The 54,563-nt window shown below is 60.2% G+C and carries 60 protein-coding genes and 1 tRNA gene (2 of these 61 cut by a window edge); 36 read left to right on the forward strand and 25 right to left on the reverse strand.

All coding sequences use genetic code 11. From position 1 onward, the window contains the following. Positions 1–294 carry the 5' portion of an anthranilate synthase component II gene (locus tag ACG74X_RS05515; protein ID WP_411233151.1) on the reverse strand. It extends 288 nt beyond the left edge of the window, so only the first 294 of its 582 coding nucleotides appear in the window; the start codon lies at positions 292–294; its stop codon lies off the left edge, out of view. Between the two features lie 149 nt (positions 295–443). Between ACG74X_RS05515 and ACG74X_RS05520 the strand changes: the two genes are divergently transcribed. Continuing rightward, positions 444–2,057, forward strand: coding sequence for a divergent polysaccharide deacetylase family protein (locus ACG74X_RS05520; RefSeq protein ID WP_411233152.1), 1,614 nt, complete (start codon positions 444–446; stop codon positions 2,055–2,057). Positions 2,058–2,068: 11 nt separating this feature from the next. On the opposite strand, the gene ACG74X_RS05525 is transcribed toward ACG74X_RS05520, so the two are convergent. From ACG74X_RS05525 to ACG74X_RS05535, 3 genes are all read right to left on the reverse strand, one after another. Next, on the reverse strand, positions 2,069–2,722 hold the full coding sequence (locus tag ACG74X_RS05525) for a DUF1638 domain-containing protein (RefSeq protein ID WP_411233153.1): 654 nt from the start codon (positions 2,720–2,722) through the stop codon (positions 2,069–2,071). Then, the gene (locus tag ACG74X_RS05530) at positions 2,706–2,879 is read right to left on the reverse strand and encodes a hypothetical protein (RefSeq protein ID WP_411233154.1); all 174 of its coding nucleotides are present in this window, start codon (positions 2,877–2,879) and stop codon (positions 2,706–2,708) included. Before ACG74X_RS05530 ends, ACG74X_RS05525 begins: the two co-directional genes overlap by 17 nt. 95 nt (positions 2,880–2,974) lie before the next feature. Continuing rightward, positions 2,975–3,679, reverse strand: a complete 705-nt coding sequence (locus ACG74X_RS05535) for a corrinoid protein (RefSeq protein WP_411233155.1) — start codon at positions 3,677–3,679, stop codon at positions 2,975–2,977. A gap of 183 nt (positions 3,680–3,862) precedes the next feature. Here ACG74X_RS05535 and ACG74X_RS05540 point away from each other — a divergent pair, with 183 nt between their 5' ends. After that, entirely contained in the window at positions 3,863–4,948 is a 1,086-nt protein-coding gene (locus ACG74X_RS05540) for a PA0069 family radical SAM protein (protein ID WP_411233156.1), read from the forward strand. Between the two features lie 18 nt (positions 4,949–4,966). Here ACG74X_RS05540 and bmt read toward each other — a convergent pair whose 3' ends face one another. Beyond that, the gene (gene bmt / locus ACG74X_RS05545; protein ID WP_411233157.1) at positions 4,967–5,983 is read right to left on the reverse strand and encodes a betaine--homocysteine S-methyltransferase; all 1,017 of its coding nucleotides are present in this window, start codon (positions 5,981–5,983) and stop codon (positions 4,967–4,969) included. A 130-nt stretch (positions 5,984–6,113) separates the two neighbouring features. Continuing rightward, a complete protein-coding gene (locus tag ACG74X_RS05550) occupies positions 6,114–7,322 on the reverse strand; it encodes an alpha/beta fold hydrolase (RefSeq protein ID WP_411233158.1) in 1,209 nt (402 codons plus the stop codon). Positions 7,323–7,428: 106 nt separating this feature from the next. Between ACG74X_RS05550 and ACG74X_RS05555 the strand changes: the two genes are divergently transcribed. Both ACG74X_RS05555 and ACG74X_RS05560 read left to right on the forward strand, forming a co-directional pair. After that, the gene (locus tag ACG74X_RS05555) at positions 7,429–8,298 is read left to right on the forward strand and encodes an endonuclease/exonuclease/phosphatase family protein (protein ID WP_411233159.1); all 870 of its coding nucleotides are present in this window, start codon (positions 7,429–7,431) and stop codon (positions 8,296–8,298) included. 77 nt (positions 8,299–8,375) lie between these two features. After that, a complete protein-coding gene (locus ACG74X_RS05560; RefSeq protein ID WP_411233160.1) occupies positions 8,376–9,137 on the forward strand; it encodes a heme-dependent oxidative N-demethylase family protein in 762 nt (253 codons plus the stop codon). 2 nt (positions 9,138–9,139) lie between these two features. On the opposite strand, the gene ACG74X_RS05565 is transcribed toward ACG74X_RS05560, so the two are convergent. The 3 genes from ACG74X_RS05565 to ACG74X_RS05575 all read right to left on the reverse strand — a co-directional run bounded on the left by ACG74X_RS05565 (position 9,140) and on the right by ACG74X_RS05575 (position 12,051). Then, positions 9,140–9,961 carry a lytic murein transglycosylase gene (locus ACG74X_RS05565; RefSeq protein WP_411233161.1) on the reverse strand — a complete coding sequence of 274 codons (822 nt, stop codon included), beginning with the start codon at positions 9,959–9,961 and terminating at the stop codon, positions 9,140–9,142. A gap of 283 nt (positions 9,962–10,244) precedes the next feature. Further along, positions 10,245–11,651 carry a type I glutamate--ammonia ligase gene (gene glnA, locus ACG74X_RS05570; protein ID WP_411233162.1) on the reverse strand — a complete coding sequence of 469 codons (1,407 nt, stop codon included), beginning with the start codon at positions 11,649–11,651 and terminating at the stop codon, positions 10,245–10,247. A gap of 61 nt (positions 11,652–11,712) precedes the next feature. Continuing rightward, positions 11,713–12,051 carry a P-II family nitrogen regulator gene (locus tag ACG74X_RS05575; RefSeq protein ID WP_411233163.1) on the reverse strand — a complete coding sequence of 113 codons (339 nt, stop codon included), beginning with the start codon at positions 12,049–12,051 and terminating at the stop codon, positions 11,713–11,715. Between the two features lie 169 nt (positions 12,052–12,220). Between ACG74X_RS05575 and ACG74X_RS05580 the strand changes: the two genes are divergently transcribed. The 6 genes from ACG74X_RS05580 (at position 12,221) to tig (ending at position 16,964) form a co-directional block, all read left to right on the forward strand. Further along, positions 12,221–13,873 carry an NAD(P)H-hydrate dehydratase gene (locus ACG74X_RS05580; protein ID WP_411233164.1) on the forward strand — a complete coding sequence of 551 codons (1,653 nt, stop codon included), beginning with the start codon at positions 12,221–12,223 and terminating at the stop codon, positions 13,871–13,873. A gap of 98 nt (positions 13,874–13,971) precedes the next feature. Then, positions 13,972–14,055, forward strand: a tRNA-Leu gene (locus ACG74X_RS05585). A 328-nt stretch (positions 14,056–14,383) separates the two neighbouring features. Continuing rightward, a complete protein-coding gene (locus ACG74X_RS05590; RefSeq protein ID WP_411233165.1) occupies positions 14,384–14,773 on the forward strand; it encodes a DUF4112 domain-containing protein in 390 nt (129 codons plus the stop codon). Beyond that, positions 14,766–14,975 carry a hypothetical protein gene (locus ACG74X_RS05595; RefSeq protein WP_411233166.1) on the forward strand — a complete coding sequence of 70 codons (210 nt, stop codon included), beginning with the start codon at positions 14,766–14,768 and terminating at the stop codon, positions 14,973–14,975. The genes ACG74X_RS05590 and ACG74X_RS05595 overlap by 8 nt, the downstream gene beginning before the upstream one ends. Then, positions 14,968–15,435, forward strand: coding sequence for a host attachment protein (locus tag ACG74X_RS05600; protein WP_411233167.1), 468 nt, complete (start codon positions 14,968–14,970; stop codon positions 15,433–15,435). Before ACG74X_RS05595 ends, ACG74X_RS05600 begins: the two co-directional genes overlap by 8 nt. A gap of 197 nt (positions 15,436–15,632) precedes the next feature. Then, the gene (gene tig / locus ACG74X_RS05605) at positions 15,633–16,964 is read left to right on the forward strand and encodes a trigger factor (protein ID WP_411233168.1); all 1,332 of its coding nucleotides are present in this window, start codon (positions 15,633–15,635) and stop codon (positions 16,962–16,964) included. 153 nt (positions 16,965–17,117) lie between these two features. Here the strand turns inward: tig and ACG74X_RS05610 are convergent, their stop codons facing one another. The 5 genes from ACG74X_RS05610 to ACG74X_RS05630 form a co-directional block, all read right to left on the reverse strand. Next, positions 17,118–19,073, reverse strand: coding sequence for a bifunctional 2',3'-cyclic-nucleotide 2'-phosphodiesterase/3'-nucleotidase (locus tag ACG74X_RS05610; RefSeq protein WP_411233169.1), 1,956 nt, complete (start codon positions 19,071–19,073; stop codon positions 17,118–17,120). Between the two features lie 543 nt (positions 19,074–19,616). Then, positions 19,617–20,240, reverse strand: coding sequence for a 50S ribosomal protein L9 (rplI, locus tag ACG74X_RS05615; RefSeq protein WP_411233170.1), 624 nt, complete (start codon positions 20,238–20,240; stop codon positions 19,617–19,619). Between the two features lie 12 nt (positions 20,241–20,252). After that, positions 20,253–20,480, reverse strand: a complete 228-nt coding sequence (gene rpsR, locus ACG74X_RS05620) for a 30S ribosomal protein S18 (protein ID WP_008328567.1) — start codon at positions 20,478–20,480, stop codon at positions 20,253–20,255. 25 nt (positions 20,481–20,505) lie between these two features. After that, a complete protein-coding gene (rpsF, locus tag ACG74X_RS05625) occupies positions 20,506–20,862 on the reverse strand; it encodes a 30S ribosomal protein S6 (protein ID WP_411233171.1) in 357 nt (118 codons plus the stop codon). Positions 20,863–21,037: 175 nt separating this feature from the next. Continuing rightward, positions 21,038–21,400 carry a hypothetical protein gene (locus tag ACG74X_RS05630; protein WP_411233172.1) on the reverse strand — a complete coding sequence of 121 codons (363 nt, stop codon included), beginning with the start codon at positions 21,398–21,400 and terminating at the stop codon, positions 21,038–21,040. Between the two features lie 259 nt (positions 21,401–21,659). Here ACG74X_RS05630 and ACG74X_RS05635 point away from each other — a divergent pair, with 259 nt between their 5' ends. From ACG74X_RS05635 to ACG74X_RS05645, 3 genes are all read left to right on the forward strand, one after another. Further along, positions 21,660–21,881, forward strand: coding sequence for a hypothetical protein (locus ACG74X_RS05635; protein WP_411233173.1), 222 nt, complete (start codon positions 21,660–21,662; stop codon positions 21,879–21,881). Then, positions 21,878–22,807, forward strand: a complete 930-nt coding sequence (locus ACG74X_RS05640; RefSeq protein ID WP_411233174.1) for an alpha/beta hydrolase — start codon at positions 21,878–21,880, stop codon at positions 22,805–22,807. The genes ACG74X_RS05635 and ACG74X_RS05640 overlap by 4 nt, the downstream gene beginning before the upstream one ends. Before the next feature lie 111 nt (positions 22,808–22,918). After that, positions 22,919–23,491 (forward strand): YceI family protein, encoded by a 573-nt coding sequence (locus ACG74X_RS05645; protein ID WP_411233175.1) that lies wholly within the window; start codon positions 22,919–22,921, stop codon positions 23,489–23,491. Positions 23,492–23,638: 147 nt separating this feature from the next. On the opposite strand, the gene ACG74X_RS05650 is transcribed toward ACG74X_RS05645, so the two are convergent. Further along, complete coding sequence (locus ACG74X_RS05650) at positions 23,639–24,835, reverse strand: cytochrome b/b6 domain-containing protein (RefSeq protein ID WP_411233176.1); 1,197 nt, start codon at positions 24,833–24,835, stop codon at positions 23,639–23,641. Between the two features lie 152 nt (positions 24,836–24,987). Here ACG74X_RS05650 and fabD point away from each other — a divergent pair, with 152 nt between their 5' ends. The 3 genes from fabD to ACG74X_RS05665 all read left to right on the forward strand — a co-directional run bounded on the left by fabD (position 24,988) and on the right by ACG74X_RS05665 (position 27,216). Then, the gene (fabD, locus tag ACG74X_RS05655) at positions 24,988–25,920 is read left to right on the forward strand and encodes an ACP S-malonyltransferase (RefSeq protein WP_411233177.1); all 933 of its coding nucleotides are present in this window, start codon (positions 24,988–24,990) and stop codon (positions 25,918–25,920) included. A gap of 58 nt (positions 25,921–25,978) precedes the next feature. Beyond that, a complete protein-coding gene (gene fabG / locus ACG74X_RS05660) occupies positions 25,979–26,716 on the forward strand; it encodes a 3-oxoacyl-ACP reductase FabG (protein WP_411233178.1) in 738 nt (245 codons plus the stop codon). A 266-nt stretch (positions 26,717–26,982) separates the two neighbouring features. After that, positions 26,983–27,216 carry an acyl carrier protein gene (locus ACG74X_RS05665; protein WP_085631956.1) on the forward strand — a complete coding sequence of 78 codons (234 nt, stop codon included), beginning with the start codon at positions 26,983–26,985 and terminating at the stop codon, positions 27,214–27,216. A gap of 57 nt (positions 27,217–27,273) precedes the next feature. Here ACG74X_RS05665 and mazG read toward each other — a convergent pair whose 3' ends face one another. Further along, positions 27,274–28,080 (reverse strand): nucleoside triphosphate pyrophosphohydrolase, encoded by an 807-nt coding sequence (mazG, locus tag ACG74X_RS05670; RefSeq protein ID WP_411233179.1) that lies wholly within the window; start codon positions 28,078–28,080, stop codon positions 27,274–27,276. A 63-nt stretch (positions 28,081–28,143) separates the two neighbouring features. Here mazG and ACG74X_RS05675 point away from each other — a divergent pair, with 63 nt between their 5' ends. The 7 genes from ACG74X_RS05675 (at position 28,144) to ACG74X_RS05705 (ending at position 34,409) form a co-directional block, all read left to right on the forward strand. Next, positions 28,144–29,304, forward strand: coding sequence for a M20 aminoacylase family protein (locus tag ACG74X_RS05675; RefSeq protein ID WP_411233180.1), 1,161 nt, complete (start codon positions 28,144–28,146; stop codon positions 29,302–29,304). A 3-nt stretch (positions 29,305–29,307) separates the two neighbouring features. Further along, positions 29,308–30,270 carry an agmatinase gene (gene speB / locus ACG74X_RS05680; RefSeq protein WP_411233181.1) on the forward strand — a complete coding sequence of 321 codons (963 nt, stop codon included), beginning with the start codon at positions 29,308–29,310 and terminating at the stop codon, positions 30,268–30,270. Positions 30,271–30,333: 63 nt separating this feature from the next. Beyond that, positions 30,334–30,738, forward strand: a complete 405-nt coding sequence (locus ACG74X_RS05685) for a DUF1499 domain-containing protein (RefSeq protein WP_411233182.1) — start codon at positions 30,334–30,336, stop codon at positions 30,736–30,738. A gap of 277 nt (positions 30,739–31,015) precedes the next feature. Further along, positions 31,016–31,399 carry a nuclear transport factor 2 family protein gene (locus tag ACG74X_RS05690; protein ID WP_411233183.1) on the forward strand — a complete coding sequence of 128 codons (384 nt, stop codon included), beginning with the start codon at positions 31,016–31,018 and terminating at the stop codon, positions 31,397–31,399. 311 nt (positions 31,400–31,710) lie between these two features. Beyond that, on the forward strand, positions 31,711–32,757 hold the full coding sequence (gene prfA, locus ACG74X_RS05695) for a peptide chain release factor 1 (RefSeq protein ID WP_411233184.1): 1,047 nt from the start codon (positions 31,711–31,713) through the stop codon (positions 32,755–32,757). Continuing rightward, positions 32,754–33,587, forward strand: coding sequence for a peptide chain release factor N(5)-glutamine methyltransferase (gene prmC / locus ACG74X_RS05700; protein ID WP_411233185.1), 834 nt, complete (start codon positions 32,754–32,756; stop codon positions 33,585–33,587). The genes prfA and prmC overlap by 4 nt, the downstream gene beginning before the upstream one ends. A gap of 201 nt (positions 33,588–33,788) precedes the next feature. Next, the gene (locus tag ACG74X_RS05705; protein WP_411233186.1) at positions 33,789–34,409 is read left to right on the forward strand and encodes a DUF4167 domain-containing protein; all 621 of its coding nucleotides are present in this window, start codon (positions 33,789–33,791) and stop codon (positions 34,407–34,409) included. 21 nt (positions 34,410–34,430) lie between these two features. On the opposite strand, the gene rsmA is transcribed toward ACG74X_RS05705, so the two are convergent. The 6 genes from rsmA to lptF are packed head-to-tail and all read right to left on the reverse strand — an operon-like array spanning position 34,431 to position 41,856. Beyond that, a complete protein-coding gene (rsmA, locus tag ACG74X_RS05710) occupies positions 34,431–35,276 on the reverse strand; it encodes a 16S rRNA (adenine(1518)-N(6)/adenine(1519)-N(6))-dimethyltransferase RsmA (protein WP_411233187.1) in 846 nt (281 codons plus the stop codon). A 59-nt stretch (positions 35,277–35,335) separates the two neighbouring features. Next, positions 35,336–36,304, reverse strand: a complete 969-nt coding sequence (gene pdxA / locus ACG74X_RS05715) for a 4-hydroxythreonine-4-phosphate dehydrogenase PdxA (RefSeq protein WP_411233188.1) — start codon at positions 36,302–36,304, stop codon at positions 35,336–35,338. Beyond that, the gene (locus ACG74X_RS05720; RefSeq protein WP_411233189.1) at positions 36,301–37,530 is read right to left on the reverse strand and encodes a peptidylprolyl isomerase; all 1,230 of its coding nucleotides are present in this window, start codon (positions 37,528–37,530) and stop codon (positions 36,301–36,303) included. The genes pdxA and ACG74X_RS05720 overlap by 4 nt, the downstream gene beginning before the upstream one ends. Continuing rightward, on the reverse strand, positions 37,518–39,671 hold the full coding sequence (locus tag ACG74X_RS05725) for an LPS-assembly protein LptD (RefSeq protein WP_411233190.1): 2,154 nt from the start codon (positions 39,669–39,671) through the stop codon (positions 37,518–37,520). Before ACG74X_RS05725 ends, ACG74X_RS05720 begins: the two co-directional genes overlap by 13 nt. Continuing rightward, positions 39,671–40,765, reverse strand: a complete 1,095-nt coding sequence (gene lptG / locus ACG74X_RS05730) for an LPS export ABC transporter permease LptG (protein WP_411233191.1) — start codon at positions 40,763–40,765, stop codon at positions 39,671–39,673. The genes ACG74X_RS05725 and lptG overlap by 1 nt, the downstream gene beginning before the upstream one ends. Next, positions 40,762–41,856, reverse strand: coding sequence for an LPS export ABC transporter permease LptF (gene lptF / locus ACG74X_RS05735; protein WP_411233192.1), 1,095 nt, complete (start codon positions 41,854–41,856; stop codon positions 40,762–40,764). Before lptF ends, lptG begins: the two co-directional genes overlap by 4 nt. Before the next feature lie 168 nt (positions 41,857–42,024). Between lptF and ACG74X_RS05740 the strand changes: the two genes are divergently transcribed. From ACG74X_RS05740 to lpdA, 3 genes are all read left to right on the forward strand, one after another. Beyond that, positions 42,025–43,500, forward strand: a complete 1,476-nt coding sequence (locus ACG74X_RS05740; protein ID WP_411233193.1) for a leucyl aminopeptidase — start codon at positions 42,025–42,027, stop codon at positions 43,498–43,500. 4 nt (positions 43,501–43,504) lie between these two features. After that, a complete protein-coding gene (locus ACG74X_RS05745) occupies positions 43,505–43,963 on the forward strand; it encodes a DNA polymerase III subunit chi (protein WP_411233194.1) in 459 nt (152 codons plus the stop codon). A 120-nt stretch (positions 43,964–44,083) separates the two neighbouring features. Next, positions 44,084–45,475, forward strand: a complete 1,392-nt coding sequence (gene lpdA / locus ACG74X_RS05750) for a dihydrolipoyl dehydrogenase (RefSeq protein ID WP_411233195.1) — start codon at positions 44,084–44,086, stop codon at positions 45,473–45,475. Between the two features lie 65 nt (positions 45,476–45,540). On the opposite strand, the gene ACG74X_RS05755 is transcribed toward lpdA, so the two are convergent. The 3 genes from ACG74X_RS05755 to ACG74X_RS05765 are packed head-to-tail and all read right to left on the reverse strand — an operon-like array spanning position 45,541 to position 47,230. After that, on the reverse strand, positions 45,541–46,284 hold the full coding sequence (locus tag ACG74X_RS05755; protein WP_411233196.1) for an SDR family NAD(P)-dependent oxidoreductase: 744 nt from the start codon (positions 46,282–46,284) through the stop codon (positions 45,541–45,543). Between the two features lie 54 nt (positions 46,285–46,338). Continuing rightward, positions 46,339–46,566, reverse strand: a complete 228-nt coding sequence (locus tag ACG74X_RS05760) for a hypothetical protein (RefSeq protein ID WP_411233197.1) — start codon at positions 46,564–46,566, stop codon at positions 46,339–46,341. 10 nt (positions 46,567–46,576) lie between these two features. Beyond that, a complete protein-coding gene (locus ACG74X_RS05765; RefSeq protein WP_411233339.1) occupies positions 46,577–47,230 on the reverse strand; it encodes an alpha/beta hydrolase in 654 nt (217 codons plus the stop codon). 175 nt (positions 47,231–47,405) lie between these two features. On the opposite strand from ACG74X_RS05765, the gene ACG74X_RS05770 reads away from it, so the two are divergent. The 10 genes from ACG74X_RS05770 to ACG74X_RS05815 all read left to right on the forward strand — a co-directional run. After that, positions 47,406–47,867, forward strand: coding sequence for an Rrf2 family transcriptional regulator (locus tag ACG74X_RS05770; protein ID WP_411233198.1), 462 nt, complete (start codon positions 47,406–47,408; stop codon positions 47,865–47,867). Positions 47,868–47,965: 98 nt separating this feature from the next. Further along, positions 47,966–49,009 (forward strand): cysteine desulfurase family protein, encoded by a 1,044-nt coding sequence (locus ACG74X_RS05775; RefSeq protein ID WP_411233199.1) that lies wholly within the window; start codon positions 47,966–47,968, stop codon positions 49,007–49,009. 21 nt (positions 49,010–49,030) lie between these two features. Further along, positions 49,031–50,554, forward strand: a complete 1,524-nt coding sequence (gene sufB, locus ACG74X_RS05780) for a Fe-S cluster assembly protein SufB (RefSeq protein ID WP_411233200.1) — start codon at positions 49,031–49,033, stop codon at positions 50,552–50,554. Between the two features lie 2 nt (positions 50,555–50,556). Then, a complete protein-coding gene (locus ACG74X_RS05785) occupies positions 50,557–50,760 on the forward strand; it encodes a hypothetical protein (RefSeq protein WP_411233201.1) in 204 nt (67 codons plus the stop codon). After that, positions 50,757–51,077, forward strand: coding sequence for a heavy metal-binding domain-containing protein (locus ACG74X_RS05790; protein ID WP_411233202.1), 321 nt, complete (start codon positions 50,757–50,759; stop codon positions 51,075–51,077). The genes ACG74X_RS05785 and ACG74X_RS05790 overlap by 4 nt, the downstream gene beginning before the upstream one ends. Positions 51,078–51,107: 30 nt before the next feature. Then, on the forward strand, positions 51,108–51,863 hold the full coding sequence (gene sufC, locus ACG74X_RS05795) for a Fe-S cluster assembly ATPase SufC (RefSeq protein ID WP_411233203.1): 756 nt from the start codon (positions 51,108–51,110) through the stop codon (positions 51,861–51,863). Further along, a complete protein-coding gene (locus ACG74X_RS05800; protein ID WP_411233204.1) occupies positions 51,863–53,140 on the forward strand; it encodes a SufB/SufD family protein in 1,278 nt (425 codons plus the stop codon). Before sufC ends, ACG74X_RS05800 begins: the two co-directional genes overlap by 1 nt. 8 nt (positions 53,141–53,148) lie before the next feature. Then, the gene (locus ACG74X_RS05805; protein ID WP_411233340.1) at positions 53,149–53,637 is read left to right on the forward strand and encodes a YIP1 family protein; all 489 of its coding nucleotides are present in this window, start codon (positions 53,149–53,151) and stop codon (positions 53,635–53,637) included. Next, the gene (locus ACG74X_RS05810; protein ID WP_411233205.1) at positions 53,634–54,224 is read left to right on the forward strand and encodes a YIP1 family protein; all 591 of its coding nucleotides are present in this window, start codon (positions 53,634–53,636) and stop codon (positions 54,222–54,224) included. The genes ACG74X_RS05805 and ACG74X_RS05810 overlap by 4 nt, the downstream gene beginning before the upstream one ends. Continuing rightward, positions 54,217–54,563 carry the 5' end (the start) of a cysteine desulfurase gene (locus tag ACG74X_RS05815; protein WP_411233206.1) on the forward strand. It continues 874 nt past the right edge of the window, so the window shows 347 of its 1,221 coding nt (coding positions 1–347); it begins with the start codon at positions 54,217–54,219; its stop codon lies off the right edge, out of view. Before ACG74X_RS05810 ends, ACG74X_RS05815 begins: the two co-directional genes overlap by 8 nt.

Here is a 54,563-nt window from a genome sequence, read left to right on the forward strand (position 1 = left end):
GGAATGGCGCACAACCGTGCCTCCGAACGCCTGTCCCAATGTCTGATGCCCCAGACACACCCCCAGCAACGGCAGTTCGGCCTTGGCGGCGGCCCGCGTCAACTCCAGACAGATCCCCGCCTGATCCGGGTCACAGGGGCCCGGTGACAACAGGACACCCGCAGGACGCATGGCAAGCGCGTCGTCTACGGTGATGGCGTCGTTTCGCACAACCGTGACTTCGGTTTTCAGCTCGCCCAGGTAATGTACCAGATTGTAGGTAAAGCTGTCGTAGTTATCGATGAGCAGCAGCATGGGTGTTTCTTCTCTGACAGGGCTGGCGGGGCAGGGGTCAATCGCGATATACATGCGCAGGCAGACCAAGGCGCGTCAAGGGCGTGCATGGGTCAACCGGCGCGGTCAGATGCCGGGACGCAAGCAAAGGCAAGGCGAGGGCGAAGAGCATGGCAAGAGGGTTTTTGTCTGGGGCCGTTTGGGGCACGGTTCTGTCTGTGGGCGCATTGGGCACCATTTCGGTTGTGACCGGCCCCGGGACCGGTCCGCGCGATATGGCGACAGAATCGGTGCCTGTGATCGCCTCGGACCAGGTCGAAGCGGATGCCCCGGCCACAGAGCCGACGGCAGAGGCCGAGCCAGCCGCGACCGCAGAAACAGAGGCGGATGCCCCGGATCAGGCGCAAACCGGCGCGGATGACGCTACAGCGTCGGCTGCAGAGACGGAAACCACGTCCGAACCCGCGCGGCGCCCGGTTGAACTGGACAGCGTGACGGCTGAAAGCGACACGCCGCTGATGCAGGCCCCGACCCCGTCCGAGGAGATCGACCCCGGCGCTGTTGTGGTTGCGCCGCGACCGGCACCGGATGCCGAAGACACTATGGCCGAGCTTGACGCACCGTCGGTATCTGGCGCTCCGGATGTTGAAATCACCACGCCGTCGGGTGAAGCCCCCGGCACGGCGACAGCACCTGCGCTGACAACCCCACAAAGCGAAATCGGGCTGAGTGTCGCCACCGAACCGGCCCAGCCACCGGCACCGGCCATCCCCGATGTTCAAAGCGCGCTTGCCCCGGAACGTGATGCCGCCGGGGATGAAGCAGACCCGGACCCGGATGCAGATACCGGAACCGACACCGCCGAGGCCGGAAGCGCAGCCGAAGGCCCCCAACCCGAGCGTCCGCGCGTCAACACGCTTGTGCCGGACACGGATGATGCCTCAGAGGATGTGGCCGCCGCCACACCAGACGCCGAGCGCCCGTCGATCGGCCGTCCTGCGGGGTCGCTGATTGATCGTGACACCGGATCAAGCCGCTTGCCCACCATCGGCACCCCGACCGACGACAGCGCCGCGCAATCAGACGCGGATGCCGACAAAGACAGCCGCCCCGCGCTTGAACGATACGCGGTTTCTGTTGCCAGCGATCCCAACTTGCCCAAGATGTCGATTGTCCTGATCGACGACGGATCGGGCCCGTTGGGACCGGATGCGCTGGACAGCTTTCCATTCCCGGTGACGTTCGCGCTTGATCCGGCAACCGACGATGCAGCCGAGCGCATGGCGCGATACCGCGCCTTGGGATATGAGGCGGCCTTGCTGGTTGATATTCCCGCAGCCGCGCAGCCTACGGATGTCGAACAGATTCTGGCGGGGTCTATTGCCGCGCTGCCCGAAACCGTGGCTTTGATCGAAGCCCCGGGCAGCGGCTTGCAAAGCACCCGTGAAAACACCGAACAGGCCTCGCGCTTTGCGTCGGATAGCGGTCATGGGCTGGTGTTTTTGCCCAACGGGCTGAACACCGCACAGGCCATCGCGCAGCGCGAAAATGTGCCCGCCATCAGCATCTTGCGCGATTTCGACGGGGATGGTCAGGACACCCGCACCAAACGCCGCTTTCTGGATGGTGCTGCGTTCCGCGCACGGCAGGACGGCGCGGTGGTAATGCTGGGCCGGTTGACCCCGGACACGGTCTCGGCGCTGGTTCTGTGGAGCCTGCAAGACCGCGCATCCAGCGTTGCAATGGTGCCGGTCTCGCGCATTCTGATGGACCCGCCCGAATAATCGGGCACCTGTTACTCTGAACTGGTCCTGGCGGCCCATCCGCGCATGTGAGTGGCAAGATCGCCATAGCCGGTAAACCGGCGTTCAAAGGCCAGACCCAGACGCTCGGCACAGGATTTGGCCGCAGCGGTCAAGGCCGGATCATCGGTCTGGGCCTGATAGATCAGCGTGTCGTAATTGCCGAAATACATGTCCCGCAAATCCGGATGCCGGTCCAGACCCAGCGGTTTCCACACAAACGCATCGAACTGCCGCACCAGGAAATCCGTCAGATAAAACGCGGTGATTTCATCATGCGCCGCAAAAGCGTCGGTGCCTTCAAAAAAGCTGTAGCAATGTGGCCCCGCGATCATGTCAACGCCAAGCGCGTCGCAGGCCGCCTGCAGCGCGCCACCGGTGCCGCAATCCGCGTAGGCCACATAAATATCGCGATAGGCCGCGCGGTGTTTGCCCACAGCGGCGCGCACAGCATCGGTGATGCGATCGGGATGATTGTGAAGGATGGCGGGCAGGCACGTCAGGTCGATGTGATCCCAGCCGTTTTTGTCGCGCAGCGCCAGGATCTCTCGGGCCAATGCACCGCACGCAATGATCAGCACACGGCCCGTGCCCTGCGCGTCCAGTCCGCGATCTGTCAGAGTGGTGTCGTCAGGCAGGCTCGTCATCGCCGGGTACATGGGTCAGCCCCCAGCGGGCCAACAGGCCCAAAGCGATCAGCCCGGGAAGAACTTTAATGACCCCGAATTCGGCGATGGCCCAAACGGTCATTCCCGACGCCGCGATTACGGCAAGGATCATAGAGGCGAAGGTGGTCACTGGCATGTTGAACTCCTTGTCCTCAAAATATGGGATAGATTCGGGCATAATAAAAGGCCCCGCCGCAAGGCGAGGCCGAAAAAGCGGCAATTTGCACGGATTTAACCGACAGCCAGCTGATTGTGTTTGCGCGCGATAAAGGTCTTGGCGGTTTCCACGGCAACCGCAGCGTCGCGGCAATAGGCATCTGCCCCGATTGCCTTGCCGAATTCCTCGTTCAAGGGGGCCCCGCCGACCAGCACGATATAATCGTCGCGCATGCCCTTTTCGATCATCGTGTCGATCACAACCTTCATGTAGGGCATGGTGGTGGTCAGCAGCGCCGACATGCCGAGGATGTCCGGCTCTTCGGTTGCGATGGCGTCGAGATAGTTTTCCACCGGATTGTTGATCCCCAGATCGACCACTTCAAACCCGGCACCTTCCATCATCATCGACACAAGGTTTTTGCCGATGTCGTGAATGTCGCCCTTGACCGTTCCGATGACCATCTTGCCAACCCGCGGCGCGCCGGTTTCGATCAGAAGCGGTTTGAGAATGGCCATCCCGCCCTTCATCGCATTCGCGGCAAGCAACACTTCGGGAACGAATAAAATACCGTCCCGGAAATCATGGCCGACAATGGTCATGCCACCGACCAAAGCCTTGGTCAGAATGTCGTAAGGCTGCCATCCGCGATCCAGCAAAATGGTCACGCCTTCTTCAATTTCATCTTTCAGACCATCATACAGGTCATCAAACATCTGCTCGACCAGCTCTTCGTCGTTCAGGTCGGCCAGAATGATGTCGTCTTGTTCTTCAGCCATGCGCGTATCTCCAGACGCCGGCGTCTCCGCCGAAGGGTGTATGCTTGACTATTCCTTGTTTTGAGGCGGGTTCACTTGCTGAAATCCGACATCAACGCAGACGCAACCGACGCGCAGGCGTTCAGTGTGTTCAATTTGAGGGGAATTCTTGCAAATGTTCCGTCTTTGTTCCATGTTGGCGCGATGACACATCATGACCGACCCATCGCGCCCGAACACCGCCGCGGGCGCGGCGCGGGCAGCCGGGATGCGGGGCGCTATGAAAAGACACGGCGCGTCGACGAAACCGATGGCTGGGATATGCCCGAAGACGCACCGGGTTTGCACACCACCGTGTCGGACGAACACCCGCGCAGCCTGATCAACTATGTCTCGTCGCCGGACCTGTCCTTTGACCGCACGATCAACCCCTATCGGGGCTGCGAACATGGCTGCATCTATTGCTTTGCCCGTCCCACCCATGCCTGGCTTGGCATGTCGGCCGGTCTTGATTTCGAAACTTGGCTTGTCGCCCGCCCAAAGGCGGCCGATCTGCTTGCCCAGGAATTGCGCGCCAAACGGTATCAGGTTGCGCCGATCGCCATCGGGACCAACACCGATCCCTATCAGCCGGTCGAACGCGACCGCAGGATCATGCGCGCCTGCCTTGCCGTGTTGCACGCGTTCCGGCATCCGGTTGCCATTGCCACCAAGGGCACATTGATCGAGCGCGATATCGACATCCTGTCTGACATGGCGGCACAAAACCTTGTCCAGGTCGGTATCACCATCACAACACTGGATGCGGATCTGAACCGCCGGATGGAGCCGCGGGTTCCCAGTCCGGCGCGTCGGCTGGCCACCATTCGCCGTCTCAGCGACGCGGGTATTCCGGTGCGGGTGATGATGTCCCCGGTCATTCCGGGCCTCACCGATCCCGAGATCGAGCCGATTCTGACCGCCGCGCGCGACGCGGGCGCGGTTGCGGCAACCTGGGCCATGCTGCGCCTGCCGCTTGAGGTGGCCCCATTATGGGAGGCGTGGATGGACGAGCATTATCCGCACCGCAAGGCCCGCGTGATGCGCAAACTGTACGATATGCATGGCGGCAAGGTCTATGACGCCCAGTTCTTCAAACGCTTTCGCGGGCAGGGGGCCTATGCGCAGCTGATTGCACAGCGCGTCACCAAGGCCCGCAAGCGATTGGGACTGCATGCGAATCTGCCTGCACTGGAATGTGGTGCGTTCCACCCGCAGCCCCAAATCGGCGATCAGCTGGACCTGTTCTGACCCGCTGACCCCGCGCGATCAGGCGCGGCGACGGCCACGCCGTTCGCGCTTGGGGGCGTTGCTCTGGTCGCCGGTGCCATCATTGTCCGAACTGAACGGCCCGATTTCGGCGGCGATCATGTCCAGCGTCGGGGCCGGTTGTTTTGCGGTGGTCTCCAGCGCGTGACGCATGGCGCGCAGATGTTCGGGCATGGTTCCACAGCAGCCGCCGATGATCCGCGCCCCTGAATCGCGCGCCATCACAGCATATGCCGCCATCAGATCCGGGGTGCCGTCATAATGAATATGCCCGTCCACATATTTCGGGATACCGGCATTGCCTTTGGCAATCAGCGGCCGGTCGGTTCCGGTGGCGGCAAACCCCAGAACGGTGCGCAGCAGATCAGACGCCCCTGTGCCGCAATTGGCCCCAAAGGCCAGCGGCGGGTTGGGCAGGGTCTCGACCAGGTCCACCATGGCCGAAGACGTCACCCCCATCATGGTGCGCCCGGCGGTGTCAAAGCTCATGGTGCCACACCACGGCATGTCCGCCAGCGCAAAGGCGGCGGCTGCGGCGCGGTATTCTTCGGGGGCGCTGATAGTCTCAAGCCATAGCACATCCGCGCCGCCTTCTTTCAGCCCCTCGGCCTGTTCGTGAAAGATCTCGACCGCATCGCTGTGCGACAAAGGTCCGGCGGGCTCCATGATGTCTCCGGTGGGGCCGACCGATCCGGCCACCACAACCGGATGACCGGCCCTGTCGGCCACATCGCGCGCGATCTCTGTGCCGATACGGGACAGCTCGCGCGCCCGGTGCTGCGCATTGTGCAGCCTGAGACGCGACGCATTGGCCCCGAATGTATTGGTCAGGAAAAGGTCACTGCCGGCCTCCACCGCGCCGGAATACAGCTTGCGGATATTGTCCGGCTTGGTGTCGTTCCAGAATTCGGGCGGATCGCCGCTTTCCAGCCCCATGTTGAACAGGTTGGTTCCGGTCGCCCCATCGGCCAAAAGCCAGTCGCGTTGGGCAAGAAGAGTGTGCAGAAGCTGGGTCATGGCGCAAATGTCCGATAGAAAAGGTTGATCCTCCCTGACACAGCTTGCGACACGAGACAAATTCATTGTGGCCCGCCTGCCAATGTCTGCCCGCCAATCTACGCTGCCCGCGTTGCGGCGGCAGGGGGTGTCAGACCAGTTCGGTTTCCACCTTCGAGGATGCCTCCAACGTGCGGTGGACCGGGCATTTATCCGCGATTTCCAGCAGTTTGAGACGCTGCTCCTGGCTCAGATCCCCGCTTAGGGTGATGCGGCGGCGGAACAGGTCAATCTTGTCGATTGTGGCTGTCCCGGCATCTTGTGCATGCACCTTGTCATGGCTGACATCCACCGACACATGGGTCAGCGGCCACCCTTTGCGCCGCGCATACATGCGCAGCGTCATCGACGTGCAGGCCCCAAGCCCGGCAGACAGGAAACCATACGGCGATGGCCCGCGATTCGTGCCGCCATAGGCCCGCGGCTCGTCCGCCAGAACATGATGCGGACCGGCCTGAACGTCTTGCAAGAACCCGTCGCTGTCCGCCTCTGACACCCGCACGATGCCCTCGGGCGCACCAACGGGCGGGGCCGGGGGCGTCAGCTCCAGATACCGGCTCACCCAAGCCGTGATCACATCCGCCGCATATTCCGCATCTTTGGGCCGGCTGATCAGATGATCGGCATCATCCAGCGTGACAAAGCTTTTGGGATGCTTGGCCGCGACAAAGATATTCGTTGCGTTTTCAATCCCAACCACCGCATCACGCGGTGCGTGCATCACCAAAAGCGCAGCCTTCAGAGTGGCAATCGCCGGGGCCAGCACCTGTGCCTTGACGTCTTGAACAAACCCGGCGCTGATGGTGAACGGGCGTCCGCCCAGATCCACCTCTGCCGTGCCCTTGGTCTGAATATCATCCAGCGCACCGGCAAAATTCCGGGTGACATGTTCTGGATCAAAGGGGGCTCCGATGGTGACGACCGCCTTGATCTCGGGCATGTCGCTGGCCGCGCGCAACACCGCAGCACCCCCCAGCGAATGTCCGATCAGCATCGCCGGGGCCATATTTCGCCCGCGCAGATAGGCGGCGGCGGCATGCAGGTCAGACACGTTGGAGGTGAAGGTCGTATTGGAAAATTCGCCTTTTGAATGGCCCAACCCGGTGAAGTCGAACCGCAACACCGCAATGCCCATCGCAGACAACCGCGCGGCAATCCGGCGCGCTGCCGGAATGTCCTTGGAACAGGTGAAACAATGCGCAAAAAGGACAGTGGCCAAGTGCGGCCCCTCTGGCAGGTCAAGCCGTGCTGACAGAGGGTCTCCGGCGTGGCCGGGAAAAGTGATGCGTTCTGTGGGCATGGTCTGATCCTTGGGGGCGGGGCTGCGCGCCCCGTGGTGTTTCGTTGGCCTTAACAGTGTGACGTGTGTGGCCTGTTAGCAAGCAATGTGTCGGAGGCGTCACAGCATGGTGAGAGCAAAGCGATGGGTGGTGAATGGCGGTGCATGTGCGCTGGCTGCGGCGTTTTTCGGCGGATTTGCCGGAGCCATCCATCCCGCCGGTGACAGCCTTGCGGTGTTTCGCCTGCCCATCGCAGCGGTTTTTGCGCTTTGGGTGATCTGGTCGCCCTGGCGATACTGGGCGCGTTGGTCCATCGCGGTGGTGTGTTTGGCCGCGATGGCCCAGATTGTCGCGCTCAAATACGTGTCGCATCCGCCGGGCGGCGTGGGCGTTTACCAGAAAAACCTGTTATACGAGAACGATCAGGTCGCGGCGATATTGGCCGATATCCGTGCGGCGAACCCCGACATTGTCGCATTGCAAGAGCTGACATCGCGCAACGCCGATCTGGTGCGGCAGCTGCGGGCGCAATACCCCTATCAGACCAGCTGTGCCCTGACCGAATGGGCGCGTTTGGCCGTATTGTCGAAATGGCCCAAGGAAGGTGAGGTTTGCATCGAAAATCAGGGGCTTGTCGGGATGCAGGTGGCGTCTCCGAACGGCGTGTTCTGGGCGTTCAGCCTGCATGCGTTCTGGCCCTGGCCACATGGTCAGGCCGCGCAGATGCGGCAGATCCTGCCCGTTTTGCAGGGGTTGGAAAACCCGATTGTTCTGGCCGGTGATTTCAACATGGTGCCCTGGTCCCATGCCTTGCGCCAAGTGTCGCAGGCGACACAGACCACCCGCGCGGGACCGCTTTTTCCGACGTTGCGCAAAATGGGGGCACCGCTGCCGATAGATCATGTCTACGCACCCGGCGGCGGGCGCGCGACAGCCCGGCCGCGCCTGGGGTCGGATCATGCGGGCGTGATGGCAAAGGTAGTGGTTTTCGACTGACCCCGCTCACAGCGGTCATCACGTTCAAGGCTGCCAGATACCGTTTCGTTTGTCTTTCAGGCTTGCTAGAAGGACGCATGATCTTTCAGTCCGCCTTGCCATACGATGTGTTTGCCCAACGCCCGTTGCCGGGAATCATGCCGCTTGGGGACAGGCCGTGGTTTCTGGTGGATGACGCCTATGCCGGCCAAATGGCATATCGACGGGCGCTTGTGTCGGAAAAGCCAGGGGCGGTTCTGGCAACCGCCAATCCAGGCGCAAAGGCCCAGCAAGAGATGCTCGCCGATATTCTGACGCAGCTTCCTGATGGGTTTGTCGTGTCGGATACGGATGTGATCTGCCCCGATGGCACCCGCGTCGCGCTGGATCGCTCGACCCCGTTTCTGACGCTCGCGCGGATCTTGCAGGACGATATTTGCCTGTTGGAAAAACGCGGTGACGAACATGTGCTGACCGGTGCGGCGCTGTGTTTTCCGGCCAGTTGGCAGCTGTCTGAAAAAATCGGGCATCCGCTGACCCATATTCACGGCCCTGTATCCGACTATACCGACGTGATGGCCAAACGCGTGCAGCGCCTGTTTGACGGGGTGCGGCCCGGTCATGCGCTGTGGCGCTTTAACGCGCTGTGGTATGACGACCCGGACCTGCATCAACCGCGCTCCGTTAGCGCGCCGCGCGCGATAACGGATCAGACCCGCGCCCCGTATCTGCGCAGCGAACGACAGGTGATATGGCGGCTGCCCGAAAGCGGCGCTGTGCTGTTTACCATTCACACCTTTGTGGTGCCACGCGCCGTCTTATGTCCTGCCCCGTCCCAAGAGGCGCAGATCACCGCGTGATCTCAGCTGCCCGCGCGCTGGGCCGAGTAAACGATCGCCCGCAGGTAATTGCCGCTGTCGTTCCAGACCGACAACACGTTGAAATTGCGTGTGCCTTCGCCAAAGGGCTGCCCCGGCTGCCAACCATTCTGGCGCAGCATGTTGGCCGCCGTGGCCAGCGCATCAGCGGCGTTATACGGATCGGCCTGGCCGTCACCATTGGCGTCGACACGGTATTTCATCCAATTGCCTGCAAGAAATTGCATATGCCCCAATTCGCCCGAAGGCCCGCCCTTGGTGCCGGGCGACAAGATCCCCGCATCCACCATTTGCAGTGCTGCGATGGCGTGAGGTTCAAACCTTGGATGACGGCGGCAATAGGACGACAACGTCACCGCACCGCTTACGATGGGCGTGCCACCCAGATAGCCGCCCCAGCTGGTCTCCAGCCCCCAAATCGTGGCCAGGATGGACGCAGGAACACCATAAGAGCGTTCTATGGCCGCAAACGTGTTCGGATTGCGCGCAATCCGGCTGCGCGTCTGCTGAATGAAACTTTCGGCCGAACTGCCCGACCGCTTGGCAAGAAACCGCGCAGGATCGCCTTGGAGCGTCCCGGTCTGGCTGCTCGGATTGGATTCAAACCTCCAGGTGATGTTGGAAAGGCCCGCGGATTGCAGCGCGGTCAGCCCCCTTTGCCCAACACCCGCCGCCGCCGCTTGTTGCGCCAGCGTCTGCTTGTATTGGTTGAATGCGCCTTTGTTTGTTATGCACTCCGCCGCAACGGCGGGCAGGGCAGCAGTCAGGGACACACAGGCAGCAGCAATCAAACGACGCATCAACATATACTCCAAAACACCATTTTGGGTGACGTTAGCAAAATCCGCCAAAGGCGCAAGCGCCGCCGTTTTTCAAAGCTTGAAGGCCCGGTCGCGCTCCGCAACGCGTCGCTAATACGTCAGCCGGTTGGGCCGGGATATCACATGGCGGTCAGCCTGTTCATTCCTTTATGTGCCTGTGCTGAGCCTGTTGGCATATTGAGGTCTTTCTGCGACCTCGGCAAAAAAAAAGGACACCCAAAAGGGTGCCCTTTCCAATGTGCAGCGCCAAGACGCCGCGGCACTTGTATCAGCAGCTATAATACATGCCGAATTCAACCGGATGCGGCGTGTGCTCGAACAGTTCGACCTCTTCCATCTTGAGCGCGATGTAGCCGTCGATTTGATCTTTGGTGAACACATCCCCCGCCAGCAGGAAATCGTGATCGTCGCGCAGGCTGTCGATTGCTTCGCGCAAGCTGCCGCACACTGTCGGGATGCCTTCCAGCTCTTCGGCGGGCAGATCATAGAGGTTTTTGTCCATGGCTTCGCCGGGGTCGATTTTATTTGTGATCCCGTCCAGACCGGCCATCAGCAGGGCGGCAAAGCACAGATAGGGGTTTGCCGACGGATCGGGGAACCGGGCCTCGACGCGCTTGGCCTTGGGGCTTTCGGTCCATGGAATACGCACACAGCCCGACCGGTTGCGCGCGGAATAGGCGCGCAGCACCGGTGCCTCGAAACCGGGGATCAGGCGCTTGTAGCTATTGGTCGCCGGATTGGTAAATGCGTTGAGCGTTTTCGCGTGCTTGAGGATGCCACCGATGAAATACAGCGCTTCCTGGCTCAGATCGGCATATTTGTCGCCAGCGAACAAAGGCTTGCCATCTTTCCAGATCGACATGTTCACATGCATGCCGGTGCCGTTATCGCCATAGATCGGCTTGGGCATGAAGGTGGCCGATTTACCATAGGCCTGAGCGACGTTGTGGATGACATACTTGTATTTCTGAAGCTCATCCGCCTGCTTGGTCAGGCTGTCAAAGATCAGACCAAGCTCATGCTGGCAGGACGCCACCTCGTGGTGGTGCTTGTCAACCTTCATGCCAAGACGCTTCATCGTGGACAGCATTTCAGAGCGGATGTCCTGCGCGTCGTCGATCGGGTTGACCGGGAAATAGCCCCCCTTGAGGCCGGGGCGGTGGCCGGTATTGCCCATCTCGTATTCGGTATCGGTGTTCCAGGACGCATCCAGCGCATCGACTTCGTAAGACACTTTGTTGACGGTGTTGGAAAAACGCACATCGTCGAACAGGAAGAATTCGGCTTCCGGGCCCATATAAGCGACATCGCCAATGCCAGACGATTTGAGATAGGCCTCGGCTTTCTGCGCCGTGCCGCGCGGGTCACGGTCATAGGCTTCGCCGGTGTCGGGCTCGACAATGGAGCAATGCACGCAAAGCGTCTTTTCCGCGTAGAATGGATCGACATAGGCGCTGTCGGTGTCGGGCATCAGCTTCATGTCCGACGCTTCGATCGACTTCCAGCCCGCGATGGACGAGCCGTCAAACATGAACCCTTCTTCCAGAAAATCCTCGTCAACCATATCGACATCCACCGTGACGTGCTGAAGCTTGCCACGGGTGTCGGTGAACCGGATGTCCACATAGGCGACATCTTCGTCTTTGATCAATGAGAGGAGCGCATCTGTGCTCATGGTGTATTCCTTTTCAGTGGTATCACGTTATGTGTGGGCGATTTTGGCGTGCAGTGTCAGATCACAGCGCGTCGGGACCGGTTTCCCCGGTGCGGATGCGGACGGCCTGTTCGACCGGAGAGACAAAAATCTTGCCATCGCCGATCTTGTCGGTCTTGGCGGCGTCAATGATCGCCTGAATTGCGCCATCGACCTGATCATCGTCCAGAACAACCTCGATTTTGACCTTGGGCAAAAAATCGACGACATATTCGGCACCGCGATACAGTTCTGTATGGCCTTTCTGACGACCAAACCCCTTGACCTCGACCACGCTGAGGCCCTGGATACCGGCGTCCTGAAGCGCCTCTTTCACTTCATCGAGTTTGAACGGCTTGATGATCGCTTCGATTTTTTTCATGACTGATCCCTCGCGTGGTTGTTGCATTTGACAGACCATTTCTGGTCAGGGGTCACAATCGGCTACACTCTGGCAGGGCCGAAGGGCTGGCGGGAATGACAGCCAACGGCTAAAAATTGGGCACTGCGCCTAAAAACAGTGCAAAATTGAATCGATAAGGGGGTTTTGCGTGACAGAATTGCTAACGGCCGCCCAGATGCGCGCCATTGAGCAGGCCGAAATCGAGTCGGGTGCCGTGACAGGATTACAGCTGATGGAACGGGCCGGGCGCGGTGCCGTTGCGGCAGCGCTTGCCGAATGGCCAGAACTGGCAGACGGGCATCATCGCGCCATGATCCTGTGCGGACCGGGCAACAATGGCGGCGACGGGTTTGTCATTGCACGCAGGCTGCGCGACCGGGGCTGGGACGTGGACGTGTTCCTGTATGGTGACCCGGCCAAGCTGCCGCCTGACGCGCAGGTCAATCACGACATCTGGCGCGATATGGGGCAGGTCAGACCGCTGGACGCACCCGCGCTCACGGCATGTGACCGCCCCGATCTTTTTGTGGACGCGGTGTTCGGGACAGGTTTGACGCGCCCGCTGCCCGAAGATGTTGCGGCAGCGCTGGATGTCCAACTAATGAACACATGGCCAAAGCCTTACGACATTCATCGCTTGGCAATAGACTGCCCCTCCGGACTGAACCTCGACACAGGTACACTTCCGCAACGCGATGAAGACGTTAAAGACGCATGGCCAAGACATCTGAATTCCGCACACCTCACGGTTTCATTCCATTGCTTCAAAGTCGGCCATGTTCTGGCCCTTGGCCCGTCCCTGTGTGGCCGCGTCCGTCTGGTGGATATCGGGCTGCGGGGACAGGACGCGTCGGAGCGGGCGATGGTCGGAACCGACCCGGACCCGGAGCGTGCGCGTCTTGCGGCACCCTATGTCATGCAACGCGCGCTGCCGCTGCGCACCTGGCCCGGCACCATGATCGGCAAGCTGCGCGGGCAGGGGCATAAATACGAGTATGGCCATGCAATGGTTCTTGCTGGCGGTCCGGGGCGCGGTGGGGCGGCACGTATGGCCGCGCGCACCGCGCTGCGCGCCGGGGCCGGTCTGGTGACGGTTCTGTGTCCGCCCGACGCCTTGCAGGAAAACGCCTGTCATCTGGACGCGGTGATGTTGCGCGCCTGTGCCGACGCTGACGCCTTGAACGACATAGCCGATGACCGGGTCACGGCGCTGTGCCTTGGACCGGGACTGGGTGTGGGGGACCGGACCCGCGCTTTGGTGGCAACCGCTTTGGCGCATGAGCGGGGCGAGCGTGCAGATCGAAAGACTGCCGTGATCCTTGATGCGGACGCGCTGACGTCGTTCGAGCCGTCTCCGGAGCGGCTGTTTGATCTGTGTCATGACCGGACCGTTTTGACCCCCCATGAGGGAGAATTCGCACGGTTGTTTCCGGACCTGTCACAACACAGGCGGGGCAGTGCATCCAAGATTGATGTGGTGCGGCGCGCCGCAAAACGGGCGGGCTGTGTTGTTTTGCTCAAAGGCGAAGACACGGTGATTGCTGCACCAGAGGGCGGGGCGAGCGTGCATGCGGCATCCGGGGATCGGGCGGTTCCGTGGCTGGCCACCGCGGGGGCGGGGGATGTGTTGGCGGGGTTGATCACAGGGCTGGCCGCGCAGGATGCATCGCCAGATCTTTTTGTGGTGACCGAGGCGGCGGTTTGGCTGCATGTTGAGGCGGCACGCCAGTTTGGCCCGGGCCTGATTGCCGAGGATTTGCCGGACATGCTCCCTAAGGTTTTTTCAACACTCTCCGTCTAAGAAACTTCGTACGAAGTTTCTTGGCGCTGGGTAGAAAATTCTTTTCACAAAAAATCCTCTCGCCTCCTCGTCACAGGTTTGCTAGGACGCCTCCCAATGCGGGTGTGGCGGAATTGGTAGACGCACCAGATTTAGGTTCTGGCGCCTATGGCGTGGGGGTTCGAGTCCCTTCACCCGCACCACGTCTGTTTGGCCTGTCGCCTTGGGGGCTTGCGTTTGCGCTGGTCCGTGGGTGTGTTCCCAACGGCCATATTTTGCCGTCCCACCGCCGTCATAAACCTCAGATGATCTGCATCTGATACCCCAGTACGTCACGCGTCATCACCAAGGACAAACGCAGTTACCCGCAGCTGACACCGGCAGCCTACGCAAGGCTTTGCCCGTGATCTGCGGGACATATCCGGCCATCCGCAGGTTTTTTCACACCAGCCGGATGGAACGCTCTGCCGGGTCTATGCGTTGATTACACATGACGAGGCTGAGCAACAGAAAATTGGCGAAAGGGACAATATGCCCGTGACACAGACGGCGCGCGATTTGGACCAAAAGATCGCCCGGCTTGATCGTCTGGCGGATCGGCTTGATACTCGGTTCCGCATTCCGGGCACGGGCCTTCGGTATGGGTGGGATTCGATTCTCGGGCTTGTTCCGGGGATCGGCGATCTCGCCACCAGCGGGCCTGCTGCTTATGTGGTGTTCGAAGCCTGGCGGATGGGCGCGCGAAAGCGAACGCTGGTCCGGATGGCCGCAAATTCCGGCATTGATCTGGTGATTGGCGGTGTGCCGCTGTTTGGCGATATGTTCGATCTCTTTTTCAAAGCCAATCGCCGCAACCTCGCCCTTTTGAAATCCGACATCGCGCGCAATGCGCGGCAATCCAAGGAGACGATTCATGGCTGACCGCATCAAATCAAAAGATGGTCACAAGGAAACCGAAGATATTCTGGGTGCCGAGGGAGAGGTGTCCCATGCCGGCCGCAGCGGCGGGCGTTTGCCACGCGAGGTTGGTACGAAAGATGAATTGAAACGAGCCAATGAACGTCCGGCCGGGGCCACCCGTGTCACCAAATCGATGGAAGACGAGGAGAGCCAAAATGACTGAACGCCTGCCGGGACTGCCGCAAAACGCTTGGGTTTTGGTCGCGGATAGCGAAAAAGCCCTGTTTTTGATCAACCGTGGCGATGATCAGGACATGAACCTTGATGTCTTGCGTAAGGAAGAACAAGACAACCCGCAAGCGCAGGATTGGGCCGCAAACAGGCCGGGGCGGTTCAATGACGGCCCCAGCGTCCAACGCTCTGCGGTGGATGACACCGACTGGCACGAGCTTGAAAAAGAGCGCTTTGCCAAGGATCTGGCGGATCGGCTTTATAAACATGCCCATAAAGGAGAGTTCGACGCGCTGGCGATTGTTGCCAGTAGGGTGGTTTTGTCGGCTTTGCGGGATGAAATGCATCAGGAAGTGGCGCAGAAGGTCATTCTTGATGTGCCCAAAGTCCTGACCAATCATCCGCTGGATGAGATTGAAGCGGCGGTTTCGGATGCGATGGAGACCGCCTAGGCGCTCCAACGCCGTGACATCGGAACGGCAGAGTTTTATGCATTTGCAAAAATCCGGCCCCCTCGGGGGTCGGTTTTTCGCGTTTTGAGCGGTGTCGCTTCATATCCGCCTTGCACAGAGGGGGCGTGCTGCATAGAAGGGCGCAAATTGGACGATACGGGGTGCAGGCGCGCCCCGTTAAGCTTTAGGGGAATGACATGCAAGTCACCGAAACGCTCAACGAAGGGCTCAAGCGCGGCTACTCGATCACCGTCTCGGCGGACGAACTGGACGCAAAGGTAAACGAAAAGCTGAAAGAAGCGCAGCCGGAGGTCGAAATGAAGGGCTTCCGCAAGGGCAAGGTGCCGATGCCGCTTTTGAAAAAGCAATTCGGCCAGCGCCTGTTGGGTGAGGCGATGCAGGAAACCATCGACGGAGCCATGTCCAAGCATTTCGAGGAAAGCGGCGACCGCCCCGCGCTTCAGCCCGAGGTCAAAATGACCAACGAGGACTGGAAAGAGGGTGACGACATCCAGGTCGACATGTCCTACGAAAAGCTGCCCGATATGCCCGAGGTCGATCTGTCCTCGATCACGCTTGAAAAGATGGTGGTCAAGGCAGGCGAGGCAGAAGTTGACGAAGCGTTGGCGAACCTGGCTGAAACCGCGCAGGATTTCAAAGATCGCAAGAAGGGCTCCAAGGCCAAGGATGGCGATCAGGTGGTAATGGACTTCCTGGGCAAGGTTGACGGCGAGCCCTTTGAGGGGGGTGCCGCGGAAGATTACCCGCTGGTTCTGGGCTCTGGGTCGTTTATTCCCGGCTTTGAAGAGCAGTTGGTCGGCGTGAAGGCCGGTGAGGAAAAGAACGTAGACGTTTCGTTCCCGGAAGATTACGGCTCTGAGGCATTGGCAGGCAAAGCCGCCGTGTTTGAATGCACCATCAAAGAGGTGAAAGAGCCGGTCGCAGCCGAGGTCAATGATGAGCTGGCCACAAAATTCGGTGCCGAAGATCTTGCGGCCCTGAAGACCCAGATCGCCGAGCGCCTGGAAGCAGAATATGCCGGTGCCGCGCGTCAGGTGATGAAGCGCGACTTGCTGGATCAGCTGGACGGCAAGGTTGAGGTGGATCTGCCGCCCGCTTTGGTCGATGCCGAAGCCAAGCAGATTGCCCATCAGCTCTGGCACGAGGAAAACCCCGAAGTGGAAGGCCACGACCACCCCGAGGTCGAGCCGGCCGAGGAGCACATGAAACTGGCTGTGCGCCGCGTCAAGCTTGGCCTGCTATTGGCCGAACTGGGCCAGAACGCCGAGGTCGAGGTCTCGGATGCTGAAATGACCCAGGCCATCATGAACCAGGCGCGTCAGTATCCCGGTCAGGAACGGGCGTTCTTTGATTTTGTCCGGCAGAACCAGCAGATGCAGCAGCAATTGCGCGCACCGATCTTTGAAGATAAGGTTGTCGACCATATCGCCGAGCAGGCGACCGTGACCGAAAAAGAGGTGTCAAAAGACGATCTTCAGAAAGCTGTGGAAGCGCTCGAAGAGGAATAAGCGCTGTCTGGCGCGAAAATTGAAAGGCCGTCCAATTGGGCGGCCTTTTTGATTTTCCGGATCACTTTTCCGGATCACTTGAAGCAATACCTCCCGTCACCGTGCGCGCCAACGGGAACATCACTCCGGGACGCGCGCGTGTTGGTCACTGGCTCACAGTCGCATGCGGAACAGGGCAAAGCCGTCTTCGTTGGTGCCGGTCTCTTCCAGTGACACACCTTCCAGTTCGCTTGCGTATTTTGCCCCGGCGGGTCCGGTTTCGAAGATGACGCTCGCCCCCTCAATCGGGGCAAAGCGCCAGTTGAAATCGGCGCGCGGGCTGATGGTGCCCTGATCGACGATGTAGCGGACGATCACGTCGCGGTTGGTGTCTGGACCTTCAAACACGATCGTGTCGCCCGTGCCCGGAAAGCTGCCGCCGCCGCCTGCGCGGTAGTTGTTGGTGGCGATGATAAACTCGGCCTCGGGATCAACCGGCGCGCCATTATAGGTCAGGTTCACAATCCGGTTGGCATCCGCATTGATCACTGCGCCATCGGTATCGAATTTCGATGGCTGGCTGAGGTCGATCTGGTATTCGACCCCGTCGATCACGTCGAAATTGTAGCTTGGAAAGCCCGGGTTCAAAAGCGGTACGTCCAAGGCACCAGCGTCGACCTGATTGAACATCCCCGCCGACCGTTCGAGCCAGTCTTTGACCTGCGCACCGGTCACCCGCACGGCGCGCACGGTGTTGGGGTAAAGGTACAGATCGGCCACGTTCTTGATCGCCACGTCGCCGACCGGCACATCTGTGTAATAATCCGGACCGCCCCGGCCGCCTGCCTTGAAGGGCGCTGCGGCTGACAGGATCGGCAGGCCGTCATGCGGGGTGCCTTGCAGCATTTGTTCGATATACCAACGCTGCGCGTTCGACACGATCTGTACCGACGGATCATCCGCCACAAGCGCGAAATAACTGTGCAGGGCCGCATCCGTCTTGCCCACCGCGCGGCGCACATAGGCCAGCGTTTCTTCGTGGTCGGTCATTGTGGCATCCAGCACCGGCTGGAAATCCTCGACCAGCGGCGTGATGGAGCGGTCTTCGTTGCGTTGGGCAATCGGACGCGCCTCGGACGTGTGGCTGACCACGCGCCAGCCGTTGCCATCGCGTTCAAGCAGCAGATCGACCAACCCCATATGGCTGCCCCAGAACCCGGCCATGACCCCCGGTTTGCCGCCGATGGTGCCTGCGTCCACATCCAGACCCGGCGTATCGGCATAGGTGTATGACGGAAAGACAAGGTGCGAATGGCCTGACAGGATCACGTCGATCCCGTCAACGCCCGCCAATGGGATCGACGCGTTCTCCATCATGTCTTCGGCCTTGGCGGCGCCAATGCCCGAATGGGACAGGGCGATTACGATATCCGCACCCTCTTCGCGGATCTGGGGCACATAGGCCCGCGCGGTGTCCAGAATGTCGCGCGCAGTGACATTGCCTTCAAGATGGCGGCGGTCCCAGGTCATGATCTGCGGCGGCACAAAGCCGATCAGACCGATGCGGATCGGATGGGCTTCGCCCGCGCCATCGACCAGCATCCGGTCAAGGATAGCGTAGGGCGGCACCAGCGTGTCATCCTCGCGCGGTGCGGCCCCGGCGGTCTTGGCGACATTGGCGGTGACCACCGGAAACTCCGCGCCAGCCAGCGCTTTCATCAGGAAATCCAGCCCGTAATTGAATTCGTGGTTGCCTAGGGTCGAGCCTTCAAAGCCCAGCACATTCATCGCGGTGATGATGGGATGCATGTCGCCGTCTTGCATGCCCCGTTCATACGCGATGTAGTCGCCCATCGGGTTGCCCTGCAAGAAGTCGCCATTGTCCAGTAGCAGGGAATTGCCGGCTTCGGCCCGGATGCCCTCTACGATAGTGGCGACCCGGCTCAGGCCAACACGGTCGCTGGGCCGGTCTGCGTAATAGTCATAGGGATGCACATGCACGTGCAGATCGGTGGTTTCCATGATCCGCAGATGCGCCTGATGGCTGGACGCCTGAACGGCATAAGGATGCAGCGCGATGAACCCGGCAGTGGACGCCAGAAATCCCCGGCGATTGAGAGTGAGTGGCATGGTGGTTTCCCCCGTGTTGTCTGCAACAAGAGTACCGCCGATCTGTGCCGATGAGATAGCGCTTTTGTCACGCTGGCATAAAACCGCGTGAGGCCAGAGGGTTGGCTGGTGTCGCGACGGACAGATATCCGGGCGCTGATCGAAAAAGAGGTGACGTCACCACAAGTTGGGTGGACATCCTCTCCCCCGTGCAGAGCGGTTTTCGAAAACCGCTCTGAACCTGTGCCCCGAAGGGCCTGTTGAGACGCGTCTCTCATGGTCTGAACGCGCATAAGCGTCCGCAGAGAGAGGGGTGTCACTTGGGGTGCCCCGCCAAAAGGCGAGACGGGTATCGGATCCAATGGCCGGGTTATCGAACCGAGTGTTTAAGGATGTCTGTATAGACCGCGCGCAGGCGTTTTCGAAACGCGGGGAACGGCCTTTTGAAAGGCCGTCGCCATGCGCCTTCGAAGGCGCTTGTGCCGATCATGGGACCGCAGGGCGCGAAAACGAAAAAGCCCCACCAGAGCGGCAGGGCTTTTCCATAAATTTGCAGCAACCGGATCAGTCGTCAGACTTTTGCTCTTCTTCCGACGCCTCGACCGTTTCGGCCAGATCGTCGTCTTCGGAGGTTGCGGCCCCGATATCGTCAAACAGTTCGGAGATTTCGAATTCCGCCTGCGCTTCTTCTTCTGCCGCCAGTTCCTGAATGGATTTGCCGGAGGCCTGAAGTTCCGCTTCCTCGGGCGAACGTGCCACGTTCAGCTCGATATTGACGGTGACTTCGGGGTGCAGATGGACTTCAACCTCGTGCAGACCCAGCACCTTGATGGGCTGGCGAATGATCACCTGCTTGCGGTCGATGGTGAAGCCTTCTTCAGTGGCCACATCCGCGGCGTCACGTGTGGTGACCGACCCGTAGAGATTGCCGCCGTCCGAGGCCTGACGAATCACGATGAACTGCTGTCCACCCAATTTGTCGCCAAGCGCTTCGGCTTCTTTCTTGGTTTCAAGGTTCTGCGCCTCAAGCTGGGCTTTCTGGCCTTCGAAAGAGGCGATGTTCTCTTTCGATGCGGTCAGTGCCTTGCCTTGCAGCAAAAGGTAGTTGCGCGCGTAGCCCGGCTTGACGTCAACGACGTCGCCCATCTGGCCCAGCTTGGCAACACGTTCGAGTAGGATCACTTGCATGTCAAAGTCTCCTTACTTCACTGCGTAGGGCAGCAGGGCGAGGAAGCGGGCGCGCTTGATTGCGCGGGCCAGCTCACGCTGTTTCTTGGCCGATACCGCAGTGATTCGGCTTGGCACGATCTTGCCGCGCTCAGAGATATAGCGCTGGAGCAATTTGGTGTCTTTGTAGTCGATCTTGGGTGCGTTGTCGCCCGAGAAGGGGCACACCTTGCGACGGCGGAAAAATGGTTTTGCAGCCATGATTTAGTGTCCTTTCTTCAAGCGATCAGTTGCGACGTTCGCGGCGGTCGCCACGGTCATCACGTTTTTGCATCTGGACCGAGGGGCCTTCTTCGTGCGCGTCGACCTTGATGGTCAGGATGCGCATCACGTCATCATGCAGACGCATCAGGCGTTCCATTTCCTGCACGGCCGTCGCGGGGGCATCGGTGCGCAGATAGGCGTAGTGGCCCTTGCGGTTCTTGTTGATCTTATAGGCCATCGTCTTGACGCCCCAGTACTCTTGCTCGACCAGCTTACCGCCGTTATCTGCAAGGATTGTACCGAAATGTTCGATGAGGCCTTCGGCTTGCGTATTGGACAAGTCCTGGCGCGAGATAAAAACATGCTCGTAAAGGGGCATGTGAACTCCAGTTTCTGTTCTGGCGCATTTCAAAGGACAGGCGGTGCATCCTTTCGCACCTGCCCACGAGAGACTGCGCGGTAAAATCGTCTTGCGAAAGGAAGGGGCCTTATACACCCGGCACCCGGCAGCGCAAGCCCCGGTGCTTGGGGGGCGGCGCGCATGTGTCTTGGCTTTAGTCGTAGCGCTGCGACAGCGTCACCACCGTGCCATCTGCGCGGGTGATTTCACGGGCATAGAGTTCGGGACGGATAAGCGCATCGTCCATATAGCCGAATACTGTCACCGCCTCGCCGATATCTGCGGGCACCCAGTTTGGCCCGACATACACCCGCAGCGTTCCCGTATCGTCGCGCAGGCGGAATTCGTCTTCATCCAGCAGTCGGTCCACCGTCCCGGCCACGGTCACCATTGTGCCACGCTTGACGTCCGTGATCGCGGTCAAAGGTCGGTCCTGAGCGCTTGCATAAATGGGATTGGCCAAAGCGCCGAACCCGATACAAACGGCAAGTCCAAGGGCAAAAGGTGTTCGGGTCATTCTGAAAGGTCTCCTTGCGGGTCGTTGTGGCTGTTTTACAGATGGGCAGGGCGTACCACCATACAATGCACGCCAGCAGATCTGCGCGCGCCATGCGCGTGATTCTGCCGATCTGACCCGCGCGTGTCGTCCTTGGCGTGCCCAGAAAACGATCCACTGTTGGTCCTGATTTGCCCGTGTTCTGCCCTCTACCGGACACATTCGAGGAACACACTGTTGCCAGATCAAGAACAATGATCAGCCGATTGAGGAGACAGTGATGGTCGATTTGAATGATGAGTTTTATGGTGCTCCCCGTCAGGCCCGCAGTGTTGGGCGCTGGACCAGACGGCTGTTTGGACTTGCCTGTGTGATCGCCGTGCCGGGGATCTGGATCGCGGTGCAGGGCGCGTTGCCGGAACAGCGTATTCTTGGATTGGCGCTTTCGCTTGTGCTGATGGGGGTTGCGGGGCTGTGTTTTCTGGGCGCGTCCCGGCGATGATCCGATGGCTGTTGCGCAAGGCGCTGATCGGTGCCGCGTTCTGGTTATTGGGGCCGATGGCCGTGGTGTTCGGGCATTCGGTTCTGGTGCCCGAGCGCGTCGGGGTGTTTGAGGAACACGCCGGTGCGACCTTTGCGCGGGCGGGGCATGGGCCCTATGCGTATCATGCGCCCGAGGATGTTGGCATGCCTTACCAATTCGAGATTGGACCCGTTGCCGGATTTGGCGCACCCGAGGCGCGTCGGTGGTACGGGTTTGGGCCCACGGTCGGCGCGCCGCGCCCGGTTCTGGTATTGCTGCATGGTGGGGGGCGGACCGGGGTGTCGATGATCGACATGTGGCGCGACCTGGCGGGGCGCGAGGATATCATACTGCTGGCCCCGGATGCGCGGTCGACGCAGTGGTCCCTTCTTACCGACGGGCCGATGTTTCTGGCAGCTTTGCTAAAGGACGCGGCAGCGCGGTATCCGCTGGATATGGATCGCATCTATTTGGCGGGCCATTCGGATGGAGGCGCGCATGCGATGCGTATCGCCAATCTGGGAGGTGGCCCGTTCAAGGCGGTGGTGACCCATTCTGGCCATTCCCCTATGCCACGCGTGATCCCGGCGCTGAACCCGGTGCCGATCCACAGCTTTGTGGGCGATCTTGACGTGGTCTTTACCGTGGACAGCTCTCGCGCCGCACTCAAACATCTGGCGCGCGCCGGGCATCCCACCTCGTTGACAGTGATCCCCGGCCACAACCACTGGTATTACGGCATCGGCAAAAGCCTTGCCGCCGTGATGTGGCACCGTCTGACAAAGAGCACTCCAGAGATGTCTGACCCGGCCCCATCCCCTGTTGAGCTGGTGCAGCGACCCACACCAGAGCCGCGCAACAGGGCAGCCGGGGCGAAGTGGATTTCCGTGCCGCAAGGCGAATGATCCAGGCCGCGACTGTTCGCCTGCACACAGGGTCTGTTGAGTTTGTGCGACTTGCTGTTTGTGGCATCCGCCGCGATTTAGGTCGCATTACCTCAAACTCAGGATGACCCGATGAAAAAGACACTTCTTGCAGCGGCACTGGCTGCGGCACCCTTTGCCGCCTTTGCCGAACCCGAAGCCTATGTGCTGGATGCCAGCCACAGCCAGGTTTTGTTCGCCTATGACCACCTTGGCTATTCCACCACCTGGGGCCTGTTCGCCGGGTTTGACGGTGAAATCTCTTTTGATCAGGCAGACCCGGCCAATTCCTCAGTCCGCGTGTCTTTCCCGGTACGCTCTATGTTCACCGGCTGGGAAGCGCGGTTCGAGCATTTTATGTCGGACGCATTCTTCGGTGCGGATGAGGATGACATGGTCACGTTCACATCGACCGCGATCGAGGTCACTGGCGAAGGCACGGCAAACATCACCGGTGATCTGACGCTGAACGATGTGACCAAGCCTGTGACGCTGGCCGCGTCGCTGAACCAGCTGGGCGACCACCCGATGGAAAACAAGCCCTGGGCTGGCTTTGACGCGACAACCACCATTTTGCGCAGCGACTTTAACCTTGGTGAATTCGCGCCGTTCATCAGCGATGAGGTGGACATTCAAATCTCGATCGAAGCGTTCAAGGCGATGTAATTTCGGGCTTTGCACAGCAAGGCCGCACTCTCTATTCGATCTCTGCTCACACCCCCTCGGGCTATTGGCCTGAGGGGTTTTTTGTGCGCTTTGCCGGCCCCGGCACAAGGCGTGTCGTTTGGGCAGTCCGAACCTGGCGCGGGCGTGTCAGCTCTGACGCTGCGCGGTCAGCGCGATATCGACGATCACCTCGAAACCCAGCTGGCTTTCATCGGTCATACTGTCGCCGACGCCAAAGGCCCGGCGGTTCAATTGCGTGCTGCCCTGCATTGTGGCAACGCCATCGGCAAGCGCGAGCGAAAAGGGCAAAGTGACTGCCTGCTCCACGCCTTTGAGCGTGAGCGTGCCATCGGCCACATACCCGGTATCCGCGCGTCGAAGATCCGCGGCAAAGGTCGCCGTGGGGAAGGCGTCGGCATTGAAATAGTCCGCGCCGAGCGCTTGGGCGGTGACCGAGCCAAGGCTGATCGAGCCAATGGCGATCTCGGCCGTGACCTCGCCGGCTTTGCCTTCGGTCACAGTCTCGTCAAAGGAGATCTGAGCGGTCCAGTCAGCGAATGTGCCGCGCACATCCGAACCCATCTGGCGCACGGTGATCGCAACAGTGCCGTCCTGAACCTGCCAGTCGCTTTCGACATCCTCCAGCGCCACAGCTGCCGCGACCGAGCTGTGTTGGTAGACGCCCAACACGCCACCTAGACCCAGCGCCATGGCCCAAATCGCCCCGGCCGCCAGCGCGGCGCGCCTATGGGGGTGCGGCGCGGCATCTGGTGTCGCGCGGCTTGTGCCAAACCACATCCGCGCCAGAGTGCTGTCTTTGTCCAGTACCGCATGTTTTACCGCACCAGCGATATGCAAAAGCAATGACACCACCAGCACCCGTTCGAACACGATGTGCACCCCGGCAAACGCTTCGGCCAGGGCCACGTTTTTCGGCACAAAGGGCAGGGTCTGACCAAAGGGCCACCAAATCGGCGCAAAGCCTTCGGTCGCGGCGTGGTGAACCCATCCCGACAGCGGCACCAGCACAAGCGACCCGTATAAAAGCCAATGCACCGTTTCCGCCAAAAGCGTTTCCGCCTTGCGGTCCGGGTGCATGGCGGCGGGCTTTGGCTGGCTCAGCGCCCAGGCAATGCGCGCCAATGCGACAAAGAACAACGACACCCCAACCGTCTTGTGCAGCGAAAACAACCACGCCTTGTCGGCCAATTGCGCAGCCGTGTCGTAGGGCATGTCATTTGCGATGATCCCAAGCGGGATCACAGCGGCGATCCCGAGTGCTGTGAGCCAATGAAAGGTCTTGGCGACAGCGCCGTATTGGGTGGTGGTGTTGGCAAGGGACATTTTTGGACCTTTGAATGTGGGTGTCAGGGCGCAGATGTACCGTTTGGCAGCCGGGTCGCAATCTTCGCGGATGCACACAAAGAGTGCGCGGACGTTGCGTCAGGCCTGCGCGGGTTGTAAGGGGCGTGCAACCACAAGACTGGAGACCCGCAATGAGCCGAGCCTTTCTTTTCCCCGGACAAGGGGCGCAAACCATCGGAATGGGGCGCGATCTTGCAGACGCCTATCCGGCCGCACGCGCGGTGTTCGATGAGGTGGATGATGCGCTGGGCGAAAAGCTGAGCGCGGTCATCTGGGAGGGTGATCAGGACACGCTGACATTGACACAAAATGCGCAACCGGCATTGATGGCGACATCAATCGCAGCGGTTCGGGCGCTGGAGGCAGACGGCATTCCGGTGACGTCAGCAGCCTATGTGGCGGGGCATTCATTGGGCGAATATTCCGCTCTGACGGCCGCAGGTGCGATATCGGTGGCGGATGCCGCGCGATTGCTGCGCGCGCGCGGTGCCGCCATGCAAGAGGCGGTGCCGGTCGGTGTGGGCGCGATGGCGGCCATTCTGGGCCTGAGCCTTGAGCAGGTCCGCGCGGTGGCCGCCGATGCCGCACAAGGTGAGGTCTGCGCGGCGGCCAATGACAACGATCCGGGTCAGGTTGTTGTATCGGGCCATAAGGCCGCGGTGGAACGGGCGACCGTGCTGGCCAAAGAGGCCGGTGCGAAACGCGCTGTTTTGCTGCCGGTCAGTGCGCCGTTCCATTGTGCGCTGATGGCCCCGGCGGCTGATGTGATGGCCGAGGCCCTGAGCACGGTCCAGATCAAGAACCCGGTTGTGCCTGTGGTCGCAAATGTGGTGGCCGAGGCGGTGACGGATGCTGCGCAAATCAAGACGCTGCTGGTGGATCAGGTCACGGGCGCGGTGCGCTGGCGCGAGTCGGTGTCATGGATGCTGGACAAGGGTGTTGATGATTTTTGGGAAATCGGTGCGGGCAAAGCGTTGATCGGAATGGTGCGCCGGATTGACCGCTCCGCCGCAACCCGTGCGATTGGCTCGGCCGCGGATGTGGAGACCGCGGCGGCGGGCTAAGATTTTTCGTACGAAAAATCTCATGGCACTGTCTAAGAAAAAGTGAAGAGGACGCAGAATGTTTGATTTGACGGGCAAGACGGCATTGGTCACCGGTGCATCCGGTGGCATTGGTGGCGCAATCGCCAGGCATTTGCACACCGCCGGGGCCACGGTGGGCGTGTCAGGCACACGGATGGAACCGCTTGAGGCGCTGGCCTCCGCACTGGGCGACCGGGCGCATGTGCTGCCCTGCAATCTGAGCGATGCCGAGGCGGTGACCGCGCTTCCCAAACAGGCCGTCGAAGCCATGGGCGGCGTTGACATTCTGATCAACAATGCCGGCATCACGCGCGACAATCTGTTTATGCGCATGTCGGATGAGGAATGGCAGTCGGTGATCGATGTGAATCTGACATCGACCTTTCGGCTGTGCAAAGCCGTGTTGCGCGGCATGATGAAGGCGCGGTGGGGGCGGATTGTAAACATTTCCTCTGTCGTCGGGGCTACAGGGAATCCGGGGCAGGGCAATTATGCGGCATCCAAGGCCGGTATGATCGGCATGTCGAAATCGCTTGCTTACGAAGTGGCCAGCCGGGGCATCACCGTAAACGCGGTGGCACCGGGATTCATTGAAACCGCAATGACCGAAAAACTGACCGACGATCAGAAATCAACGATCCTGACACAGATTCCCTGCGCCCGGATGGGCACACCCGACGAGATTGCCGCGGCGGTTCTTTACCTGTCCAGCCCAGAGGCCGCCTATGTCACCGGAGCCACTCTGCATGTGAATGGTGGTATGGCAATGCTTTGATAAACAACGCAAAAGCGCCGCTATGCAGGGGCGAAATGCGGTGGTTTCATCGTCGAAAACACGCAGCGCGCTGTGACCTGAAAGCGTTTGCCATCCCGGTCCCATGTGCTATAGCGGCGCAGGTTCTAGGCCAGCCCCTCGGGGCGATACTGGTCTTTCGCGGCTCATCCGGGACGCAAACCGCCGCCCTTCCGGGCACGTCAAAATTCCGCCCGGTCGAGGGCTAACCCGGCCACCAGCGCCGACGAAACTGTGAGGATGAAAACATGAGCGATGTCGCAGATCGCGTTAAGAAGATCGTTGTCGAGCACCTGGGTGTCGAAGAAGACAAGGTTGTTGAAAACGCATCTTTCATTGATGACCTTGGCGCAGACAGCCTGGACACTGTCGAGCTGGTCATGGCGTTTGAAGAAGAGTTCGGGATCGAAATCCCCGACGACGCTGCCGAAACGATCCAAACCTTTGGCGACGCGGTAAAGTTCATCAACGAAGCGCAATAAGCGTCTTCCGAACATTTTTGTCAGCCTTTCGAACGCGCCCTCCCTTGGGGCGCGTTTTTATTTTGCCTTTTCAGCGGCTTTCGCAGCATCCCAGAGCCTGTCCATCTCTTCCAGAGAGCTTTCGGCTGGGGTGCGGCCATCGGCGGCCAGAGCGGCCTCGATGCTTTGGAACCGCCGGGTGAATTTGGCGCTGGCGGCGCGCAGGGCCGCTTCGGGGTCGATCTGCATGTGACGGGCCAGGTTGACCATGACAAACATCAGATCGCCGAATTCCTCAAACTTGTGTTCGGGGGTTTCCGCGTCAAGGACCTCCTGGGCTTCTTCGATCACTTTGCTGAGCACTTGATCGGTCGAAGGCCAATCGAACCCCACCCGCGCCGCGCGGTTTTGCAGCTTGGTTGCGCGCGTCAGGGCGGGCAGGCCTTTGGCAACGCCATCCAGAACCCCGGTCTCCTTTTTGCCCGCGCGCTCTGCCGCTTTGATCTTTTCCCAGTCCTGCACTTGCTGTTCTGCCGATTTGTCGCGCGACTCGTCTCCGAACACATGCGGGTGACGTGCCACCATCTTGTCCGAGATCGCGTTGGCGACGTCCTCAAAGGTGAACATCCCGGCCTCTGTCGCCATTTGCGTGTGGTAGACAGACTGCAACAGCAGATCGCCCAGCTCGCCTTTCAGCTCATCCCAGGCTTCGCGCTCGATGGCATCGGCGACCTCGTAGGCCTCTTCGATGGTGTAGGGGGCGATTGACGCAAAATCCTGTTCGATGTCCCATGGGCATCCGGTTTCCGGGTCTCGCAGACGGCGCATGATTTCCAGAAGCCGGGGCAGTCCGCCATTGGGATTGCCGATCAGATCATCGCGCATTGCATGGGTCCTCAACTGGTGTCTTTATGCAGGCATGCGGCATCTGCCAGAGGGAGTCCAGAGATGGCCATCGTGAACCGGATCGGCGAGTTTGCCCAAGACATGACCGCGTGGCGGCGGCATTTGCACAAGCATCCCGAGCTGAGCCTTGACTGCCACCAGACCGCCGCCTTTGTCATAGACCGGTTGCGGGCCTTCGGCGTTGATGAGATCCATGACGGGATTGCCACATCGGGCGTTGTGGCCCTGATCGGGGGGCGGGGCGATGGCCCGGTCACGGGTCTTCGCGCCGATATGGATGCCTTGCCCATCGAAGAGGAAACCGGCGCCGAGTATGCCAGCACCGTTCCCGGCACGATGCACGCCTGCGGACATGACGGGCACACAACCATGCTGCTGGGGGCTGCGCGCTATCTGGCCGAGACCCGCAATTTCAAGGGCACGGTTGCATTGATATTCCAACCTGCCGAAGAAACGGTGGGCGGTGCGCGCATCATGGTGGAAGAGGGCATCCTGGACCGGTTCGGCATCGAAGAGGTCTATGCGCTGCACTGCGATCCGTTTTCCGAAGAGGGGCGGTTTTCGACAGCGCCCGGCCCGATCATGGCGGCGGTGGATGATTTTGAGATCACGCTGACCGGCAAGGGCGGGCATGGCGCGTTTCCGCATGAATGTATTGATCCGGTGCCCTGTGCGCTGTCTCTGGGGCAGGCGCTGCAGTCCATCGTGTCGCGCAACGCGCCGCCGCGCGATCCGCTGGTGGTGTCGCTGACCATCCTTGAGGCGGGAACGGCCACCAATGTGATCCCCGAAATCGTGCGGATGGGCGGTACGGTGCGCAGCTTTGATCCTGACCTGCGCGATCTGGTCGAACGCCGCTTTCACGAGATCGTCACTGGGCACGCCACCAGTTTTGGCGTGGCGGCCAAGCTGGATTACATGCGCAACTATCCCGCCACGGTCAACCACGCCGATCAAACCGCCTTTGCGGGCAGGATCGCATCCGAAGTGGTGGGGGAGGCCAAGGTCACGACAGATCGAAAACCCGAAATGGGGGCCGAGGATTTTGCCTATATGCTCGAACATCGGCCCGGCAGCTATCTGATGCTGGGGCAGGGGATCGGGCCGTCCTGTCACCATCCGAAATTCAATTTCAACGATGATGTCTCGACCATTGGCGCAAGCTTTTTCGCCCGTCTGATCGAAACCCGGCACGGAGTGTGAGCCATGGCGCTTGAGGATGCGAAAACCCAGATCGACCATGCGTTCACCCGCGAGGATCTGAAGGGGCCGAGTTTCGAAAACGTCTTTGGCGGAGCGCCGTCGTTTCTGCGGCGCAAATACACCAAGGATCTGCGTGGTGTGGACGTGGCCGTCACCGGAGTGCCCTTTGATCAGGCCGTGACCAACCGCAGCGGCACAAGGCTTGGCCCACGCGCGATCCGGGAGGCGTCGCTGTTGCAGCCCTGCGATGCGCCCTATGGGTGGGGCTTTGACGTGCTGTCGGAATTTGCCATCGCCGATTATGGCGATGTGGCGTTTGACTATGCGAAAACCCCGGAATTTCCAGAGGTTTTGAAATCGCATATTGCCGGTATTCTGGCCCATGACACGGCAACCGTGACGCTGGGCGGGGATCACTTTATCACGCTTCCCATTCTCGAGGCCTATGCCGAGAAATATGGCCCGCTCTCCCTGCTTCAGTTCGATGCGCATACAGACACCTGGGCCGATGACGATATGGACCGGATTGATCACGGCACGTTTCTTTACAAGGCGGTCAAGCTGGGTCTGGTGGACCCAAGCCGATCCGTTCAGGTGGGCATCCGCACCGACAATCCGGACACGCTGGGCTTCAACATCATTGACGCGCGCGACATGCACCGGATCGGGCCGGACGCAGTGGCCGAGCGGATTCTTGAAATCCTCAAGGATTATCCCACCTACCTGACCTTTGACATCGACTGCCTTGATCCGGCGTTTGCCCCCGGAACGGGCACACCTGTCTGGGGCGGCCCCTCCAGCGCGGATATCGCGGCCATCCTGCGAAATATCGCCGGGATTGAACTTATGGGCGGCGATGTGGTTGAGGTCAGCCCACCATTCGATACAACAGGAGCCACGGCGATTGCGGGTGCGCATGTGGCAACAGAGCTATTGTGCCTTTGGGGCTGGACCCGCCGCGCGTAACGTATCGTACATGTACAGACGGGCAGGGTGGCCCTTTGATGCAAGGATAAAGGCGTCGTGAAGATGATTTTCTGGACAATCGTATTGATTATCATAGCCGGTTTGGCATGGATCAGATTGGCCCCGTCAGACCCCGCTGTCTGGCATGTCGATCCCATGGTCACCGCGGATCAGGATCTGGCAGGCGGCGTGCGCCGCCGTATTCCCGCCGAGCCCGGCACGTTTGCGGCCCTTGATCGCATCATCCTTGCCACGCCGCGCACCGAAGTGCTGGCCGGTAGCGTCGAGGACGGCAAAGTGACCTACATCACCCGCTCGCAATGGATGGGCTTTCCCGATTATACCACCGTGATGCAGAATGACGACGTGCTGGAACTGCACGCCCGCCTGCGGTTCGGACAGTCCGACATGGGCGTCAACAAGGCGCGCGTCGAGGGGTGGTTGCAGCGTTTGCCCGCACCGGAATAGGTCGAGCGAGGACGCCGTGGGTATTTGCAAAGCGAAGGCCCGAGGACGGACGAAGCGGGCTTTCGTTGACCGTCCAAGACTGTGTCGGGTTCGACGGACCGTTCGACAAAGGAATTGAATCAGCGATCGACCCTTCAATCAAGCAAGAGTTTTTCAAACAAATCAGCCCACTTTGCACATTCGTCGGGATGCAGCGAATGTTCGGTCTTGCTAGTTGACCTCTACCTAACTTGAGATTTCAGAGTAATGAAATCGCAAGAATCAAAGGAGAACAATTTTGGACAAGCAGGACATTCAAGATTGGTTAGATCAATATGGGCAAGCATGGGTCGAGGGCGACCCCCAACAAATCGTCGGTCTATTCACGAATGATGCTACCTATCAGGAGACCCCATTTGTTGAGGCGATGGTGGGACATGCCGCTATCAAGAAATATTGGCAGGAAGGGGCGTCAGACGCCCAAGAAGATGTAGAATTCACATCAAAGGTTTGGGCGGTTGATGGCGACACCGCCGTCGCCGGTTGGGAAGCAAAATTCACCAGAAAGGCGTCTGGGGCAAGAGTAGAATTGAACGGAGCGTTCCGCTTGAAATTGCGAAAATACTCAGAGCGACTTCTTTGTGAAAGTCTTGAGGAATGGTGGCACCGGCGAGAAATCTGATGCGAAGAAATCAATGTCAGAAAGCTGACATTGGTCGGTGGACAGCTCCGTCCGCATAGCCGCCGTTTCAGACTGTCCCAAAAACGCTCATTTTCGGAACCTACCAAGACTGGCCGGTTTGAACCTGGCCAGAAACCCCGTTCAAAACTCAAACAGGTGTTGAAGGTGTCTGGCCTGCCTCATGTCAACCGATGCTCGAACGCGGTGCAGCATCCTCCGCTCTGGATATGACGCCGCCATTCGACGCGTTTGATGCGTTTGCCGAGACATCGCTCTTGACCTGCCGCCGTCGGTCAATCACATCCAGTCCCATGATCCCTGAAGACCGTTTGCACCAGATCACATCGCGTTTTGAATATCTTGAGGCCCAAATGGCCGAGGGATCGGGCGATATTGCCGCTTTGGGCAAGGAATATTCCGATCTGCGCCCGGTGGTGGATCAGATCGCCGAATGGCATCAGGTGCGCGCCGATCTGGCCGAGGCCGAGGCGATGCTGGACGATCCCGAGATGCGGGAGCTGGCGCAGGAAGAGCTGCCTGCGCTCAAGGCGCGACTGCCCGAGGTCGAGCACGCGCTGCAACTGGCGCTGCTTCCGCGGGACAAGGCCGATGCGCGCCCTGCGATGCTTGAGATTCGCCCCGGAACCGGCGGCGAAGAGGCTGCCTTGTTTGCTGGTGATCTGCTGCGGATGTATCAGCGCTATGCGGAATCCCGGGGCTGGCGGTTCGAGATCATCGAGGAACAGTCAACGGAAATCGGCGGGATCAAGGAGGTCGTCGCGCATATTACGGGGGACAATGTCTTTGCGCGGCTGAAATACGAATCCGGGGTCCACCGTGTCCAGCGGGTGCCCGAGACAGAATCGGGCGGACGCATCCACACCTCTGCCGCAACCGTTGCGGTGCTGCCCGAAGCCGAAGATGTGGACATCCAGATCAACGCCAATGACCTGCGCATCGACACCATGCGCAGTTCAGGCGCGGGTGGACAACACGTCAACACCACCGACTCCGCCGTGCGGATCACCCACTTGCCCACCGGGCTGGTGGTGACCAGCTCCGAGAAATCCCAGCACCGTAACCGCGAGATCGCGATGCAGGTTCTGCGGACCCGGCTGTTTGATCTGGAGCGGCAAAAGGTCGATGACGAACGATCGGCGGACCGCAAGTCACAGGTTGGCTCGGGGGATCGGTCTGAACGCATCCGCACCTATAATTTTCCGCAGGGCCGGTTGACCGATCATCGCATCGGCCTGACCCTTTACAAGCTGGACGCGGTGATGGGCGGCGATCTTGACGAGGTCATCGACGCGCTCACCGCCGATGCACAGGCCACAGTGCTGGCCGAGATGACGTGACCCATGACGCCAAAACGGCGTTGCACAAAGCCCGCCAGCATCTTGCGCTGGCAGGCTCTCCGAGTGCGGCGCGCGATGCAAGTGCGCTGATGGACAAGGTGCAGGGCGACGCGCCCCCGTGGACGCCGCTCAGCGATGTGCAGATGGCACAGCTTGATGGCTATATTCAACGCCGTGCCCGGCGCGAACCGATCAGCCATATCGTTGGCAAACGGGCCTTCTGGATGCATGACTTTGAGGTGTCCCCGGACGTGCTGGACCCGCGCCCGGAAACGGAAACACTGGTGGATGTTGCGCGTCAGCAGCCGTTTGACACGGTGCTTGACCTGGGAACCGGCTCTGGCTGTATCCTGTTGTCGCTGCTGTATGAACACCGGGATGCGCGCGGGCTTGGGGTGGATCTGTCGGCCGCCGCGCTTGATGTGGCGCGGCGCAATGCTCAGATCGTGGGGGTTTCGGATCGGGTCACATGGCGTGTGTCAGACTGGTTTGGCGATGTCGGTACGCGGTTTGACCTGATCGTGTCGAACCCGCCCTATATCGCCGAAGACGAAATGCCGGGTCTGGCCCCCGAACTTGGGTTCGAGCCGCGCATGGCGTTGACCGACGGCGCAGATGGGCTGACCAACTACCGCATCTTGACACGGGACGCGCCGCGCCATCTGCGCCATGGCGGTCGTCTGATGGTCGAAATCGGCGCGACACAGGCGGCACCTGTCACCGCGCTTTTTCAAAAGGCGGGGTTTCAGCAGATCACGGTGCATCCTGACCTCGATGGCCGCGACAGGGTCATCTCCGGCGTTTTCTCGCCACAAACCGACAGTTTTTAAGCGCGTCTCAAGGTTTTTTGCATAGTTTACCCTTGTAAGCATGGGGAGGACATGTTTACTCAGGATATATCGCTGCGGTCGAGGTGTTTTCCGCCTCTCGCGCGATAGTAAGCCCAAACATGGTTGCCATTGCAGATTTACCGCGCACGAAGCGCACACGCCAATGGCAGAAACAGCTGACAGAAGGCTGAAAAGTTACAGATGCGCTCTTCTAATAAACGCTCGCGGAACAAGTCGAACCGCAACCGCTCCAGTTCCGTCGGGAATGTCGTCAACCGTGTGTTTGACAGTTCCGGACCCGAAGGCAAGGTGCGCGGAACGCCACAGCAGATTATAGATAAATACAACCAGCTGGCGCGTGATGCCCAGCTGAGCAATGATCGCGTGAACGCTGAAAACTTTCAGCAACATGCCGAACACTACATGCGGATGCTGTCCGAGGCGCAACGCGAACAGGACGCGCGCCGCGAACAGCAGGAACGTGAAAACCGAGAACGTCAGGCGCAACGCGATGCCGAACGGGCCGCGCGTCAAGAGCAGGACCAGCAAAAGCAATCCGATGACGCCTCCAAATCGGGCAATCCTGATCCGGCCCATGCGCCGCAACCGGATGTGGTAGAGGTCACGTCAGACGATGACAGCGGCTTGGTCGAAACGCCCGAAGCCAAGGCAGAGGACACGCCGGCGGAAAAGCCCAAGAAACCCCGCGCACCGCGCAAGCCGCGCAAAAAGCCCGAACCCAAGCCCGAACCCGCAGCGGACGCGACAGAGGCTCCGGCATCGGACACGACAGAGACACCGACACCGGACGCGGCGGAATAAGCGCAGGTCAGCGACGGGCGGTCAGCTGTGTTGCGACAGCTGCCGCGCCAGGGCGCAAAACCCTTCGACGGACACGCGCTCCGCACGATCCGTGGGGGCAATGCCCACTGCGGTCAGATGGTCTTCGATCTGCGCCGACAGGCCCTTAAGGGACGCGCGCAACATCTTGCGACGTTGATTGAAGGCGGTCGCGACAACCCGTTCCAGCATCTTGGCATCGGCCTCGAACCGGGGCCTGTCCAGCGCGCGCAGATGCACCACGGCAGAGCTGACCTTGGGCGGCGGGGTGAATGCTTCGGGTGGCAGATGCATGGCAATCTGCGCCTCGCAGCGCCACTGCGCCAGGACCGCCAGCCGCCCATAGGCTTTGGACCCGGGCTGCGCCACGATCCGCTCGGCGACCTCTTTCTGGAACATCAATGTCAACGTGGTCCAGACCGGTGGCCAGTCCGGTGGTGTCAGCCAACGCACCAGCAGTTCGGTGCCCACGTTATACGGCAGGTTGGCACAGATCGCGATGGGCGGTGTCAGACGCTCCAGCGGGTTGATGGCCAGTGCGTCGCCCTCCACCACCTCAAGCCTGCCCGGATAGGCGGCGGCAATCTCGGCAAGGGCCGGCAAACACCGCGCGTCCTTCTCGACCGCCAGAACCTTGCGCGCGCCCTCGGCCAGCAAACCACGGGTCAAGCCACCCGGGCCTGGACCGACCTCCAGCACATCCATGCCGGTCAAATCCCCGGCCTGGCGGGCAATTTTGGCGGTCAGGTTCAGATCCAGCAGAAAATTCTGCCCCAACGCTTTCTTTGCGCTCAGATCATGGGTTGCGATCACCTCGCGCAGCGGGGGGAGGGTGTCAATACTGGCCACTTATTGCGTCTTCTTTTTATAAATATGCAAATGCTGTCCCATCCGCCCCTGCGCCTCGGCTAGTGTTGGGCGGCGACCAGCGTCCACGCCAGTTTTAGCGCTTCGATGGTCGATGTCGGATTGGCCTGTCCGGTTCCCGCAATATCAAACGCGGTGCCGTGGTCGGGTGAGGTGCGCACAATTGGCAGGCCCAGCGTGACATTGACACCGCGATCGAAATCCAGCGTCTTGATCGGGATCAGCGCCTGATCGTGATACATGCAAATCGCCGCGTCATAGGTCGCGCGCGCTGCCGGATGGAACATGGTGTCGGCCGACAGCGGCCCGGCAATCTGCAGCCCCTGCGCGCGCAGCGTGTCGAGCACGGGCACAATAAGGTCAAGCTCTTCGCGCCCCATACGTCCGCCTTCACCTGCATGCGGGTTCAGACCAGCCACGGCAAGGCGCGGTTGGGCGATGCCGAACTGGGACACCAGCGCGTCATGGGTGATTTGGATGCGGGTTGTCAAAAGCGCAGGCGTCAGCGTTGATTTTACATCGGACAGCGGAATGTGGATGGTCACCGGAACAACGCGCAAATCAGGTCCGGCGAGCATCATCACAACGTCCGGTGTATCGCACAGATGGGCCAGAAATTCCGTGTGTCCGGGAAAGGAAAACCCCGCGCCCTCTTGCAGGGCCTGTTTGTGAATGGGAAGCGTACACACCCCACCGGCCTTGCCGCTTGAGGCAAGCGCTACGGCGCGTTCTATCGTGGCGATCACGCCTTTGGCCTGTGCAGGTTGTGGCACGCCCGGTGTGCGCGGGCCCTGAAAATCGTGCCGCAGCACAGGCAGGGCCGTGCCCTGGGGATCAACCTCGTCAGGGGCCGCGATTTCGATCCATGGGGTGCCCTTTGGCAGATGGGTCGGATCTCCGACCAGGAAAAACGGCACCTCGCCGCGCAGCGCGTCAAACACGGGCCCGACAAGATCAGGACCGATCCCGGCGGGCTCTCCGATGGTCAGGGCAATGGGCAGCGGCGTCATTGCTCGATGATACGGGCATCGGCACGCAACTGCGCCAGATAGCTGTCCGCCAGCGATTCCAATCGCTGGTTTCGCAGGCCCACGGCAAATTGATTGCGATCCACATCCTGGTTGATCTCGGCGGTGCGTCCGCAGAGCATCAGAAACATCAGGGTCTGACTGTTGGACCGGGTCAGCGCCGTAGACACTTCGCCCGGATCAAGTTTGGACAATTCGAACGCGATATCGGTCGGAAGATCTGCCGGGGGCAGGGCCTGACGCTCCAGCACCTCGGGGGGCTGTCCCTGGGCGACGCCGTACAGGTCATCGCAGCGATCCACCTTGCTGGCCAGAACGCGGGCTTGCGCGAGTGTGGCATCGCTGCGGCCGCCGGGCATGTAATAGGCGGCGTATTCAATCGCCGAATAGGTGGGGGCGGAAAAGCCGGTCTCCTCGATATCGCGTAGCTGGAACAGGGCGATGGCGTTGGGGATGGGCAGCGGGGCTGTCACCTCGCCGGGGGCCAGCGCCAGCACCAGAGGGCGCAGCACAGGGGGCAAATCCTCGATGTTTTGCCAGGGCAGGCGGCCGCCTGCGCCGCGTGTGGCGGTGGCAGAGTAGCGTCGCGCCTCTGACGAAAACGCGGCCTCTGTCGTGATCTGGCTGATTCTTTCGGCCCTTTGCTGCACCGTTTCGGCCTGTCCCGGCGGGGCGGGCATGATGATTTCGGACAACAACACACGCACTGACGATCCGCCCGACGCCCCCAGCGCGCGATCGACCTCTTCTTCCGAGACGTTCACACGTCCCGCAAACCGCGCCTGCACCAGCAAACGCCAGCTGAGCCCGGCGCGCACGAAGTCGCGGAAGGTTTGCGCAGCAACCCCGTTGCTTTCCAACGCCTGAAGGAATTCTTCGCGACTCAGCTCCGCCCGTCGGGCAAATTCGGTCATGCCGTCCAGCACTTCTTCCGGTGACGGCACAATGCCAGCCTGTTCGGCGGCCTGGATGCGCAGCCGGTCTTCGATCAGCTGTTCGCGGGCCAGCTCTTTGACATTGCCGGGCGCGCGAAGCACCGTGAGCATCCGTTCGCGCTGATCAATCTCATAGGCCGTGACAACGCGGTCATTGACGCGGATGACGGGCGCAAACAGGTTTTGCGCCGGGGCCTGGACCGGGCCGAATGTCAGGGCAATGCCCAGTGCGAAGGCGCTCAGGTGGCGCATTGATGTGTTCAATAGTTGCATGAACGACGATACTCCTTGCCGCTGCCGCCGGTGCTGAACCCTGTCAGCGCGACGGTCAGGCCGAAATCGGTAGATGGTTCAAGATTAGTGGAAGAGGCAAAGCTGCGCGAGACCGAAAAGTCAACTGCAACACATTCATTCCGGTATTCCGCCCCGATACCCGCTTTCAGGAACTGTCCTTCGGCGATGTCGTACCGGGTATTGCCCGTCGCGGTCCATTGGCGGTCGATGTTATAGCGCCCGCTGACACGCCATTGGGATTGGGCATCGCTGCGGTCTTCTGCCGGGTCAGTGGTCAGCAGGATATAGGATGCGCCCAGCGAATATTGGTCCTGCGTCAGATTTGCCCGGATTTCGGCTTTGGTGAAGCGGGTGTCCTGCGTGTCATAAAGACCACGCGCCAGCAATTGTATTCCGGTTTGATGCGAAAACTGTCCCGCCACCAGCCAATCCGAAGCGGTCTCGTCCAGACCCGAAGAGCGTGAAAACGCGTCATCCAGATCTTCGCGCCACACCCGGCCCAGCGTCAGAGCGGCGCGCCAGCCGTCGGGATCTTGGCGCATCCAGCGCAGACCGGCCGCGCCGATCAGCCCACGTTCGCGACGGTCCGCAGCCGGAAACCGCGACAGGGACAAAAGGTTGCCTTCGTCAAATTCCACCCGCGTGCTTTCGTCATTGGGCACGTCGGTCCGGTCGCCGCCGATCCAGCCCAGCTGTGCTATCGGCTCTAGCAGAACCCGCGCACCGGTCTGGGTTCTTTTGACCAAGGGCCAGCGCAATTCCACCGAGGCCGCCGGGGTGAATTGCGTGACATCGCCTTCATTCGCGGCGTCCTGCTGAACGGTGAAATGGTCAAGCCAGATTTCGGTGACAGCACCCGCGCGCACACCCGCAGGCATTGTCCAGCGGTCCCGCCAGCTGAGGCCGATGTTCAAACGGGCCGCATCGCGCCCGTCCACAATCGTATCGGCATCGGGTCCGTCAACATCGTTATCGGAATAGCGATAGTGGCTGTGCGCGGCGACACCAAGCCGCACTTCGCCGCCCAGACGTTTTGGGAAGAACCGCCGATCATAGCGCAGATCGCCGATGATGGTGGGCTGAGTGGCGTTGTTTTCGCCGTCGGTCAGGCTTTCGTAATGGATGATCCCGGTTGAAAAAAACGCATTTCGCGTCGTGTTCGACAGGGTGAGGGCGCTGTCCAGGCGGTCTTTCTTGAAGGCGCTGTTATAGTCGTTCAGATAGGCGTCGTCGCTAACGGCCTCGATGTCAAACGACAGGCGGAAGCCGCGCGGCAGTTGAAAGGCACCTTCGGCAAAAAACAGGCCGCGCAGGTCACCGCTTTCCAACGTGTCCTGGCTGATCGCCGCGTTCACCGTGATATCGCCGGTTCTGAACGCCTGCCGATAGCGGCCTTCAAGTGTTCGCGTGATCGGTGACAGGTAGGGCGTCAGCGTCAGGTCGGCATGGTCGCCAATCGGAATGAAATAGGGAAGTTTGATCCCGAACCCCAGCAGGGTCGAGGTTTTGAGTTCAGGGATCAGAAATCCGCGTGCGCGGTCCAATGTGGGGTCCGGCAGGCGCAAGCGCGGCAGGTAGAACACCGGAACCCCCATGATTTGCAGCTGGGCGTCGTCAAAATAGATCTGGCGCTCCTGGGCGTCATGGACAACGCGGCTGGCGCGGATCGCCCAGAGTGGGGGTTGATCGCTGCCGCAGACCTGACAAGAGGTCGCGGCGATCTGGCTCATCGCTGTGTAGCGCCCATCCACGCGGGCGGCACGGGCCGAGGCGATTTGCAGCTGTTCATCCAGCACAAACCTGGCGCTTTCCAGCAGGCCATTGCGAAATCCCTGATCCAGCTGTGCGGCAGAGGCGGTCAGGATTTCTCCGGTTGGCTGCGTGATGCGGATGGGCCCTTGTATATCAAGCGTGTCATTGGCCCGATCGTAAATAATGCTGCTTGCGGTCAGGCGCGTTCCATTGTGCACCGCTTCGACATTGCCGGTGGCCACCAGAGTGTCGCCACCTTGTTCCACCAGCACCGAATCCGCCAGCAGCATGACATCGCTGTCTTGCGCCCGCGCGACCGAGATCTGCAGACCAAGCGCACATCCTATGGCCAGCAAGACACGCCGCATCACCCGTCCTCTCTGTGCAGGATAAGACCAAGCGCCAGCAGCACCGATGCCAAAGGCGGCACCCAAGCCGCTGCAAGCGGGTTCAGTTGACCGTTTTCTCCGAGGATCTGGGCAAAGTTGCGGATGTAATACAGGGTAAAGCCCAGCATCACCGCAGACAGCACGGCCACACCTGTGCCGCCCATCCGGCTATGGCGCATCGTGAACGCTGCGCCGATCAGGACCATGGAAATCAGGAATACCGGTCGGGCCAGTTCCATCTGTAACCACACCGAATGCCGCCGCGCCGAGAACCCGGCATCTTCAAGATCGGTGATAAAGTTGCTCAATTCCCAAACCGACACCGCAGAGGGGCGTCCGAACCGATCCCTGATATTGTCTTCGGTCAGGGTAGACGACACGATGAGTTCGTCATGCGCGACTGCGTTTGTTTCCGGATTGACCCCGGCCACCAAAGGCCAGACCTTGGCCTGGCTCAGCACCCATTGACCCGGCTCCAGTTCGGCCTGTTCGGCCTGAATACGCCGCAGCGGTCCGCCGCCCTCGGCATAGGCCACAAACATCACATCGTATAAAACAGTCCCGTTCGGATTGGCCCGCGCCGCGCGGATCACGGTTTGCCCGCGCCGGTCGCTTTGCCGCAGCCACAGGCCCTCGGCCCCGATCGACAAGGCAGAGGTGCCGCCATTGCGGTAGGTTTCGCGCAGATCGGAATAGGCTTTCGAGGTTGCCGCAACGATCGGATTGCCCATGGCCACAGCCAAGCCTCCGATGATGGCCGCAACCGTCAGCGGACCCACCAGCGCGGCCAGTCCCGAACGTCCGGCGGCGCGCACAACCACCAGTTCAGACGAGCGCGCCAGCGCAACGAACAAGGCAATTGAGGACAGGATCATCACCAGTGGCAGGATCTGATACATGCCTTCGGGCGTGTTGAGCAGTGTCAGGCGCATCACTTCGCCAAAACTGACCGAGCTGTCCAGACGGCGGATCTGTTCCACCAGATCAAGCAGCACCTGAAACAGAAAGAACACGCCAAAAATGGCAAGGAAGGTCCAGAAAAACCGGCGTGCGAAATACAGATGCAGCGTCATGGCGTCACCTCGGTGCCAGACACCCGTTTTGGCCTGAACGGGCGGGCTGCGATATGCAGCACCAAACCGGCAATGGCCAGACCCACCAGCGATGGCAGATAAACCAACGGCCACAGCAGCGCATTGTTTCGGGTGGGATCGGTTACTGCGCTTTCCACCAGTTTGACAATGACCAGCAAAAAGATCGCCACAATGATCTGCCGCCCCACACCAAACCGGCTGAAACTGCCGGTCAGAAGGGTGGAAAACCCGATCAGCGCGGCCACAAGGCCCAAAAGCGCTTGCTGGAAGCGGCTGTGCAATTCCTCAAAGATGCGCGACATCGGCGTTTGCGTCAGCGCCGCCATGTCCTCGGGGCGGGTGATCAGATCCCAGGTCGCCATATGATGCGGCCGCAGGTTGAGATTCTGGCTCTGGGCGATCAGATCGCCGACATCATATGTGAAATTGGCAAAAATGGTGGTCGATAACGTGTTGTCTTCCTTTTGCAATGTTTGTGCCAACCCGCTGACCATCACCAAACGCGGTCCCTCATCGCTTTGCACCACATAGGCGCGGTCGGCGGTGTAGGTCACTTCGCGGTCGGCTTGCCGGCGATCCGACAGGTAGACATCGCGCAATTCGCCTTCGGGGGAGATCTGGCGGATGAAAAACGTCACGCCAGGGCCGGGATGCAGAAACGTGCCTTCCCGCAGCAATCGCGCGCTGACCGATCCCGAAATATCCACCTCGCGTTCCTTCAGCTGCGAAATCGACGCCGGGACCAGAAAATGTGTGAGCACCGACATCATCACCGCAACAATGAGGCCGAACACCAGAACCGGACGCGCCAGACGCCAGGGGCTATAACCTGTGGCCTGAACAACCGTCAGTTCCGAATCCCCGATCAGCCGGTTGGTGACGTAAACGGCGGCCGCGAATGACGCCATCGGCAGCACCAGCGCAATCACGCTGGGCAGGCTCAGGGCGGAAAATTCAAGAAACACAGCCGCGGAATGCCCATCTGCGATCAGCCGATCAAACAGCAAAACCGCGCGGTTCACCCAATACACGGCAACCAGCACCAACGCGAAGAACCCAAAGAGCACCATGAGTTGCGACAGCACGTATCTGTCGAATCTTGGCAAAGCGGACCCTTTCCTACGACATAGAGTAGGCTTACATGACCCTACACCCTAGGGTTTGGGCGAAAACCCGGCTCTGGTCAACTGCGCGTGCGGGCGCTACCCCTATGTTCAAACATATTTACGGAGTAAAAAATGGCGGATCTTCGCGCAGTCACCTTTGTCCCTGTTGATCTTGATGGATTGGTCACCGCCCAAGGGCGCATCGCGGTCTGTATCACACCCGATCTCAAACTCAGCGCAGGCGCGCGTCGGCTGAACCGGTTGACCAAAGGCGCGGTGGCCCGGGCGACCGCCTCTGAGGCATGGGACAGCTTGTCCGAAGGTAAGGTCATGTCCCTGTCCTGGCCTGCGGGGCTGGAGGTTGAAGCGGTGGATATTGTGAAACTGCCGCGCCGCCCCTCGGCCGAGCTGGCGCGCAAGGCAGGAGCCGCTTTGGCGGTGGCAAGCGGCGCGTCCGCCCTGACGGTATTGATGGAAGGCACCACGCGGGTCGAAGAGTTTGCGCTGGGTCTGGTTTTGCGGGGCTATGGGTTTGACGACCACAAATCCAAGAAATCCGATGCGCTGGGGGCGGCGACCGTGATGTGCGCCAAACCCGAAGAGGCCGAGGCCGCCGCGGCACCGCGTCTGGCGGTTGCCGAAGGTGTCCATTTCACCCGTGATCTGGTCAATGAACCAGCCAACATTCTGACGACAACTGAATTTGCAACCCGACTGGAGGGGCTGCGCGATCTTGGCGTCGAGGTCGAGGTGCTGGAAGAAAGCGCGTTGGAAAAGCTGGGGATGCGGGCGCTTTTATGTGTCGGCCAGGGATCGTCCAGCCCGTCGAAAGTGGCCATCATGCGCTGGAAGGGCGGTGACGCGGAGGCAGCCCCTCTGGCGTTGATCGGCAAGGGGGTGGTGTTTGACACGGGCGGGATCTCTCTCAAGCCCGCGTCCGGTATGGAAGACATGACCATGGATATGGGCGGTGCCGGCGTGGTTGCCGGTGTCATGCATGCCATTGCCAAGCGCAAGGCCAAGGCCAATGTCGTGGGGATGGTCGGGCTTGTGGAAAACATGCCATCGGGAAATGCGGTGCGTCCGGGGGATGTTGTGGCGTCGATGAAGGGCGACACGATTGAAGTGGTCAATACCGATGCCGAGGGCCGTCTCGTTCTGTGCGATGTGATGTGGCACGCGCAAGAGACCGAAAAGCCCGCGGCGCTGATTGATCTGGCAACGCTGACCGGGGCCTGCATCATTGCGTTGGGGCATGAAAACGCCGCTGTCTATTCAAATGACGAACCTCTGGCCACCGCATTCCTCAAGGCGGCCAAGACCGAGCAGGAAGGCGCGTGGCGCATGCCTTTGGGGCAGGCGTATGACGACATGCTCAAATCGCCGGTGGCCGATATGAAAAACATCGGGGGCCGGCCTGCCGGATCTGTGACCGCAGCGCAGTTTTTGCAGAGGTTCGTCAAAGAGGATATGCCGTGGATTCACTTGGACATCGCAGGCGTTGCTCATGTGTCACGTGATCTTGATCTGTCACCCAAAGGGGCCACAGGATGGGGCGTTCGGGCGCTGGATCGGCTGGTTGCTGAACAGTTCGAAGCCAAGGAGTGACACCTTGGGAGCCGCGTTTTTCTATCACCTGACCAACACTCCGCTGGAAGCGACCTTGCCCATGCTTTTGCGCAAGGCCTTGGGGGTTGGCTGGCGGGTGGCGGTGCGCGGCACCGATGCGGCACGTCTGGACTGGCTGGATCAAAAGCTGTGGCTGGGGCCGGAAGAGGAGTTTCTGCCACATGGTCTGGCCGGGGGAGCCCACGACGCGGCGCAGCCTGTGCTGTTGACGACCAACCTGCAATTTGAAAACGCCGCACACTGCCTGATGAGCATCGACGGCGCAGAGGTTCAGCCCGACGAGGTGACGCGTCTGGAGCGGGTCTGCGTGTTGTTTGATGGCAATGACCCACCGGCGGTCGAGCGCGCGCGCGATCAATGGCGGTCGCTGACCGCGGCCGGATGTTCAGCGCAATATTGGTCAGAGGCGTCCGGGCGCTGGGAAAAGAAGGCAGACGCCTGATAATCGTACGCAAACAACACAAAGGTCTGTCTGGCCCATTTCGCCCGACCCCCATTGTCGCGTCAGAGCCTTTCGCCTACGCTTTCGTCCAACCCTGAACCTTTGGGAGGAGAGCAGGCCATGAGCAAAAGCTTTGACATGATCGTCATAGGGGCCGGACCCGGCGGATATGTCTGCGCCATTCGCGCCGCACAACTGGGACTGACCGTGGCGATTGTCGAGCGTGAGCATCTTGGCGGCATTTGTCTGAACTGGGGCTGCATTCCGACAAAGGCCATGCTGCGCACCTCTGAAGTGTTCCACCTGATGCACCGCGCCAAGGATTTCGGGCTGGCGGCACAGGGCATCAGCTATGATCTGGACGCGGTGGTCAAACGGTCGCGCGGGATTGCGAAACAGTTGAATTCCGGGGTCGGTCACCTGCTGAAAAAGAACAAGGTTCCCGTGTTCATGGGCGAGGCGACGGTGCCCGCCAAAGGCGTTGTTTCGGTGAAATCTGACAATGGCGTGCAAGAGCTGACCGCCACATCCATCGTCCTGGCCACAGGCGCACGGGCGCGCGAATTACCGGGGCTGGAAGCGGACGGTGATCTGGTCTGGACCTATAAACATGCGCTGGTTCCAAAGCGGATGCCAAAGCGGCTGCTGGTGATTGGATCTGGGGCCATCGGCATCGAATTTGCGAGCTTTTACAACGCGCTTGGCGCGGACACGACCGTTGTTGAGGTCATGGATCGCATTCTGCCGGTCGAAGATGCCGAGATCAGCGCCTTTGCAAAAAAGCAATTCGAAGCGCAAGGCATGACGATTCGTGAGGCGGCCCTGGTCAAGCAGCTGGATCGCGGGGCCGGATCGGTGACGGCCCATATCGAACAGGGTGGTCATGTGACCAAAGACACATTTGACACGGTGATTTCGGCTGTGGGTATCGTGGGCAACACCGAAGGGCTGGGGCTTGAGGCGCTTGGTGTGACGGTCGAGCGCAGCCATGTGGTGACGGACCCGCAGTGCCGAACCGGTGTTGAGGGCGTTTTTGCGATCGGGGATCTGGCCGGGGCACCATGGTTGGCGCACAAAGCCAGCCATGAAGGGGTGATGGTGGCCGAGCTGGTGGCGGGTGGGCATCCGCATGCGGTCAGCGCCGACAGCATCGCGGGGTGCACCTATTGCCAGCCGCAAATCGCCAGCGTCGGGCTGACCGAAGCGCAGGCGACAGAGCAGGGATATGACATCAAGGTGGGACGCTTTCCTTTTATCGGCAACGGAAAGGCCATCGCCCTGGGAGAACCGGAGGGGCTGGTGAAAACGGTGTTCGACAGCAAAACCGGGGCCTTGCTTGGGGCCCATATGGTGGGGGCCGAGGTGACAGAGCTTATTCAGGGCTATGTGATTGGTCGCCAGTTGGAGACCACCGAGGAAGATCTGATGCAAACCGTTTTTCCACATCCGACTTTGTCAGAGATGATGCATGAAAGCGTGCTGGATGCGTGGGGACGGGCCATTCACTTTTAAGGGCGTGTCAACACTTTTCTAAGATTCTTGGTGGCTGAGGGGCTGTTCGCGGTCCGCTATCCCGGTCACACGTGTTGGCCGCCGTTCACTTCAATTTCGGTGCCGGACACATAGGCGCTTTGGCCTGAACACAGGAAATAGATCACATTCGCCACTTCGCAGGGTTGTCCCAATCGGCGCATCGGCAATTGTTCCACAATTTTGTCAGTGCCGTCGCTCAGGATGCTTGTTTCCACTTCGCCCGGAGCGATGGCGTTCACCCGGACCCCCAGCGGCCCGAAATCATGCGCCATCTCGCGGGTCAGTGCGGCAAGGGCCGCTTTGGACGTGGCATAGGCCGCGCCGGCAAAGGGGTGGACCCGTGCGCCCGCGATGGATGTGACATTGACAATGGCTCCCTGCGCCTTGGCGAGCTCATCCTTCAGCCCGCGTCCCAGAACAACCGAGGCAAAGAAGTTGACGTGAAACACCTTGCCCCAGTCGCGCAGATCGGTGTCGAGCGTGCTCAGCCGTTCACCCTGGGGCCCTTTTGGTGACACCCCGGCATTGTTGACCAGCGCGTCGAGCCGCCCGCCATCCAACCGGTCCTTGACCACGCGCACCGCATCCATTGTCTGTTGCGGATCGCTCAGGTCGACCTGGATATGATTGCGCTCGCCGCCGGGCCAGGGGCAGTCGGGGGAAAAGGCCTGTCGCGAACAGCTGATCACGCGCCAGCCTTCGGCGGCGAATTTCTTGACCGTGGCATGGCCGATGCCCCGGCTTGCGCCGGTCAAAAGCAGGGTGCGGGGGGGATCGGTAACAGACATGATCGCAGCTTAGTCCAAGCTGGCATCCGGCGCGAGGTGCATTTGTTCCAGGCGTCAGCCGGGTGGCTTGATGCTGCCGTCGACGCGACCTTTGATGAAGGCGCGTGCCTTGCGTTCTGCCAGGCGAACGCGGATGGCTGTCAGAAACGCCTCTTCCAGAGTGGTGGAGGCGGCTGCAAGTTCCGCCGCGACCTCCATGAAGAAGCGGTCATCTTCCAGATCGCTCATCGCTTTGAGCGTGTCTTCGGCAAGCTGTTCGGCAAGATCCTCGACCATCGACATAGCGGTTTCCTTACCTTGTGTTTTCCGTCAAACGCCGTTTCACATAGGTGGACACGTGGTCGATCATCGTATCCATGTGCGGCTCTTTGAAGAAATGATCGGCACCTTCGATTTCGGTATGGGTGACCGTGATGCCTTTTTGTTCCGACAGTTTGCTGACCAGCGCGGTGGTATCGGCGGGCGGGGCAACCCGGTCCCCGGTGCCGTTGATGATCAGGCCGGATGACGGGCAGGGGGCCAGGAATGAAAAATCATACATGTTGGCCGGTGGGCTGACCGATATGAACCCGGTGATTTCGGGGCGACGCATCAACAGCTGCATCCCGATCCAGGCACCAAAGCTGAACCCGGCGACCCAGCAATGTTTGGAATTGTTGTTCATCGATTGCAGGTAATCCAGCGCGGAGGCTGCGTCCGACAATTCGCCCACACCTTGATCGTATTCGCCCTGGCTGCGGCCGACGCCGCGAAAGTTAAAGCGCAACACGGTGAAGCCCATGTTGTAGAAGGCATAGTGAAGATTGTAGACAACCTTATTGTTCATCGTGCCGCCGAACTGAGGGTGCGGGTGCAGGATGATTGCGATCGGGGCATCGCTTTCTTTTTGCGGATGGTAGCGGCCTTCTAGGCGGCCTTCGGGTCCGGGAAAAATCACCTCGGGCATAGGCGGTGGTGGCTCCTGATGGGGCATGGGCGAAGATGTCGCAAATTGTTGACAGCTTCGCTCAGGCTTCTTAGAATGGTTCTAAATCCGGAATGTCCCGGACTTGGGTTATCCGCACATAGGCAATTGGCCCTGCAAGGTCAATTGCGACGGGTGGAGGTTGTGGGAGCCGGTCATGAAGCTAAGCACAAAAGGCCGCTACGCCATGGTGGCGTTGGCAGATATCGCGTTGCAGCCCTCGGACAGTTTGGTGACGCTGGGCGAGATTGCACAACGTCAGGATGTGTCCTTGCCCTATCTAGAGCAATTGTTCGTCAAATTGCGCCGGGCCGAGTTGGTCACATCGGTGCGCGGCCCGGGCGGCGGCTACAGGCTTGCGCGACCGGCAAGCGAAATCCGTGTAGTGGATGTGTTGTCGGCGGTCGATGAGACGGTGGATGCGATGCACAAGGGGGCCGGGGCCTCGGGCGGGTTGTCCGGCAGTCGGGCGCAATCCATGACCAACCGCCTGTGGGAGGGGTTGTCGGCGCATGTCTATGTGTTTTTGCATCAGACGCGGTTGTCGGATGTGGTGGGCAATGATCTGGCACCGTGCCCGGCGGTGCCAAATCTGTTTTCGGTGGTGGACGAGACATGACCGGATCGGTGCGCAGGGTCTATAAGTGTTGGAGCGAGGGGCCAGCCCCTCGCGCTCCCCGAGGTATTTTGAGCCCAAAGAAGCCAGGAGCGGTATAGATGGCGCGGGTCTATCTTGATTATAACGCCACAGCCCCTTTGCGTGTCGAGGCGCGTGCGGCCATGATTGCCGCGATGGACGTGGTGGGCAACCCGTCCTCGGTCCATGCCGAAGGCCGACAGGCCAAAGGGTTGGTTGAGCGGGCGCGGGCGCAGATTGCGACCGCATTTGGGGCCGAAGGCGCGGATATCGTGTTTGTGTCCGGTGCGACAGAGGCCGCAGCACTGGCCTGTGCCGGTCGCCGTTTACACGGTGCGGCGGTCGAGCATGACGCGGTACGGGCGTGGATTGATCCGGTGCTGGAGGTCGACGCACAGGGTCAGGTCACGGTCAGCGATGCGGCGCAGTCTGCGGTACAGCTTGCCAATTCGGAAACCGGTATTGTGCAGGATTTGCCCGAAGGTCTGGCTGTGGTGGACGCCACGCAAGCGTTCGGAAAAATGCCTGTCGCGTTTAACTGGATGGGTGCCCAGATGGCGCTGATCTCGGCGCATAAACTGGGGGGTCCGAAAGGGATCGGTGCGCTTGTTATGAAGCGTGGCACGGATCTGGCGGCGCAGATCAAAGGCGGGGGTCAGGAAATGGGCCGACGCTCGGGCACGGAAAATGTCATTGGAATCGCGGGGTTCGGTGCTGCGGCAGAGGCCGGGCAGCGGGATTTGGAAGCTGGCATCTGGGCCGAAGTTGAAAAACTTAGAAACATTCTAGATTCATCTCTTGAGGCTCAGGCAAAAGAGACTATTTTTGTCGGGAAAGGCGCTCATCGCCTGCCAAACACATCCTGTTTTGCGACCCCGGGTTGGAAGGGCGAGACGCAGGTGATGCAGATGGACCTGGCAGGATTTGCGATCAGCGCAGGCTCTGCCTGTTCGAGCGGGAAAGTAAAGGCCAGCGCGGTGTTGACTGCGATGGGATACGACGAGGCCACAGCCAGCAGCGCGATCCGCGTCAGTCTGGGGCCTGAAACGACAGAAGACGACATAGACCGGTTCGCGGAGACGTGGCTGGCGAAACGAGACAAACACCGCGCGCGGGCCGCGTGATAACATCGGAGAGGTGCTGAAATGGCTGCTTTGGACAATGGTGTCGTAAAAGAGGGCGTTGATCAGGAAACGGTCGACGCGGTGCGCGAAGTTGGCGGCAATTATAAATACGGTTGGGAAACCGATATCGAGATGGAGTACGCGCCGAAGGGCCTGAGCCCGGATATCGTGCGGCTGATCTCGGAAAAGAATGAAGAGCCCGAGTGGATGACCGAATGGCGTCTGGCGGCCTATGAGCGCTGGCTTCAGAAGGAAGAACCGAAATGGGCGATGGTCGATTATCCTGAAATCGACTTTCAGGACCAGTATTACTATGCGCGCCCGAAAAGCATGGAGCAGAAGCCCAAGTCCTTGGACGAGGTCGATCCCAAGTTGCTCGCGACCTATGAAAAGCTGGGGATTCCGCTGAAGGAGCAGATGATCCTCGCCGGTGTTGAAGGCGCGGAAAACGTCCCTGCCGAGGGCCGCAAGGTGGCGGTGGACGCGGTGTTTGATTCCGTGTCCGTGGGTACGACCTTCCAGAAAGAGCTGAAAGATGCGGGTGTCATCTTTTGTTCGATCTCGGAGGCGATCAAGGACCACCCCGAGTTGGTCAAGAAATACCTTGGGTCGGTTGTGCCGGTGTCGGACAATTATTACGCGACGCTGAATTCGGCGGTGTTCTCGGACGGGTCGTTTGTGTACGTGCCGCCGGGCGTGCGCTGCCCGATGGAATTGAGCACCTATTTCCGCATCAATGCTGAAAACACCGGCCAGTTCGAGCGGACGTTGATCATTGCCGACAAGGGATCGTATGTGTCCTACCTTGAAGGCTGCACCGCGCCGCAGCGCGATATCGCGCAGCTTCATGCGGCGGTGGTTGAGATCATCGTCGAGGAAGACGCGGAGGTGAAGTATTCCACCGTTCAGAACTGGTATCCCGGCGATGAAAACGGCAAGGGCGGGATTTACAACTTCGTGACCAAGCGCGCTGATTGCCGGGGCGACCGGGCCAAGGTGATGTGGACGCAGGTGGAAACCGGGTCCGCGGTGACGTGGAAATACCCATCCTGCATCCTGCGCGGGGACGACAGCCAAGGCGAATTCTATTCGATCGCGATTGCCAACAATTATCAGCAGGCCGACACCGGCACGAAGATGGTGCATCTGGGCAAGAACACCAAGTCGCGGATCGTGTCCAAGGGGATCAGCGCGGGGCATGCGCAGAACACCTATCGTGGTCTGGTGTCCATGCATCCGAAGGCCAAGGACAGCCGCAACTATACGCAATGCGACAGCTTGCTGATCGGCAGCCTGTGTGGCGCGCATACGGTACCGTATATCGAGGTGAAGAATAATTCATCCCGGGTGGAGCATGAGGCGACCACGTCCAAGGTGGATGATGACCAGCTGTTCTACTGTCGCCAGCGCGGCATGGACGAGGAAGAAGCCGTGGCGCTTGTGGTGAACGGGTTCTGCAAGGACGTGTTGCAGGCGCTGCCGATGGAGTTTGCCATGGAGGCGCAGCAATTGGTGGCGATCTCGCTGGAAGGGTCGGTTGGCTAATAATGTCCGCGTGGAAATGGCTGAGCACGCCGTCTGAACCGAAGGGCACCTATGCCCTTCTGACAGGCCTTGGCACGTTTGTCCTGATGATCGTATCGTCCCCCCTCTGGGCGGACCATGGGTTTTTCGGGGCGCTTGTTGCGGGCGGGACCAGCGGGTTTCTTGGCGGTGTGCTGGCCAAGCTTTGGATGGAGCGACGGAAGTGATTATCACGACGACAAACAGTCTCGAGGGGCATAAAATCCTTGAATACAAAGGCATCGTAGTCGGCGAGGCCATCATGGGGGCCAATGTTGTGCGTGATGTGTTTGCGTCGATCACCGATATCGTTGGCGGGCGGTCCGGGGCTTATGAGGCCAAGTTACAGGATGCGCGTGATGTGGCGCTGCAAGAGCTTGAGCAGCGCGCGATGGCGGCGGGCGGCAATGCCGTGATCGGCGTTGATCTGGATTATGAAGTTGTTGGCAACTCGATGCTGATGGTCTCGGCCAGCGGCACGGCGGTGTTGACGGATAGAGGATAACTGGCGCGGGCGCCAAACAGGGGAAAGACTATGTTGGAAATCAAGAACTTGCACGTTGAGCTTGAGGAAGAGGATAAGCAGATCCTCAAGGGTGTGGACCTGACGGTCGAGGCGGGCAAGGTGCACGCGATCATGGGGCCGAACGGGTCGGGTAAGTCGACGCTGTCTTATGTGCTCTCGGGCCGTGACGGGTATGAGGTGACCGACGGCACAGCCACCCTGGATGGCGAGGATGTGCTGGAGATGGAGCCGGAAGAGCGCGCCGCGGCGGGCATTTTCCTGGCGTTTCAGTACCCGGTTGAGATCCCTGGCGTGGGCAACATGACGTTCCTGCGCACGGCGGTGAACGCACAGCGCAAGGCGCGCGGTGAAGAGGAAATGTCGGCGACAGACTTCCTCAAGGAAATTCGTGCCAAGGCGGCTGAGTTGAAGATCGACGCGGATATGCTGAAGCGGCCTGTGAACGTGGGCTTCTCGGGTGGTGAGAAGAAGCGCAACGAGATCCTGCAGATGGCGATGCTTGAGCCGAAGATGTGCATTCTGGACGAGACAGACTCGGGCCTTGATGTGGACGCGATGAAGCTGGTTGCCGATGGTGTGAATGCGCTGCGCGACGCGGGGCGCGGGTTCCTCGTGATCACGCACTACCAGCGCCTTCTGGATCACATCAAACCGGACGTTGTGCATATCATGGCGGATGGCAAGATCGTGAAAACCGGCGGGCCGGAACTGGCCCTGGAAGTTGAAAACAACGGATATGCCGACATTCTGGCGGAGGTGGCGTGATGGCACTGCCTCAGGTCAAACAGGACGCGACCGATGCCCGCCTTGCGGCAATGAAGCTGCCGGAAGGTGGATGGTCTGATGCCGCGCGGCAGGATGCGTTGAGCCGGGTACAAGCGATGGGCCTGCCGTCCGGTCGCGACGAATATTGGAAATACACCAAGCCGGACACTCTGGTGCAGGCTGACGTGCCCAAAGCGGCGACGTTCGATGAGGACGAATCGCCGGTTTTTGACACTGTCGATCGGTTGAAAATCGTGTTTGTCGATGGCGCGTTCAGCGCCGAACAGTCCGACGATCTTGCCTTGGAGCATGTAAGCATCGACCGGCTGGCGGATGCGCCGGACATCCACTGGGCGAAAGACATCTACGGTGTGCTGGAGACGCGCGGGCAAACGCCGGTGCAGCGGCCTTTGGCAACATTGAACACCGCATTTGCAACGGATGGTGTGCTGATCCATGTGACCGGTAAAGCACCCAAGCCGATCAGCCTTATGTATAAACATGGGTCAGAGACATCCGACGCGATCCTGCACCATGTTGTGAAGGTTGATAGCGGTGCAGAGCTGACCATTCTTGAAAACGGCCCGGCAGCGGCGCGGTTTAACAAGTGCATGGAAATCGACATTGCCGATGGCGGCACGCTTCATCATGTGCGGGCTCAAGGGCGCGACCATGAACGACGGGCGGCGACAGCGATGTTTGCGCGGCTTGGCACGGAATCGGTGTTCAAGTCGTTTACGTTGACGGCCAATGGCGTGCTGACGCGCAACGAAATGGTGGTCGAGCTGACCGGCGATGACGCGATTGCGCATGTGGCGGGGGCCTGTGTCGGGGATGGGGATTTTCATCATGATGACACGGTGTTCATCACCCATGACGCCCTGAATTGCGAAAGCCGTCAGGTGTTCAAGAAGGTGCTGCGCAACGGCGCGACAGGCGTGTTTCAGGGCAAGATCCTGGTCAAAGCAGATGCGCAGAAGACCGATGGCTATCAGATCAGCCAGTCGCTTTTGCTGGATGATGACAGCCAGTTCCTTGCCAAGCCCGAATTGGAAATCTACGCCGATGATGTGGCCTGTTCGCATGGCTCCACCTCGGGCGCGATTGACGAAGAAGGGCTGTTCTATCTTCGCTCTCGCGGGATCGAAGAGGGACCGGCGACGGACCTTCTGACCATTGCATTCCTTGCCGAAGCGGTCATGGAAATCGAGGACGAGGCGCTTCAGGATGAAATCAATGGTCGCGTTGAGGCGTGGCTGTCGCGTCGGCGTGGCTAAGCGGGCTCATGCCGTTTACCCATGACATCGCGGCCACCTATCGTCGGCCGGGCAAAGTGGTGCGTCGGTTGTTGGAGGCCGGAGAACGGGAGGATCGCGCATTGGCGATCCTCATGGGGTCATGCCTGATCCTGTTTATCGCGCGATGGCCGGCGCTTGCCCGGCAGGCGCATCTGGAAGAGCAAGAGCTTGACATGCTGCTGGGCGGAACGCTGATGGCGACCGTCTTTCTGGCCCCGTTGATGTTCTATGCCTTGGCGTTTATTGCCCATTTGATCGCGCGGGTTCTGCGCGGTCAGGGGCCGTCCTACAACGCGCGATTGTCGCTGTTCTGGAGCCTGCTGGCGTCGACCCCGCTGATCTTGCTGAATGGTCTGGTCGCCGGATTTATCGGGCCGGGCATCGAGTTGACGATTGTGGGCGTCCTGTGGTTTGCGGTCTTCATGTGGTTTTGGCTGGCAAGCATGTTTGCCGTGTACCGAAGGACCGAGGCGTGACCTTTGATGGCTTCATCCGGCTGGCGTTGAACACGGTGACCGCGCCGCGTGATGTGGCGGCGCTGCTTTTGTCTTTGGCTTTGCCGCGACAGGTGCTCTGGCTGGCGTTTGCCTTGGTCGTTGTGCTGAACACGTTGATGTTCAGCCTGTCGACCATGACGGCACCGGCCAATGATTTGATCGGACCGGTGCTTGGCAGTCCGGTTGTGTTCGGTGTGATGCTGGCGCTGTCCGTTGCTGCGCTGATTTTTGCCGTTACCATTTGCGGCCGCCCTTTGGGGGGCACGGCCACGTACGAGCAAATGGCGGTTCTTGTCATTTGGCTTCAGGCGCTGCGCGTGGTGTTGCAGGGCGTTGTGGTTTTGCTGGCTCCGGTGAGCCTGTTTCTGTCGGGCATTGTGGTCAGTGCCGGATCGGTATTGGGGATCTGGATCTTTGTGAATTTTATTGACGTCGCACATGATGTTGGTGGTCTGTTGAAGGCCGGTTTTGTCTTGTTGTTGGCGGTTGTGGGTATGATGCTGGGTTTGAGCGTGATTTTCAGCCTTTTGGGCGTCCCGACTGGAGGAATCCCTGGATATGTATGATGTCGAAACCATCCGTGCGGATTTTCCGATCCTCACGCGAGAGGTGAACGGTAAGCCTTTGGTTTACCTTGATAACGGGGCCAGCGCGCAGAAGCCGAGCGTGGTGATTGATGCGATCACCCAGGCCTATGCGCAGGACTATGCCAATGTGCATCGCGGGCTGCATTATCTGTCGAACCTTGCGACAGAAAAATATGAAGGCACGCGCGGGATCATTGCGAAATTTCTGGGTGTGAAAGACGAAGACGAGATCGTCATGAATACCGGCACAACGATGGGCATCAACACGGTGGCCTATGGGTGGGGCGTGCCGAACCTGCAGGCCGGAGACGAGATCAT

This window comes from Marivita sp. S0852 (assembly GCF_046591575.1).
Taxonomy (GTDB): Bacteria; Pseudomonadota; Alphaproteobacteria; order Rhodobacterales; family Rhodobacteraceae; genus Marivita.

Coding starts and splice junctions, on each gene's coding strand:
- ACG74X_RS05520 (WP_411233152.1), top strand. CDS start 444: ATGGCAAGAGGGTTTTTGTCTGGGGCCGTTTGGGGCACGGTTCTGTCT.
- ACG74X_RS05525 (WP_411233153.1), bottom strand. CDS start 2,722: ATGACGAGCCTGCCTGACGACACCACTCTGACAGATCGCGGACTGGAC.
- ACG74X_RS05530 (WP_411233154.1), bottom strand. CDS start 2,879: ATGCCAGTGACCACCTTCGCCTCTATGATCCTTGCCGTAATCGCGGCG.
- ACG74X_RS05535 (WP_411233155.1), bottom strand. CDS start 3,679: ATGGCTGAAGAACAAGACGACATCATTCTGGCCGACCTGAACGACGAA.
- ACG74X_RS05540 (WP_411233156.1), top strand. CDS start 3,863: ATGACACATCATGACCGACCCATCGCGCCCGAACACCGCCGCGGGCGC.
- bmt (WP_411233157.1), bottom strand. CDS start 5,983: ATGACCCAGCTTCTGCACACTCTTCTTGCCCAACGCGACTGGCTTTTG.
- ACG74X_RS05550 (WP_411233158.1), bottom strand. CDS start 7,322: ATGCCCACAGAACGCATCACTTTTCCCGGCCACGCCGGAGACCCTCTG.
- ACG74X_RS05555 (WP_411233159.1), top strand. CDS start 7,429: ATGGTGAGAGCAAAGCGATGGGTGGTGAATGGCGGTGCATGTGCGCTG.
- ACG74X_RS05560 (WP_411233160.1), top strand. CDS start 8,376: ATGATCTTTCAGTCCGCCTTGCCATACGATGTGTTTGCCCAACGCCCG.
- ACG74X_RS05565 (WP_411233161.1), bottom strand. CDS start 9,961: ATGTTGATGCGTCGTTTGATTGCTGCTGCCTGTGTGTCCCTGACTGCT.
- glnA (WP_411233162.1), bottom strand. CDS start 11,651: ATGAGCACAGATGCGCTCCTCTCATTGATCAAAGACGAAGATGTCGCC.
- ACG74X_RS05575 (WP_411233163.1), bottom strand. CDS start 12,051: ATGAAAAAAATCGAAGCGATCATCAAGCCGTTCAAACTCGATGAAGTG.
- ACG74X_RS05590 (WP_411233165.1), top strand. CDS start 14,384: ATGCCCGTGACACAGACGGCGCGCGATTTGGACCAAAAGATCGCCCGG.
- ACG74X_RS05595 (WP_411233166.1), top strand. CDS start 14,766: ATGGCTGACCGCATCAAATCAAAAGATGGTCACAAGGAAACCGAAGAT.
- ACG74X_RS05600 (WP_411233167.1), top strand. CDS start 14,968: ATGACTGAACGCCTGCCGGGACTGCCGCAAAACGCTTGGGTTTTGGTC.
- tig (WP_411233168.1), top strand. CDS start 15,633: ATGCAAGTCACCGAAACGCTCAACGAAGGGCTCAAGCGCGGCTACTCG.
- ACG74X_RS05610 (WP_411233169.1), bottom strand. CDS start 19,073: ATGCCACTCACTCTCAATCGCCGGGGATTTCTGGCGTCCACTGCCGGG.
- rplI (WP_411233170.1), bottom strand. CDS start 20,240: ATGCAAGTGATCCTACTCGAACGTGTTGCCAAGCTGGGCCAGATGGGC.
- rpsR (WP_008328567.1), bottom strand. CDS start 20,480: ATGGCTGCAAAACCATTTTTCCGCCGTCGCAAGGTGTGCCCCTTCTCG.
- rpsF (WP_411233171.1), bottom strand. CDS start 20,862: ATGCCCCTTTACGAGCATGTTTTTATCTCGCGCCAGGACTTGTCCAAT.
- ACG74X_RS05630 (WP_411233172.1), bottom strand. CDS start 21,400: ATGACCCGAACACCTTTTGCCCTTGGACTTGCCGTTTGTATCGGGTTC.
- ACG74X_RS05635 (WP_411233173.1), top strand. CDS start 21,660: ATGGTCGATTTGAATGATGAGTTTTATGGTGCTCCCCGTCAGGCCCGC.
- ACG74X_RS05640 (WP_411233174.1), top strand. CDS start 21,878: ATGATCCGATGGCTGTTGCGCAAGGCGCTGATCGGTGCCGCGTTCTGG.
- ACG74X_RS05645 (WP_411233175.1), top strand. CDS start 22,919: ATGAAAAAGACACTTCTTGCAGCGGCACTGGCTGCGGCACCCTTTGCC.
- ACG74X_RS05650 (WP_411233176.1), bottom strand. CDS start 24,835: ATGTCCCTTGCCAACACCACCACCCAATACGGCGCTGTCGCCAAGACC.
- fabD (WP_411233177.1), top strand. CDS start 24,988: ATGAGCCGAGCCTTTCTTTTCCCCGGACAAGGGGCGCAAACCATCGGA.
- fabG (WP_411233178.1), top strand. CDS start 25,979: ATGTTTGATTTGACGGGCAAGACGGCATTGGTCACCGGTGCATCCGGT.
- ACG74X_RS05665 (WP_085631956.1), top strand. CDS start 26,983: ATGAGCGATGTCGCAGATCGCGTTAAGAAGATCGTTGTCGAGCACCTG.
- mazG (WP_411233179.1), bottom strand. CDS start 28,080: ATGCGCGATGATCTGATCGGCAATCCCAATGGCGGACTGCCCCGGCTT.
- ACG74X_RS05675 (WP_411233180.1), top strand. CDS start 28,144: ATGGCCATCGTGAACCGGATCGGCGAGTTTGCCCAAGACATGACCGCG.
- speB (WP_411233181.1), top strand. CDS start 29,308: ATGGCGCTTGAGGATGCGAAAACCCAGATCGACCATGCGTTCACCCGC.
- ACG74X_RS05685 (WP_411233182.1), top strand. CDS start 30,334: ATGATTTTCTGGACAATCGTATTGATTATCATAGCCGGTTTGGCATGG.
- prfA (WP_411233184.1), top strand. CDS start 31,711: ATGATCCCTGAAGACCGTTTGCACCAGATCACATCGCGTTTTGAATAT.
- ACG74X_RS05705 (WP_411233186.1), top strand. CDS start 33,789: ATGCGCTCTTCTAATAAACGCTCGCGGAACAAGTCGAACCGCAACCGC.
- pdxA (WP_411233188.1), bottom strand. CDS start 36,304: ATGACGCCGCTGCCCATTGCCCTGACCATCGGAGAGCCCGCCGGGATC.
- ACG74X_RS05720 (WP_411233189.1), bottom strand. CDS start 37,530: ATGCAACTATTGAACACATCAATGCGCCACCTGAGCGCCTTCGCACTG.
- ACG74X_RS05725 (WP_411233190.1), bottom strand. CDS start 39,671: ATGCGGCGTGTCTTGCTGGCCATAGGATGTGCGCTTGGTCTGCAGATC.
- lptG (WP_411233191.1), bottom strand. CDS start 40,765: ATGACGCTGCATCTGTATTTCGCACGCCGGTTTTTCTGGACCTTCCTT.
- lptF (WP_411233192.1), bottom strand. CDS start 41,856: ATGGTGCTCTTTGGGTTCTTCGCGTTGGTGCTGGTTGCCGTGTATTGG.
- ACG74X_RS05740 (WP_411233193.1), top strand. CDS start 42,025: ATGGCGGATCTTCGCGCAGTCACCTTTGTCCCTGTTGATCTTGATGGA.
- lpdA (WP_411233195.1), top strand. CDS start 44,084: ATGAGCAAAAGCTTTGACATGATCGTCATAGGGGCCGGACCCGGCGGA.
- ACG74X_RS05755 (WP_411233196.1), bottom strand. CDS start 46,284: ATGTCTGTTACCGATCCCCCCCGCACCCTGCTTTTGACCGGCGCAAGC.
- ACG74X_RS05760 (WP_411233197.1), bottom strand. CDS start 46,566: ATGTCGATGGTCGAGGATCTTGCCGAACAGCTTGCCGAAGACACGCTC.
- ACG74X_RS05765 (WP_411233339.1), bottom strand. CDS start 47,230: ATGCCCGAGGTGATTTTTCCCGGACCCGAAGGCCGCCTAGAAGGCCGC.
- ACG74X_RS05770 (WP_411233198.1), top strand. CDS start 47,406: ATGAAGCTAAGCACAAAAGGCCGCTACGCCATGGTGGCGTTGGCAGAT.
- ACG74X_RS05775 (WP_411233199.1), top strand. CDS start 47,966: ATGGCGCGGGTCTATCTTGATTATAACGCCACAGCCCCTTTGCGTGTC.
- sufB (WP_411233200.1), top strand. CDS start 49,031: ATGGCTGCTTTGGACAATGGTGTCGTAAAAGAGGGCGTTGATCAGGAA.
- ACG74X_RS05785 (WP_411233201.1), top strand. CDS start 50,557: ATGTCCGCGTGGAAATGGCTGAGCACGCCGTCTGAACCGAAGGGCACC.
- sufC (WP_411233203.1), top strand. CDS start 51,108: ATGTTGGAAATCAAGAACTTGCACGTTGAGCTTGAGGAAGAGGATAAG.
- ACG74X_RS05800 (WP_411233204.1), top strand. CDS start 51,863: ATGGCACTGCCTCAGGTCAAACAGGACGCGACCGATGCCCGCCTTGCG.
- ACG74X_RS05805 (WP_411233340.1), top strand. CDS start 53,149: ATGCCGTTTACCCATGACATCGCGGCCACCTATCGTCGGCCGGGCAAA.